The organism is Mucilaginibacter psychrotolerans (assembly GCF_004519315.1).
Taxonomy (GTDB): domain Bacteria; phylum Bacteroidota; class Bacteroidia; order Sphingobacteriales; family Sphingobacteriaceae; genus Mucilaginibacter; species Mucilaginibacter psychrotolerans.
Map to the genome: position 1 here is coordinate 1 of NZ_SOZE01000045.1, position 41,671 is coordinate 41,671.

Below are 41,671 nucleotides of genomic sequence, written 5' to 3' on the forward strand. Positions count from 1 at the left end.
TGGAGTGCCTACCGCTTCAATCTTGTTTTTTATGGTGGCTTCTAATGGTGAAAGTATTACCCATCCGCTATCTGGTTTAAAGCCCCTTTGCGTAGTAACTGACTGTCTAATAAAATCGCTCATTTTTTCTAGGCTACTTAGGCTTTTATCGAGCAAGCAAGTATCAGTAGAACCAGCATACTTCTCGTTTTGCGCTACCAGTATATTGGCATCAACCGTTGCTGAATCAAATACCTGATAGCCCCCAAAATCTACTAATAATAACGGATTAGTATGCTCTAAGAAAAATTTACGTGTGGCTTCGCCATAATTAGCACGCATCCATTTATTGGAAGTGATATATCCAAAAAAGTAACCTGGCTTTAGCAAGCGTTGGGCTTGTTCATAAAACAAACAATATATATCACCCGTACGGACGAACGTTTTGTAACCACATTTCTGCAATACATCCGCATCAGCACCCATTTTCTGCAGCTGTATATAAGGCGGGTTGCCTATAATAACCTCGAATCCTTCAAAATCACCTTGTTCATTGAGCACTTCCGGAAATTCAAACCGCCATTCAAATGCGCTTTTGTAAACCGTATTATCCTCTATTTCTTTTATTTCAACTTCAATTTTATCAATACTTATATTTAATCGCCGCACCTCCAGGTCCATATCCTTTTGGCTGCGTTTCTGGCCAAATAAATCGAAATTGGTTTGTGTCAGTGCCAAGTTACCGCGTAACTCTGATAGACGTTTGCGGCGAGGGTCGCGCCGACCTACAGTTTCGTGGAATTGATCTTTTATTTTTTTGATAAAATCTTTAAGCTCCTCTTTAGCCTTTTTATTCGGCTCTTCTTTATATGATTGCACAGCTGTTTGGTAATCCCAAACGCTGAATTTCTGTTTCCGGAAAACTTCAGATAAATCTTCGGTCAGGGAATACTTGCTCAATAATGAGTTGCCTTGTTTGATGTTAATATCGATATTGGGTAGCGTCTCTAACTCCAAATAATTGTCCGGTTTGTAGTAGGTATGTTTTAACAGTTCTATCCATAAACGTAGGCGGCAAATTTTTACCGAATTGGGATTTATATCCACGCCAAAAAGACAATGCTCAATAATATGGCGTTTCTCCTCAAATAACGTGCTTTGGATGCGCTGCTCCGCCGGAGAAACAACATTGCCGATATCAGAAGAGGCAATGATAGTATAATCGAAAAACTTCAAGGTATCGGGATATGTTACCACCAATTCGTCATTTGCGATGCTTACTTCCACTTCGGAAAGGCGGCTGCCAGCAACATCCGCCAAAATGCCCAATTCCGATTTGATGATGATCAATTCATTCAGTGCGGAAACCAGGAAGTGGCCCGAACCTACGGCAGGGTCGGCAATTTTTATACTGTTAACAAGGGCGTTAAAATTGAGAATATCCTTTGTGTTCCGTTTGTCGCGCAAATAGTTTTTCAAATCCTCAGTACTTTCACATTCCCAATTGTATTCGTCGTTAAATTTTTTAACAACAGCTCTCCTTATTGTCTCTTTGCAAAGGAAGGTAGTAATCGCTCCGGGAGTATAAATAGAACCATCCTTGTAACCGTTAATTTTTTCGAACACAAGGCCCAGCACAGCCGCGTTTATGATTGTTTTGTTTTCCTCCTGTACCTCTTCTTTACCTATCGACGCAAAATTGTACGCGTCCAAAAAGTCGAACAGGTAGTGTAGGGTGTTTTTTTTCCCGGTATTCTTAATGTTGGTGCCCTTATTAAGTACTGTATTTGCGTAAAGCTCAATATCTAAATTATCATCCAGGCTATTAACCTTTATGGTAAATTCTTCCAAGTCCGAAAATTCAAATAACGAGCTGTTAAGATATGGGATATGCTTGTACTTGCTTTGTATATTGGCATTGCGTTGTACGGGCTGTTTGGCCAATACCTGGAAGAATAATTTGTAAAGTTCATCGTAGTCGTTTACCACTTGCTGGTTAAGAAAACGGTACTTGCGGTCGCCTTTATGATATTTAATTAATTGGGCTTCAAGTAGTTTTAAAAATAATATCCGGTTCACCCAGGTAATGCATAATTCTAAAGCAGCGTTGAATAACTCATCTTCGGCGGTATCGCCTTGCAAATGTATGGAGGGCACTTTACGAATGGCGTTCTCGAGATTTAGGATTTCAATAGTATTTTCTATTAAAGATGCGGGCTGCCGTTTTCCTTCGGGCAGTCGGCGTATAATTTTACGGCTGCCATCTTTAACCTCTTCCAATCCTATAATGTGAAGCAGTTCCGAAAAAAAGCCCTTGTTTAATGAATTACTATCATTTAAAAATGGGAGCTTTAATAGATGTACAGGTGTAAAAAACTTGTACAGCGGTATTAAATCATTGTCTTTGGTATTATTTGCATCAAGTAGGGGCAGGTATTTCTTTAGGTTAAAATAAGTAAAGCTTATTTCTTTATCAAATAAATCTAAAAACGGCTTAGCGATTTCTTTATAAAAATGGTCGGTTGATGCGCTTACCTTTTGTTTATTATCCCACTCTTTATATGCTTTAAGCAACTGCTTATTTTCATTAAAAATGCGTTCGAAAACAGCCGCGTCAAAAATAAACCACTCATATATATTGGTGATAACCAGGTGTGTAAGGGAGTTGTTTTTATCCTTGGAGCGTTCGCGTAAATAATACAAGATAAGCTCATGCATTGCCTTTGTGTTCAGATTGGTTTGGGTAACCATATCTGCTTTGTTGGTGGGGCGTTTAACTTCGAATAATACGCCGGATGGGGTGGCAGCTTCTTTGCCTAAATGAATAACGAAATCTGTTTTGCCTTTGGTAGCAATAAGATAATCTGGATTATAGAAAGTATTCTTCATAAAATCCATCAAATGGATTTTAACGTTTTCTTCCGACTCCTTTTCATTAATAAGCCCCAGCATTAATTGCAGGTTCTTTTTGAAAAGGTCCAGGTCAACGCGTCGCGGGCTTATTAAGCGGTATGCCTTGTTTAAGGATGCCTTTAATTCTGCGATATCTATTGTCATTCAGGTTTAGTTAAATTAAATAAGGCGTTTAAGTTAGACAACTTTTTGTGTAAGTGCATAAAATATTATCTAATAAGATATGGTTAATTTTGATAAATCACCGCTACTTTGCAACTGGTTAGGCACGAGTGAGCCTCACAGGCGCCCTACGCTTCACACTTGCGCTTTGCATAAAAAAAATTTGCATTTTTTTTATGCAAAGCGCTTATAGCATTGCTTATGAGATTCCTCGTCGCCCCTTGCGCGCATGGCCCTTTCCGGCTCGCTCGAATGACAGGGTGGGTAAAGAAGACACTCCCTTAATCGCAAAAATCCGCTTAATCCCGGTTCAGACGCCTCATCACCTCCAAACAAGCCCTGCTATTGTGATAGGGGCATTTCCAGAGGCCGGCTTTGTCTTCGGTAGCCATAACGCGGCCATCGGCGTAGATGCCCCAAAACCATTCGCCGTTTTTGGTATCGAGGATGTGTTGCTTTACGAAATCCCAGCTGCGGGTGGATAGCTGCAACCACTTTTCGTCGCCGGTGATTTGATAGGTATTGTAGAAGCCTACCATGGCTTCGGCCTGCGGCCACCAGTGTTTTTCTTTCACCAGGTGGCTTTGCGCTGGCTCGTATTCGTACCAAAGGCCGCCATCTTTGTCCAATCCTTCCAGGGCGGCTTCGGCTATTTGCACGCAGAGGAATTTTATTTGTTCGATGAGCTCAGCATGATGTATTGCCTCGGCAGCTTCCAGCAAAAGCCATGTGGCTTCAATATCGTGCCCGTAGGATACGGTATCAGATTTGGCGTTCCATTCCTCATCAAAAAACAGGATGAGGTGTTTGGTTTCCGCTTCAATAATGTAATCGATGAAGTTGCGCAACAGCACTTCTATCTGTATGCGCAAGCCTTCATCGGGCCAAACGGTATAAAGCGTGGTATAGGCCTCCAGTACGTGGAGGTGGGTGTTCATGCTCTTTTTCTCGTTGGCATCCTTGGCGCTCAGGCGCAAATCGGCAATAGGCTGCCAGTCGCGGGTAAAGGCCTCCAGGTAGCCGGTATGCCGGGTATCGTAACTCTTTTCTACTAAAAGGTGGTACAGTTTCCTGGCCTCTGCCAGTACTTCTTCGTCCTTGGTTGCTTTATAAAACTCGCTGAATGCATAAATGGTAAACGCAGATGCATACACCTGCTTTTTGGTATCTAAAGGCTTGCCCTCATGGTCCACCGTCCAGTAAACGCCGCCGTATTCCTCATCAATAAAATACGTGCTGACGTACCGATAGGCAATTGCAGCCATTTCCAAATAGAGGGCATTTTTTGTTTTATTATAAGCTGCCGAAAAACTCCACAGGATGCGGGCATTCAATACCGAACCTTTGGGCGAACCGGGGATAACCTTATTGTCGTTATCTATCCGCCCAATAAAACCGCCGTACTCCTCATCCATTGTGTTATCTACCCAATAGGTGAGGATATTTTCCAGTTCCTGTTCCAGTTCTTTTTTATAATCGGCAAGTACTTTATTCATCCTTATTAAACTTCTCTTGTCAATTCAGCTACTGCTTGTTCAAGCGTCCACGCTTAATATTTTTGAATCGTCACGGAAGCGTGGACGCTCCAAATGTGTTTCAGTCAAGTATGGACGCTTGACCGGGCGAAGGAGCCCCCTCTAAATCTCCCCCGGTTGGGGAGACTTTAGCTTTGCGCCCGTTTTTCTTTTAAGTCCTCCCTACCGGGGAGGATTTAGGTGGGGCTTCCGCTGGGAGGGAGTTTACTCTTATTCAATTAAACCAGTTCCTTCAGCTTTTTATTGTTGTTGATGATGGTATTCAGCGTATCTACAGATGCTGCCGAACGCAGACCATCGGCAGGCGTATTGGTTACGTAATCGATAAGTTTATCTACCGTGGTAGTGGCCACGTGCATGCGTGTGTCTGATGATGCGTAGTAAATAAACACGCTGCCATCCTCATCCTTTATCCAGCCATTGCAGAAAGCCACGTTGCTTACGTCGCCAATGCGTTCTGCGCCTTCGGGGGCTAAAAAGTACCCTGCGGGTTTGTGGGTTACTTTGGTCAGGTCCGTTAGATCGGTCATGAACATATATAGCGTATAGCGCAGGCCGGCGGCGGTATTGCGCACGCCATGTGCCAGGTGCAACCAGCCTTTATCCGTTTTGATAGGGGTGGGGCCCTGGCCGTTTTTGGCTTCGTAAACGGTGTGGTATTGTTTGTTATCGATGATGGTTTCCTCGTCTACCACGGCGTTCTCCATGCTATCGCAAAGCCCGAAACCTATTCCACCGCCTTTGCCCGCGCTGATGAAGCCATCCTGCGGACGGGTGTACAGGGCGTATTCGCCATCTACAAACTCGGGGTGCAATACCACGTTGCGTTGTTGCGGCGAGTTGGTTTTTAAATCGGCCAGGCGTTCCCAGATAAGTAAATCTTTGGTGCGGGCAATGCCGCAGGCCGCAATGGCCATGCTTTGGTCGTGCGCGGGCGCTGCCGGGTCGCGCCTTTCGGTGCAGAAGAGGCCGTATATCCAGCCATCCTCGTGCGCTGTGAGGCGCATATCGTACAGGTTGGTATCGGGTTCGTCGGTTTCGGGCATGGTGACGGGGTTTTCCCAAAAGGTAAAATGGCTTATCCCGTTAGGGCTTTCGGCCACCGCAAAGAAGGATTTGCGGTCGGCCCCTTCTACGCGCACCACCATCAGGTATTTTCCATTGAATTTAATGGCCCCGGCATTGAACGCCGCGTTGATGCCGAAGCGTTCCATCAGGTAGGGGTTGGTTTCGGGGTTCAAGTCATATTTCCAGGCTACGGGGGCATGCGCAGCGGTGAGCACCGGGTTTTTATACCGGTCGAAAACGCCGTTGCCCAAGCCGTCTATCTCGTTAGGCGTATCTATCAATTGCCGGTAGGCAGCATTCAGCTGCTCCAGCTTGTTCTTAAAGGCAGGGGTCATAAATATTTGTGTGTATTAATATTCTTTTAGTTTGTTCCACCAGGTGCGTTTCAGTATCAGCATCATCACCGCCAAAATGGCTATGGTAATCAGCAGTGGCGAGTGTTGACCCAGCACCAGGTACATGGGCAAAATCGTGAGGCAGCATTGGGCAATAGTACCGATGACCACATTGAACATATTGAGCTTGAAGTTTTTATTAGGTTGAAAGGACGGGTCGTTGGCCATGGCTATCTTTTTCACCGGGTCCCAAAAACCCCATGGGCGTACGTTGGTGTAGAAGGACTGCAAAACGGCAGCATCGGTAGGAGGCGCGGCGTAGGAACCACCGATGGATCCCGCCAGCGAAATTCCAAACAACACCGGGAACCAGTAAAGCAGGTCTCCTTCGGAGATAAAACCAAACTTCACCAGCAAAGAAAAAGCCATAGCTGCCAGAATGCCGGATAGCATTCCCCAGAAAAAACCGCTGGCATTAAACCGCCACCAATGCCATTTAAGTACGTTTGCTGCTATGTAGCCGCCATACAGGGCGGATACGATCCATTGCAGCACGCTGTTAATATCCTTTACGAAAAAGCCAAGGAAAACGCCCAAAGCCACCACAACCACGCCCACCAGGTAGTTCATGCCGATGATTTTTTTGGTGGATGCTGCGGGGTTTACATATTTGATGTAAATATCGTTAACGATGTAAGCCTGTGCGGCATTCATGGTGCCGCTGAAGGTGCTCATGAAGGCGCCCAGCAAACCGGCAAGCAACAGGCCCACCAGTCCAACCGGCAAAAAATTATTGATCACCGCAGGCAGTATGCGCTCGAAATCGATGCCACCTGCACCATCGGCCAGGTTCATCTGGTGATAGTAGATAAGGCCCAGGGCAGTCAGACTGATAATGAGCGTATAGCGGATAGGTAGCAAGATAACGCTAACGAAACCGTTCATTTTGCTGGCTTCCTCTGGCGAGCGGGTGCTCAGTATCTTCTGCATATCGTAGTTTGGCGCTGGGCCGGCCAATGCTGCGAAGAAGCCCTTGAAGGTCATCATCATAAAGAAATACGCAAACAGGGAGTAGCCGTCGCTCTTGATTTTCACGTTGACTTCTTTGATAATGGTAGACCAATCCAGCCCCAGGTGTTTGCCGAAAAACGGTGTGTACCAGCCGTTGGGCACATTGAGTTTATGGTTAGCTATTTGTTCTGTAGCGATAACGCCTATCCAGATACAGGCCACCGTCATGATGCCGTATTTTACCATATCGCCGGTTACGATGCTGTGCATACCGCCGATGATAGAGTAAAACATGGCAAACAGCGTAAAGATGATGCCGTAAACATGGGGCACGTATTGCGGCGCAACCTCAAAAGGGATGTAGCCTTTAATCAGATCCCAGGGGATGAATATTTGGATGAATTTACCCAGCCCGATGAAGCCATAAGCCATAAAGCCCAGGCAGCTGAGCAATGCGAAGGCTATCACCACCAAATGGGAACTGGTTACGCCCGCGCCTGTTTTACCGAAGCGCGTTGCCAGCCATTCGGCACCGGTGGTGGCATTGGAGCGGCGCAGCCAGCGGGAGAGGTACATCATCAAAAACACCTGGTTGAATACCGGCCACAGCCAGGGGATCCAGATACTCTTCATGCCGTACACGAAGCAGAGGCTCACCATCCACATGGTGCCGCTGATATCGAACATATCAGAAGCGTCGCTCAAACCAAGCTTATACCAGGGCAGCGATTTTCCACCCAGCATGTAGCTGTCCTTATTTTCGCGTGCTTTTTTGCGGTACCACAACCCGATGAAAATGGTGCTGAGCAGGTACAGGACAATGATGGAAATATCAATCAGGGACAATCTCATTTATCAAAATTTATTTCACGGGAAAGCCAGGAATACCACAGAAAATCAAAGAAAAACACCGATTTTACTCCGGTTTTTTAAGGTTTTCGGGGGTGTTTTTGGACTATTTCCGGTATGGGTAACTGGCTGGTACCAAAAATAGGCACTTAGCCCACCCAACCCTAATACTATTTTAACCAAGTATTAGTTTATCACGACAAAATCCACGCAATACAGTAGCATCAATCTGCATATCTGCACATCTGAAATCTGCACATCTAAATAAATACCCTGTTCCCTGTGTACGTTTCACGGAACTCTTTGGGGATGCAGAATTTCTTGCGTTTAAAGATGCGGTTGAAGTTGGAGATATTGTTGAACCCGCATTTATAGGCTATTTCGGCAATGGTGGTGGTGCTTTCGATGAGCATGCGCGAGGCATGGCCCAGGCGGATCTCGTTCAGGCTGTCTATAAACGTCTTACCCGTGCGCTTTTTGATGAAACGGCTGAAGGAAGCATCGGGCATGTTGGCTATTTTGGCTACTTCGGCGAGGGTTACCTGGGTGTGGTAGTTGGCGTTCATGAAATCGAATACCTTCTCTATGCGGCGGCTGTTATAGTTGAATTGCTCATTGGTGAAGCTGGCATCGGATAAAGTCTTCATATTGCGACTGATGGAGAGATCGTGCAGGATGCTCATCAGCTCCAGTACCGAGTCGAAGCCGTTTTTCTTATCCAGCGACTGCAGCCTGCCCCGTATGGCGGCAATGGTTTCGGGCGGAAAGGTGATGCCGCGCTGCGATTTATCCAGCATGTTCTTTACGAAGCTCATCTGGTTGCGCCTCAGGAACTTATCGTCAAACAAATCCTTATGGAACTGTATGGTAACCTCGGTAATGGCTTCGCTTTTGGCCTGGTGGGTAAACCAGGCGTGGTACAGGTTGGGGCCGATGAGTACTAGCTCCAGATCGTCTATCACCTCTATGCTGCCGCCTACCACGCGCTTTGCGCCTTTTGCATTGATGATGAGGTTCAGTTCATACTCCTCATGGTAATGCAAGGGGAAATCAAACCTGGTTTTTACCCTGCTGAAAATCGTAAAACAATCGCTTGGGGTGAGGGGGGTAATCTCACGCATTACATTGTTAGGCATCTCAAAATCTAATTGGTTTTTATCTGCATCGATACTGATACGAATTTAACACAATAATATCATATTGTTACCAAAATAGACAAAAAGTGGTGTATTTTAGCCCCTTTTTCAGTCGTTTTTGGGTCAAAAACCACCCAAAAACAGCCTGAAAATGCCCATTTTACCCCCAAAAACCGGAGTAAATCGGAGAAAAATCGGTGTTTTTCTTTGGTTTTCGGCGACTTTTTCGGTGTTTTTCAGGGCTTTTTGTTGCCATTTTGGATGGAAATCCACCATATTCCCGCCTTTCTTTTTTCTCTCCCTTTCCTCTCCGGCCTGGTCTTAAATTCGCCCTTGCACATGTTAAACTTGTGTTACATTTTTATACCTGTTTAAGGCATCGCTCCCAACGCCAAAGCGCTATCGGTCTGTAATTTGTAATAATCAATCTCCTGGTAAAACATTTTGCCGCTTTACGCATTCTATATCTTCGTATTAGTTATACCTTTGCCCGCTTAAATGGATACTATAAAAAGTACAACAAAGCCAGTGCCGTCCCGCTTATCAAAAGCGAAGGGCGCTGTCAGCGATTTCTTCCTGATGCTGTACAACATCTACAGCTTTGTCATCCGCTTTTTCAAAGAGTTTTTGCTCCCCCCATACGATTTTAAGGAAATCGTTCGCCAGTGCTACGAAACCGGCGTGCGCTCGTTTACCCTCATCACTTTAACCGGATTTATCGTAGGGGTCATCTTCACCAAGCAAAGCCGGCCATCACTTACCGGTTTCGGGGCTACATCGTGGCTGCCATCGCTGGTGTCTATTGCCATCATGAAGGCGCTTGCACCGCTCGTTACCGCGTTGATTGCTGCGGGTAAGGTGGGTAGCAGCATCGGTGCCGAACTGGGCTCGATGCGGGTTACCGAGCAGATTGATGCCATGGAGGTATCGGGTACCAAACCTTTTAAATTTTTGGTGTGTACGCGGGTTATCGCAACCACCATCACCATACCTTTGCTGGCCACCTATGTGGCCTTTATTGCGCTGCTAGGCGGTTACCTTAACGTAAGCGCCAACGAGGGTACCACTTACATTACGTTTATGGAGCAGGCCTTCGAGCCGCTTACCTTCGTAGATTTTTGGGCATCGCTCAGCAAAGCAATCGTGTTCGGTTTCACTATCGGCATCGTAGGCTGCTACCAGGGCTATAACGCTGCCAAAGGCACCGAGGGCGTAGGCAAGGCCGCCAATGGCGCGGTAGTTACCGCCATGTTTTTGGTTTTTATTGAGGAAGTTTTAATTGTACAGATAGCGGGCTGGTTCCGTTAACAACCATATGCAGAAGCAAAAGGTAAATATCGACATGACCAACGAGGTGGTTAAGATACGCGGACTGGAGAAATCCTTCGGCGATTACGATGTACTGCGCGGTATCGACCTGGACCTTTTTCAGGGAGAGAACCTGGTGGTGCTGGGCCGCTCAGGTACGGGCAAATCGGTATTGATCAAACTCATATCCGGCCTGTTGATGCCGGATAAAGGCACCATTGAAGTTTTGGGTAACGATGTGCCCCACATCAGCCAGCGCGAACTGGAGGCCCTGCGCATCCGCATCGGCTTCTCGTTTCAGAACAGTGCCTTGTACGATAGTATGACGGTGCGCAAAAACCTGGAGTTCCCGCTGGTGCGCAACCGTAAGGGCATTACCAAGGCCGAGGTAAATAAGAACGTGGAAAGTGTTTTAGATGCCGTTGGCCTATCGCAAACCATCAACCAAATGCCTTCCGAGCTTTCGGGCGGGCAGCGCAAACGTATTGGCATTGCCCGTACGCTTATCCTCAACCCCGAAATTATGATGTACGATGAGCCAACCGCCGGTTTGGACCCCATCACCTGCATCGAAATAAACGACCTCATCAACGAGGTGCAGCAAAATTACAACACCTCATCTATCATCATTACGCACGATTTAACCTGCGCCAAGCAAACCGGCGACCGGGTAGCGATGTTGTTAGACGGGAAGTTTCAGCGGGTGGGTACCTTTGAGGAGGTATTTAATACCGAAGACCCAAGGGTGAAACCTTTTTACGATTACAATTTTACAGAATAACATTATCACCATATACCTATGGATGCAGCAGAAAAAAGGAAATCAATAACAGTAGGCGTATTTGTACTGCTCGGTGTGGCAGTATTTGTAATAGGCATACTCACACTGGGCGGCCAGAATAAAAGCTTTGTAAAAAGCATCAATATCAGTGCGGTATTTACCGATGTTGCTGGCTTGAAAAAAGGCAACAACGTATGGTTCTCGGGCGTAAAGATAGGCACCATCAAAAACGTTCGTTTTACCGGCACCTCGCAGGTGGATGTGGATATGAGCATTGAAGCCGCTACCCAGCAATACATACACCGCAACGCGCTGGCACACATCAGCAGCGATGGTTTAATAGGCAACAAGATCATTGTGATAGATGGTGGCAGTCCGCAAGCACCAATAGTGCAGAATGGCGACGTGCTGCAGGCAGCCAAGCTATTATCGACTGACGACATTATGGCTACCCTGCAAAAGAACAACGAGAACCTGCTGGCCATCACCACCGATTTTAAAACGCTTGGTCACCAGATACTGGCCGGCAAAGGCACCGTTGGCGCATTGCTTGCCGACAGCACCATGGCCATGCAGCTGCGCGCCGCTATGCGCAACCTGCAAACCACTACGGCAACCGCTTCGCAAATGGCTGTTGCGCTCAACGCCTTCAGCAATAAAATGAACACCAAAGGCGGCCTGGCCGATAAAATGCTGACCGATACCGTGGCTTACGCCCGCCTGCTGCAGTCAATGGATAAGCTGAAAGAAGCAGCTAACAACGCCACAATACTAACCAACAACCTCAACACTGCCAGCAACAAGCTTAACAGCACCGATAACATCCTGGGTGTGTTGCTGAACGACCCTGCCGGCGCCAAAAAGGTACAAGCCACAATTGATAAGCTGCAACAAAGTTCGGTAAAGCTAAACGACGACCTGGAAGCCGTACAAAGCAACTTCCTGCTCCGCGGTTTCTTCAAAAAACGCGAAAAAGCCAAACAGGATAGTTTGAAGGGGAAGATATAAAGGGAGGTTATCCTTTTGAAAAATAGCGATGGGTCGAAAGCTCATCGCTATTTTTTTGAACTTACCTTACTACTCCGCCGCGCCAAGTGTCCACACTTGGCGCAATAACGTCGGTAAGTGTCCACACTTACGTCAATCCAAATGCCCAGGCCGGAAGCGTGGACGCTTCCTACCTGCCTCGGCAAGTGTGGACACTTGCCGAGGCGGGGAAATCAAATTTCTCTGCCGTGCCAAGTGTCCACACTTGGCGCTTAAACAAGTGTAAGTGTCCACACTTACACTTGTTTAAGCGCTAAATATTTTGCAATTTTAATCCATGTCACGCAATGCCTCAACCGACGAACTTTATTTTGTTACCCTTACTGTAATCGACTAGATAGATGTTTTCACCAGGCGGCAATACAACGATTACCTGATAGAAAACCTTGCCTTTTGTCAGCAACATAAAAAACTGAACATCTATGCCTACGTGATTATGACGAACCATATCCATTTGGTAGCAAATGTTTCTGAAGGGTCGCTTGGCGATGTGCTTGGTCATTTTAAAACCTTCACCTCAAAAAGGTTGGTGGAGATGATTGCCAATAACCCGCAGGAAAGCAGGCGCGAATGGATGTTAAAACGCTTTGAACTTGCGGGCAGATACAATCCGCTTAACACCAATAATCAATTTTGGCAAAACGGGAATCATCCGGTATTACTTTATTCGCCCGAAGTGATCCAACAAAAGATAGATTATATACACGATAATCCCGTTAGGGCAGGTTTTGTAGGCTCGGCGCACGAGTTTTGGTACAGCAGCGCCAATCCTGAAAGCCCTTTGAAAATAATTTATTGAATGGTGTCGAGAATTTGGGGGTACTGTTTCGGTTTACAACTCCGCTCCTCTGCCGTGCCAAGTGTCCACACTTGGCGCAACAACTTTGGTAAGTGTCCACACTTACTTTACTTCAATTGCCAGGCCCGGAAGCGTGGACGCTTCCCATTTACTTTCGGCAAGTGTGGACACTTGCCGGGGCGGGGACCCTGCCGACACCTAAATCAACTAAGGTGCTAAAATGGTTTTTCGCTGAATGCCGGGTGCGCTGCTTAAGGGGGCAGTTGTAGAAATAACGTACAAATCAGCCTGGTTGTACGTTTGAAAAAATATACTTTTAAAGCTGGTTTTTTAACGGTTCCGCCGGTTATTTTTGAAAGAAAATCACTTTTTTTTGGAAAATAGTATGGAATTTAACCAAAACAATACCGTTATCCAACTTTGCCTGCAGGGGATGAACCTGGAGGATAAAGGTCAGCCTGAGGGGGCGCTCCGCCACTTTTTTCAGGCGTGGGAGGAAGCTACAAATGACTTTGAAAAGTTTATGGCCGCCTGGTATGTTGCCCGGCTTCAGCTTGATGTTTCTGACAGGTTAAAGTGGTACCATACGGCGTTGCAATTAGCCCTGGAGGTGAATAACGACGCTGTTAAAGGCGCATATGCTCCGCTGCACTTTTATATTGCTAAGTGTTACGAAGAACTGAACAACGTGGAGAACGCCAGAATTTACCATGAGCTGGCTTTACTGCCCGCCAGCCGACCTGCAGACCAGGGGCCTTTTTACCATGGCACGAGAGCAGACCTTCGGGCAGGTGATTTGCTGACTGCCGGCCGTATGTCCAACTATCAGCCCGATCTCGTGATGAACCACATATACTTTACGGCACTGGTTTACGGCGCGGGTCTCGCCGCTGCCCTGGCTAGGGGCAACGGTGGGGAGCGCGTTTATATCGTTGAGCCCACGGGCGACTTTGAGGACGACCCCAATGTAACCAACAAAAAGTTTCCGGGCAATCCCATGCGTTCTTACCGGACCCAATACCCTTTGAAGGTTGTTGGCGAAGTAACGGACTGGCTGAAGCAAACGCCTGAACAATTACAACAATGGCGTAAAAAACTGGCCGCCGGCAAAGGAGAGGTCATCAGTCAAATTGTGTGCAAACAGGAAATTGTTTCGGTCCGCCGAATTTCCGTCCCAGCATGGTCTTTCGATAGAGGACCCTGCGGTTTCAGCACCGTGATGTATTTGCATATACGAAAATCCGCAAAACCAAATCACCCTCCGCAGGGTTCTTTTGCGAAAAGTCCCTGAGGAGGCGGAGGTTTGACAACGCCGTTAGTACCTCATTAATCATGCTTACTAATCCTGCCCGATCCCGAATGCTTGTCGTTAACGATTTGTGCATTCCCCGAATAGCTTAAACCACCCGAACCGGATATACGGGCAGACACGGCTTCATCGGCTATGATGTCCACGTTGCCGGAGCCGGAAATGCTGGCTTCTACCCTTTGAACGCGCAGTTGCTTGCCATTAACTTCGCCCGAGCCAGAAACGCGAATTTCGGCCGCGGTGGCGCTACCGGCTAAAACGGCATTGCCCGAACCGCTTACGCTTATCTGCAGCGTTTCGGCATTTACAGCCGCCTTCAAATTACCAGAACCGCTTACGGCAATTTTGGCGCGCTGCCCGGTGATGCTGCCGGCAGCAAGTACCGCGTTGCCCGAACCGCTGCTGCCCAGGTAGCTGAGGCTTTTTGCCGAAACGTAAACATTGGCGCGTTTTATATCGCGGTGGTTTTTCCACCAGTTTTTAAATTCTATTTTCAATATGCCGTTTTCTACTTTGGTTATCACTTCTTTTTCTACAGCGGCATCAATGTCGAGGGTTAGGCTTTCGGTGCCATCGATTTTGATGGTGACGTTAAATGGCCCGTTGCATTCGATACCGGTATAATCGGATACGGATCGTGTGGTTGTTTGCGCTTTGGCATTGGTAAACATCAAGCACGCGAATGCGAAGGTTAAAAGGACGAAAATGTGCTTTTTCATATGGTTTGTATTTTGCGTTGAATGGTTCTTGTAGGTGTTCACGCTAACTCCTCAATAGCTGTTCCTATTTTATATAATGCTTAATTACAGCATTTTATGCATTTTGCGGATAGCCCTGGCTGTTCGTTTTTGGTACAATGGGTGGTCGGAAGCGGTCGACATGGAGCCCATGCTAAATCTCTTTTTGCCGTGCCAGGTGTCTACACTTGGCGCAATAACGGCGGTAAGTATCCACACTTTTAATAATCATATTTCTTTTTTCAATTATTATTTCTACTTTCGAAAAGGGAATCGAGCGCCCCAGTTGTGAGTGACTGAAACGCGAGGTTATATCAAAAATTGACAAGTCATAACAGCAAATTTTGTTAAACCGCTGGCATGGTTGTCTTTAAACACTCTCGATAACCACAAAGTCCAGCAATTAACAATAGTTGCTATGAAACTTGAAATCACAAAAGCTTGCGCGGACTCCTTACGCGCCTTCACCCAAAACAATTACTGCATTCCATTAAAATCGTCCCATGCCCATGAACTCGTGGCGGCTTATTTTGGCTATGCTTCGCGCGCCTCGCTGATTGCTGACAGACAATGTCCGATTGATAAGCTGATGGATGCGGAAATCATCATTCTGAATCCTTCACCACCTTTGGTTAACCAACGCCTTAAATCCCTAGGGAATCTGTCGGTAGAACTCCCGCCCAGCGATGTGCTTGCTGAAGGCGTTTACGCGCCTATTGTCGCCGATGAACAGTTTTCTGGGAAAATATGGCCAGGCCTTCATGAGGCGGCGATGGCGCTGGTAGAGGAACGTGCAAAGGAATTCAAGATGTTTGGAAAAAACATTGGAGAAATGAACTGGATATCCAATGTTAACATAAAAACGACGGAATCCCATGCCCTAATGACGGTTATCTTCGATTATCCTGCAAATACAACAAATGCGCTAAGGTATTCAAAGGTAGATATTATGCTTCCGCGAATTGCTGGTGGTATTGGTTATTCTAAGCTCGAAGCCAGGCCCACTTTTTATTACGGGCATATGACCGACCCAGACTTCCGGCTAAAACATGGAATCGATTGATATTATCTATCAAGTTAATTCTGCGCGGCCTGAGGTTTCAGGCCGCTTTTTTTGGTAATGTGGTCAAAAATAGTTGGCGCTGCTTTCACATAAATTCCTATAGATTCTTTAATAAGCAAAAAAAACACGCTTACTGAGAGATATCGGTCATATTGTTTGTGGCTATTCCTTTCAATGGCTAAGAAAACTTATCTTAAAAAAAGCCAATTGAAATCGCTTTCAATTGGCTTGATACATTTAATTGATAATCAATACAGTTACAGAGGTTTCACCAACTATTTTTGACCACATTATCCTTTTTTTTTATTGGCCTATGTATAATGATACCTCCCGTTCCGGCACGGTCTCTCGATAGAGGACTCTGCGGTTTCAGCGCCGTGATGAATTTGAATATACGAAAAGCCGAAAAACGAAACTACCCGCCGCAGGGTCTTTTTTTCAAAGAGACCCTGCGGAGACGTCAAGTGTGGACACTTGCCGAAGCGGAGGGCATCAATTCAAGTTCATCTTTCATACCTAATGCGCCCCTTCACAGTGCTAAAACTAATCAAAAGGGTCTTTCTTTTTAGCACACAAGCTGCGCAGGTAAACTAAAGCATTATATAGCCGCTCTGCATCTTTTTCTGTTTCCATATAAATAACCATACCAGAAAGGGTACTGCCATCCGTAGATAAAGTTACGCGGATATAACCCGGCTTATTCACAAGCATTATACCTTTATCCTGCTTAACCACGTAAGGATCGTTACATATTGTTTGGGATAGATCAAACAGGTTATAAGTTTTTTTTGATGACACAACAGTTCCGTCTTTTGTCGCTGTTATGCCCGATTTTGCAAATTGAGCAGCCGTAGCCATTTTATCATTAATATATTTTACCGTTTCATCAAAACTCATGTTTTGGGCTTTTACGGTAAAAGTTGTTATGGATAGTAATAGAATGAATAAAGTTTTTTTCATGAATGAGCGGGTTTAAAATTTTTCGGGCTTTTAATAAATAATAAATTGATGATATATTATTATTTTGCGCAGGTAAAATAAAATTCATTTGGCGAAACCTGTTAAACATTTCTCCAGTTTCTCTTTCAGCCACGCAATGGTTTATTCCTTGGTTTGCGGCTTCAGGCTGGCAGTTAGCAGCAGCAAACCTATCAGGGTAAGTAGTTTTTTCATATTGTGATGATCAGGTTAATTTAATTTATTTTAATATAAATATACATGGCGATGTTTTTTGGGCGGGTTTCAGTACCTACGCCAAAAACAGCATAGTCTTTTTGTGCTGCCGCAACATACCTGTTTTTTTCATTATGTTCCTTCGGGTGCGCTTTTAAACCATCGGCTGTCCAACGCCTCTCCGCATTGTCTGGGTAGCCATAACCACCAAGGTAACCCGCCTCGCCTGTCCAGCCGTGGCTATGCGGCCCTACTGTATCAGGCTGATATTGGCCCGCCTGCCTGCCATCAGGTTTAATCTTATCATCATTCCGGCCATAGTTAAGCCCGCGTAAAAACATGCCCCTTGCATCGGGCGCGTTAATAATACCGGCAAAGAGGTGCAGTTTGCTGCCTTTAATGGCGCGGCCATCGGCCAGTATCCAGCCATCGCCATTTAATTTTTGAAACTGATCGGGAGGTAAAATAGAATATTTAACATCGCCAAGGCCGCTTGCCGGGCTTTCGTTGCGTTGGGTAAAGGCATATGCTGTAAGAATCAGCCCGAGTACAGATACAGCTAAAATTATTTTTTTCATCTGATTGAATGATAAGGTTAAGAATTGAACTTTATTGACAGATATAGCTATAAGGAATCATTTTTACGTGATGACCTTGCTGCTTTTCGTTTGCGATCTTCTCGTCCATGGCGTCCTGCGCTTCCTGGTGGGTCAAAAAGCTTTTGCTATAAAGCCCCTTCGTTGATGCTACATTGTTACGGCCGCCAAATTTTTCTTCATTGTTGTAAGCCGCAAGATATTTGGCAAATCCAGCCTCGGCATTCCCCCAAAAGCGGCTTTCTTCTTTACATTCAGGATAAGGCGGCTGATAAATGATCTGACTAATCAATGCCGTGTGAGATTCCGGGTAGACACCGCTCACATACACAAAGCCGTAAGTCCCCTTATCGCCCGCTTTTTCTATTTTATTTTTAAAGCTTAAAATTGGCAATATTGCTGCCAATGCCAAGCAGGTTAACAAGTGTTTAAATTTCATGGTGATGTAATTTTAATATTTAGTTACTAAAAGAGTTTTGTGCTCTTGCTTTATTATTATCGCTACCAATAGTAATATATTTTTTAATGTGGCTAAATTTGATCAGTTGCCGTTATTTATCCAAAAACGGATCTTTTTCCTCGTTGTCAAGTTCTTTTAATCGTAGGATGGCATTTTTTTAATCTTGTAAAATTGTTAATATTATCGGTCGCTTATCTGAAAATAAATCCGGAATCTGGTTCAGTGGTTGATTTGCTTATTGACTTTCTTTCACCAAGCCCATCAGTGTAATACACTCTCCAATCTTGAGTTAATGCGACAGATGTACCAGGAAGTTCTACTACTAAGTTTATTACAGGTGACGAGGAATGAAACCAAACGCTCTTTTTAATTTCAACAACCTTCTTAAAGCTGATATTGCTATATGACAGCACGTTGTTTGCCAATTATTTACCATTAGAATCGTAAACTACATCTCCCAGGGTAACTGAGTATTTTTTAGTTGCATAGTCATAGCTTAAAGCCGCGCCATACATAGGCTTGTAATAGACAATCTTTTCCATATCTGTAAAATTATTATACCGGCCATCTGTAAATTTCAGCTCTAACCCGCAAGCTTCTTCTAATATTTGATTGATGTAATTTATGGTTTCAGCGCGCGTAGGTTTGGCAGTTTGTGCCTGGCTCGTGAACAACGCGGTTACAATAAGAACAATAGAAAGTAAAAGTTTTTTCATGATATAACTATGAATATTGTTTACCTCACTAAATAATACAAAAAACCGAGCAAAAAAAATACCCGTTTACGGGTATTTTTTAGCGTAAATTTTGAATGAACATCAAATAATATTGTTATTTTAGTAACAACCGCTCTTATCATGATTAAAAACGACTACACTAGCATCATATCCCAAAGTATTGGCGAAATTGTTTTAATAGCTGATAAATTACCCGGCGTTGTTATCATCCATGACCTACGCGACTGGTCTGTCGCCTGGATGTCGAAACGGGGGTTGGATCTGCTCGGTATAACGCTGTCTGAGGTTACTACTATAACATCAGCAGAATATTTCGCACGTTATTTTAACAGCGAAGACACAAATGAATCTGTACCTAAAATATTGGGGCTGCTTCAAAAAAATAATGACGGCGACTTTTGTACGTATTTTCAACAAGTTCGCTTTAGTATCCCTGATGATTATAATTGGTATATGAATGGTTGTAAAATACTTGCCAATGATAACGAGGGAAAACCGCTATTAACAATTACGTTGGCATTGCCCATTGATGCTATGCACCACATGACAACTAAAGCATCGAGGCTGCTTGAAGAAAATAATTTTTTGCGGCGAAATTTCCAGTTATTCTCGAGCTTAAGTAAACGCGAATGTACTGTTTTAAAATTATTGGCATTAGGAAAAAGCTCGACTGAAACGGCTAATGAGCTCTTTATTGCCATTGGTACAGTGGAGACGCACCGCAAAAACATCAGACGCAAATTAAAAACAAGTGATTATTACGAGTTGTGCCAATTTGCGAGAGCTTTTGATTTAATATAAAATAGCGACATAGCTTGCCTGAGGAGGCTATTTACTTAAATTAACACATATCAAATGAATACCTAACCCAACTTTGCATGCAGGATCAAAAACAAAATTTAACAAATAAACGCGGTAGCTCATTGTTGCCCGGAGTGATCATTATTCATCGAATGCCAGGCTTTAGCCTTGAGTAAATGTACCACTCTGGCGTGAGATGACGTGCGGGGCGGGCGGGTAAAGGCTTCTCGTGCCAAACCCACCAAGGCAAACACTCGGCAATCATGTTTTTTAGCCTGTGGTCGGTTTTATCCTCACACCACTCCGATTATCTCCCCGCACCGTCTCTCGAAAGAGCACACTTCGCTTCGGCCTGTAAATAGTTCTAAATAACGAAATCACTCGCCGGAGGCGCATTTTTCAAAGAGGCCCTGCGGGGGGGAAATATCTTAATAAACATTCAACCCCCGCTACGTATATTAGCCTAACCCTTTCATTATGAAACCCAAAAATCACCTCAGTTTTTTCACCGCCGGTATATTTTTGCTCGTTACGCTACCCATATCCGGCTTTAACACGCCTAACCCTACGGCCACTAAAGCCGACGATTGGTGCAACAGGCCGCCCCGCCCGGGACTGGAAAAGTTTAAGGAAATCAAAACCTCCAGGCCATGGTTTAAGGTTTATGCTATAGGGCATGATACCTATGCCATAGATGAGCCTTATAATTGGGAGGAAACGATAGGTTACCTGATACTGGGTAAGGATAAAGCACTGTTGTTCGACACGGGCATGGGGCTGGATACGATTTCATTATTGGTGAAGGAACTGACTAAGCTGCCGGTTATAGTACTCAATTCGCATACGCATCCCGATCATATTGGCGGTAACCACGAGTTTAGCAACGTCCTGGCTATGGATACCCGGTACACCCGCAGCAATGCCGCTAAGGGTTACGCGCACAACGACGTAAAATGGGAGGTTGCCCCGGCTTCATTTTGTTTAGCCCGCTTACCAAAACAGGATACCGCCCGTTATGCTATCAAACCTTTTAAGGTGTCGCGCTTTATTAAAAGCAAGGAGGTGATTGATTTGGGACAAAGGAAGCTACAGGTAATTGCCACTCCCGGGCATACACCAGATGCGATATGCCTTTACGACGCCCGGGCGGGCTATTTATGGTGCGGCGATAGCTTTTACGAAGGGCCAATTTTACTTTCTTCGGACGGTACCGACCTGAAAGCCTATCAGCAAAGCATCAACAAAATGGCCCGCCTGGCCGCAAAAGCAAAATGGGTATTACCCGCCCATAACCTCCCAATGGCCCAGCCCGCGCTCTTGATAGAGGCCGCAAAAGAATTTAACCTAATAGCCTCGGGCGCGAAGAAAGGCAAGCCGGGAGAGGACCATACATTGACGTTTACTTACGACAAATTTTCGTACCAGATTGGTGAAAAGTTTATGCAGCAATTAGGAAGATAAATTCAGCTGTGCATATTCTCTCATCTATACATCTAAAACTGGAGTCCGTATCAAAAATAAATCCAGTGTTAAACAACAAAAATAAATTTGGTCAAGATAGGCTTTGTGCCCTTTGTGCTAAACGGCATGCCAATCTTTGCGGCCTTTGTGGTTCAATTTTACCACAAAGCCAAATCTAAAATGTATTGATGATACCGCCTCATCCACTCAAACTATCCGCCATCCCCCTTGTTATACCATCATGAAAACACCTAATGTAATATGGCAAACTGTGGGGCTGGGTGCTGTTGCGGGTATGCGGGCTACTATGGCACCCATGCTGGCCAGCCATTATTTGAGCAATCACCCCAATCCGGCATTGTCGGGCACGGCGCTGCGGTTTATACAGATGCCGGTTACTGCTGTAATTACCAAGCTGCTTTCTGTCGCCGAAATTGCGGGCGATAAACTACCCACCGCGCCGGATAGGATAGGCATGCCGCAGCTACTGGGGCGCGTGGTGTCGGGCGCTTTTGTTGGCGCAACCATATTCAAGGCCAATCGCAAAAGTGTTATGGAAGGTATATTGTTAGGCGGGGCATCGGCATTGGCTGCTTCCTTCGCAAGTTTTTACCTGCGTAAGTTGGCCGATAAAATTCCGCACGTAAAAGACCCCGTTGTTGGCGCGGTAGAAGATGTGGTGGCCCTGGGCACGGGCTTGTCTATACTGCCGGGATAATTCAATTAGTTAAAGTAGCTGGCGTACGCTTATCGGGCGGCAGGGCTTGGTATTGCTTGTAACTATCGCTCAGGTAGGTTATCATGTTGAAGTCCTTGCGGTCGAAAACTTTCACGCTTGGCGTGTACAGGCTGATGAAGTTATCCAGTTCCTCGCCCTTAAGTGGCACGTATTTACCTATAGTTTCGGGCACAAAGAGCTCATGGATGCGGTCCATCGTATCAAAATCATGCAGTTTTTTGTCCAGTTTGGCTTTGTCCCGCTCGCCTTTTTTCCAGTAATGTATGCGAAAAACTGCGCCACCATCTAAGTTGCCCATGCGGTCGCGGTGGTAAACCATCGTTTGGCCATGGTATTCCTTATCGTAATTTTTGAATTTCTTCGCCAAATCAGTACTAGTGATGTCCACCTGCTTAAGCTGTATATTCTGAGGCAACATAAATATTTCGGTATTGCCAAGGCTGGTAACCACCGCGGTATCGTTGTAGTAGCCAAAGCTTTTGAACAAAACCAGGTCGCCAAGTTTGGCGGGAATAGAGAAATTGCCAGCTTTGTCCGACTGGGTGTTCTGCTTATTGCTCAGGTTCTCTATCCAGATATTGCTGAGGCCTAAACGCGTTTTATCCTCAAACACGCGACCTTTGAATGTTCCCTGGGCTAGCGCAACCGAACAGGATAACAGGAGTGTGAAAATCAGCAGATATTTAGGCATAGCCTAAAAGTATAAAAAAAGTAGCATGCTGATGACCTGTGCAGAGGATTTAACTAAATTTAACAATTAAAAGAGGCTCAGAATTAATGATTTTAACCTGACTTAATACAGAAAGAAATTTTTTTAACCCGGCTATTCTATTTAAGTAGTATATTTATTGGCAAAAAAAACGGAACATCCTTTTATTTTTGGTTACGCTGATACGCATTTATACCCGAACCCATTTTGGAACAGAACTTAATTAACAACGGCTCGGCTTTGCCAGGTGGCGTACAAACACGGCAAGATTTGTATAATAGCTACGGAGGCATGCTGCTTGGATACCTTTTTGAGGCTACCAAAAGCAAGCCCATTGCCGAGCAATACCTGGTTGATATTTTCAACGGGTTGCAGTTTACCGATATACAGGCTATGACCAAGCCAGGCATAAATACCTTTTGCCAATTGCAGGCAATTGCGCGTAAAAAGTTGGCCTCGCTTTCTGATGCTGTTGATGAATGCGCCGGGCCGGCTGCAGAGTCGAAAGCTCTGGCCGAGCAAAGCAACAAGTTTACAGATTTGATGGAGCCCGAGCAGCGCCGGGTATTTTGTGGTATTCATTATCATGGCAAAAGCACCGGCACCCTGGCAGCCGAGCTGAACAAAACAGAAGAGGCCATCAGGCGGATATTAAAAGAATCGTTCAACGTTATCAGGAACCAACGCAATGATACAGCAGCAGTATATAGATAGTGGCATTTTAGAAGCCTATGTTACAGGCACTGCCACCGATGCTGAGGTGCGCGAGCTGATGTACATGAAAGCCCAATACCCCGAGGTGAACTTCGCCCTCCAGCAACTGGAACTGGATATGGAACATATTGCCCAACACATGGCCATTGCCCCGCCGGCTGGTACTTGGAACAAGATATCGGACACCATAGACGAACTCATCCTGCGGCCCGAGTTTAACCCCGGGCAGTTTCAACCCAACACAGGAGATAAGGGCTTTAAAGATCACCAAACAGATAACGGCCCGCATTTTATAGAGGTGGAAGCGGAATCTAACCACATGAAGATCCATAAAAACTGGAAATGGGTTTTTGCTGCGGTATTTATTTTAGGCAAGATTTTCCTCGGTTGCGCCATTTATTTTTACCTGGAGAACCGCCAGGCGCAGCAACAAGTGCAGGAACTCAAAACCGAGCTTAAACAACTGAAGAAATAGCAAACGCAACAGCGTTTATATAAAAAAAAGCCGGTTGAAGCGCAAAAGCTTTAGTCGGCTTTGCTGTTTTTACCAGGTAGATACTAGGTAAAAACAAAAAACGCCACCCTGCGCGAGGATGACGTTTCAAAAAGGTTCTAATCACTAATTGCTTTCTTGCCAAATCTGGGGATTAATTCAGCTCCAGCGTTACGATAGATTTAGAAGGTAGGGTAACGGTAAGCTTGTCGCCGTCTTTTTTAGCGCCGGTAAAATCTTTCAGCGTTAGTTTGTTAGGCTGCTCGAACGTGTTTACATCGGTAATATTGGCCGAGGTGAGGATGGTGCCTTTCACCTTGCTCCAAACGATATCCTTAAGCGCGGTGCTTATGGTAACGCTGTTGTGCAGATCCAGGTTTACCAAGGAGATGTGTATTTTACCGTTAGCATCCTGCGAAGCAGAAACGTTTACCGCAGCTATTTTTTTGCCGTCTACCTCGTAATCGGGAGAGTTGAGTTTGATGTTGAGGTATTTGGCATCCTGGTGCACCTGGTACATATCAAATATGTGGTAGGTAGGGGTAAGGATCATCTTCTCTTTTTTGGTGAGGATAAGCGCCTGCAGTACGTTGATGGTTTGGGCCAGTTCGGCCATTTTTACCCTGTCGCAATGGTTGTTGAAAATATTCAAAGTGGTGCCGGCTATCAGTGCATCGCGCAGGCTGTTTTGCTGGTACAAAAAGCCTGGGTTGGTGCCCGGTTCAGGGTCGGTCCAAATACCCCATTCATCCACTACCAGGGCTACTTTCTTGTCGGGATCGTATTTGTCCATTATGGCGGCGTGTTTGCTCACCAGGTCGTCCATACGTATGCAGTTTACCATGGTGTTAAAGTACTCGGCCTCGCTAAAGCTGGTTGCCGAACCCTTTTTGCCCCATTGGCCTGTTGGTATGGTGTAATAATGCATCGATACGCCCCACATCATCCAGTTAGGGATGTTTTTCATGAGCGTTTCGGTCCAGTGGTAATCGTCGGAATTAGCGCCGCTGGCAATTTTCTTCAGTTTTGCACCGGGGTAATCCTTCGCAAAAGCCGCGTAGCGCCTAAACTCGTTGGCGTAGTATTCGGCAGTCATGTTGCCGCCGCAGCCCCAGTTTTCGTTGCCTACACCCCAAAACGATACCTTGTAAGGATCGGCGTGGCCGTTTGCCTTGCGTTGGCTCACCACGGTGCTGGTGCTATTGCTGTTAAGGTATTCTATCCATTTGCTCATCTCATCTACCGTGCCGCTGCCCAGGTTGCCGGCAATGTATGGCTCGGTACCCAGCAGTTTGGCAAGCTCTAAAAATTCGTGCGTGCCAAAGCTGTTATCTTCGGTAACGCCGCCCCAGTTGGTGTTTACCATGCGGGGACGTTTTGCGGTGGGGCCAATGCCATCGCGCCAGTGGTATTCATCGGCAAAGCAGCCGCCCGGCCAGCGCAGGTTGGGTATTTTTATCTTTTTGAGGGCTTCAACCAAGTCAAGCCGTATCCTGTCCTGCTTTTTCACGGGCAGGTTTTTGTCTACCCAAAAACCATCGTAAATGCCACGGCCCAGATGCTCGGCAAATTGCCCGTAAATGTGCCTGCTGATGGTTTCCTTAGAATCATTGGTGATGGTGATGCTGCCATTGCTTTGGGCAAATGCAACCGACTGCCCCGCCATGAGTAGCAGGAATAGGTACTTCTTCATAAAAGGTTATAATTAATAAGTGTTGTTTTAACAATTATAAAAGTAGGTATTTTTTTGGCTTATGCAAACGGATTAAGATAAATTTGAAAAATCATCATCTGCCATGAAAATATACCCCATCGTTATAGTCCTGATTTCCGTGCTTTTTGCCGCCTGTAAGCCCGGGCTAAGTCCCGAACGCCTGTACGGCAAATGGAATTACACCCGGGTAGAAAAGCCCGCGTCGCCCGGCGATAGCATAACCCGCTTTGTTATTGCAGACGAAAAACCGTTCATTGTTTTCAATAAAGACAATACCCTGCTGATATACTGGGGAGGCAAGGTGCTTTCGCAAGGCAAGTTTACTACTGCGGGCATGGATATCAAATACCGGGAAGATCTGGGCGATGGCAAAACCCGCGATTTCCCCTTCGCGGTTAACGAGCTGTCGGATAAGAAGATCATCTTCGAAACCCTGGGCGTAGATGGTTCAAGGGTGACGGCGGTGAGGGAGTAGGCAGCTTGCAGTGGGCAGTTTGCAGTGGCAGTAGCAATTAATGTCTGAACTCGAATTTTAAAGGAATTTTAAGAATTGCCAGAAGCACTTGCGCTGGCACAAAGCCAATTCTGAATATTCTCTAATTCCATAAAAGTCAGTTCAGACTTACGCAGCCCCAAGTGTGGACACTTGATGAGGTGGGTTATCGTAGAGACGCAATTTGCGTCTCCCGCATGCAAATCACCCATGCAAATCTGTGCACAATATTGCGAGTCGCAAAATATTGCGTCTCTACGGTGAAAAACCAAAAAAATCGGTGAAATCAGTGCTTCTAATGAGCCGCTGCGCCGCCACCCTGCTTCGCCTCAACTTTAGTCTTGATAAACCGCCTGCCAATCAACAACAAGCACAAAGCCATTGCGCTGGATACAATAATGACGGATGCCATGGGCACGGCAGATTTTGCTTTGAATAAGCTGATGCCAACCGACACTGCCGAGCCAATGGCCATTTGCGATGCCCCTAACAGGGAGGATGCCACGCCGGCATTCTTTTCGAAAGGCGCCAGCGCCAATGCCGAAGTATTGGGGCTAAGGAGGCCCACGCAGCACAGGATGCCGAATATCATGATGATAGTACCCACCAGGCCGAGCCAGCCCTGCAGCGCGCCGATTAAAAACACCACCGCTATGCACGCCATGGCAATCATTACCGCTATTACGATCTGTTCGCTTTTGTATTTTTTGACCAGCATGCTGTTTACCTGACTGGATCCGATGAACCCGATGGAAAGCATGGCGAATATCCAGCCATAGGTTTTGGTGCTTACCTTAAATACCTCCATAAAAACAATGGGCGATGCCGCGATATAGGCGAACAGGCCCGAAAACGCCAGCGCGCCGCAAAAACTATACGTGTAAAACTGCGGCGTTTTCAATACGCCTAAAAAGCTATTGATAATAGGCCCAGGCGCAAGCGAATAGGAGGGATCCGGCGGGTAGCTCTCGGGCAGAAGGAATATCACGGCAAGGCTTATCAGTACCGCTATTACTGTGAGGATAAGAAATATGACATGCCAGCCCAAAGATGCGCTCACATAGCCGCCCACCGTAGGTGCAATAAGGGGCGACGCGCCAAGTACCAGTATCAATAATGCGAAAACCTTGGCACTATCTTTCACCGGGAACAGGTCGCGTACCATTGTCATCGAAGCTACTGCCGCCGCGCAACTGCCTATGGCCTGCACAAATCGGAGGCCGATAAGCATTTCGATACTGCCGGCAAAATAGCAGCCGATGGATGCGATGATGTACAATGCAAGTCCGAAGTACAGCGGCCGTTTACGCCCAAACCTATCCAGCAATGGCCCGTACAGCAACTGACCAGCCGATATGCCGATGAAGAAACTGGATAGCGAGAGGGCTACCGTCTCGGTAGTGGTATGCAGCGATTTGGCAATGGCCGGGAAACCGGGTAAGTACATGTCTATTGAGAATGGCCCCAATGCCGTTAGCGCGCCTAGTATCAATATCAGGCGGAAGTAGCGTTGCTTCGTCATCTCGTAAATAACGCGCTTTAATTTGAGATGCAGGAAAGCGAGCGCGAATTATTGCAAAAAAGTGAACCGCTGATTTTAATTGTTATGTTGATTGTCTGAACCATGATTTATACGATTAAAGGATGAAAGGATTTGAAGAGTGCAATCAAGGCAATCCTTAAATCCTCATAATCATGGTTCAGAAAATTATAGCATTGCTTGCTGTCTGAACCATGATTTATACGATTAAAGGATGAAAGGATTTGAAGAGTGCAATCAAGGCAATCTTTAAATCCTCATAATCATGGTTCAGAAAATTATAGCATTGCTTGCTGTCTGAACCATGATTTATACAATTAAAGGATGAAAGGATTTGAAGAGTTGTCTCGTCCTGAAAAAAGTGCAATCAAGGCAATCCTTAAATCCTCATAATCATGGTTCAGACTGAACTACGCGGCTTTCTCCCCTATGGTTTTACCGGCAACAACAGGGGCCATGCTTAGGTTGCCGTTGTGTACGCCGCCCACTTCTACCTGCAGCGTAGCGGTTTTGATATCGCCTGCAATATTGCCTGTACTACGTATCTCTACAGACGATGCATTGATATCGCCGGTAACCTTGCCATAAACAACAATTTCTTTGGTAACGATGTTGCCTTTAACCACGCCCTTTTCGCCAAGGATGAGGCCTTCATCAACCGTGATGTTGCCGTTTACGGTGCCATCTATACGGGCAAAGGCAGGGGCTTTAAGGTTGCCGTCTAAAACTGCGCCTTCACTAACGAGTGTTGATATTGCCTGAAGGTCAAGCGCTACTTTTTCTTTTTTACTGAAGATGGCCATGGGGGGATTGGTGAATGGTTGGTGTTTAGTGAGTGGTTGATTGGGTGAGTGGAGAGTGGTTATATTGTGGTGAAATTTAATAATTGTTAAAGGTTGTGATGGTCGCTATCCAGGTGAGCTTTGCAACCACTCACCACTCACCACTCAACCATTCACCACTCGCTATTTATTCAGCGTTAAAAAATTAATAGGATTTACAGGTTTGCCGTTTTTGCGCACCTCGTAGTGCAGGTGCGTGCCGGTAGAGTGGCCTGTTGAGCCTATCTCGCCTACTTTTTCGCCTACGGTTATCTGCTCCCCTACTTTTACCGTAATGCGCGAGAGGTGCCCGTACAGGGTTTCGAAACTATTGCCATGATCTATCCTTACGCAGTTACCATAACCGCCGTACCACCCTGCAAAAACAACTTTGCCATTGGCGGTGCTTTTGGCCTCATCGCCACGGGCACCTTTAAAATCAACGCCGGGGTGAAACTCTGCACTGGCCGAGTTGAATGGGTCGCTGCGGTAACCGAAGAATGAGGTGAACGAGCTAATTTTGGGGTATCCCATTGGCGTAAAGGCCACGTTGCTCATCAATTGGTTAAGATAATCGTTATAAAGGCTGTACACCTCTTTATCAGATAGCTTTTTGCCTTCGGCGTTGGCATCACCGCCTGTGCCTTTGGTGGTAAAACCTTTAAGGCCGCGGCGGCGCAGGTAATCGTTTATGGTTTTAAGTTTGCTTTCTATCTGTTGGATATAGCCCTGTGCAGCATGCTGTTCGCCTGCTTTTTGCAGGTTTGCAGGTATCTCGCCCTTTAGCTTAACTATCTGCGATAGCAATGCCATCTTTTCCTGTTCCTGCCGGGTGTTTTGGGCAGTTAAGTAGCAGATGAAGGCTGCCAGTATAACAAATACCGCAGCCACCGCAGCGGCGTAATGCTTTATCCGTTTTAAGTGTTTGGTTTTTACCTGCAACGATTGGGGTTTTCCGTTGCGGCTTAAGATCATAATGGTACTTACATCAGATGTCTTCGGGGTCATCAGGTTAATTAATTGGGACCGCAAAGTATGAAACGGAATCCATTTAATCAAATTAACATTGCGTTAACTTGTACATCTACAAGTAATTATAATTAATTTCCTGCGTAGAAATTTTTTTGCATAAAAAAGGCGATGAGCTTTACAGTTGGCGGTTGCCAGTTTTCAGTTGGCAGTGTGCAACGCGAAATTGGCAAAGAGGCATGTTAGCAATTTTACCTAAAATAGGTAGCGGCTTAAGCAAAGTTCCACCTGTAACAACAACGCTTTTACAGCAATCAAGAGATACTGCCAACTGCAAACCAGTAACTGCCAACTGGCTTACATATTCAAACTCAAATATTGTTTCGGGTTAACAGGGCGGCCATTCTTGCGTATCTCGTAATGCAGGTGCGGGCCGGTTGACCGGCCGGTTGAACCAACTTTACCAATTATATCGCCCACGGTAACGCGTTGGCCTTCGCGCACGTTTATTTTTGACAGGTGGCCATACCAGGTCTCTAGCCCATTAGCGTGTTTAATGCGCACGCAATTGCCATATCCGCCGGCTTTTGCTGCATATATTACGTTGCCACTGGCAGTGCATTTTACGGCATCGCCTTTGTTGCCTCTAAAATCGAGGCCGGGGTGGAACTCACTGTTGCCGAAATCGAAGGGGTTGCCGCGGTATCCGAAAAACGAAGTGAAGGAGCTTAGGCGCGGGTAGCCCATGGGCATATAAGCAATGTTGTTAGCCAGCTTATCCAGGTAGGTGTTAAACTCGCTATACATCTTGGTATCGCTTTTAGCCTTATTGCTGCTCAGGTTCACGGTTTTAAAACCAATGCTGTGCAGCCCGCGCTTACTCAGGTACGTATTGATGTTTTTAAGTTTAGATTGTATGCTTTCTATATAGCTAACGGCCTGGCTGCGGTTGCCGTCTTTTTCGGAGTTGGCCAGCATGGCCTCTTCGGTGGTTTTGTCTACTTCGGTTTGTAGTGCCGCAATCTGCGAGTGCAGGCGGGTGTTCTCGTGGGCCTGCTCGGCCAACTGGCTGTTTAGTTTCATAATGGCGGTCATCAATACCATTACCATAATGATGCCTGCCGCCATGGCCAGTTTAAGATGATTAAAGTGCTTTGCTTTTACCTGTACTACCCGGGGTTGGGTTTCATTTTTTTGCGTAAATATGCCCATTACCTAAACGTTCAGTTTTTAAGTTTTTTCTTTAGTTAATTAATCGGGGGTCAGTGTTAACCGACACCGCAATATAATAATTAATTTAATTGCAGCGCAAGATGAACTGATTATAACCCGAACGTCAATTAATCGGGTTTATTCTTTGTACGTATATTTTTTGTTAAATGATTTGGTATTTTTGTTTATAAATTAAGAATTAAGCTAACATACATATGTACCCGGAATATTTAGTGGCCCCGATGCGGGAAGAACTGACCAGAGTTGGTTTTGAAGAATTGAAGGATGCAGATGCAGTAAACCAGGCTATCAAAAGCGAAGGCACTGTATTTGTGATGGTTAACTCGGTTTGCGGCTGTGCTGCTGCCAATGCGCGCCCTGCTGCACGTATGGCCAGTGCCAACGAGAAGCACCCCGACCGCCTGGTTACCGTTTTTGCCGGTATGGAGCGCGAAGCTGTTGACGCTGCCCGTAACCTGATGCTGCCTTACCCGCCATCATCGCCATCGATGGCTTTATTTAAAGATGGTAAACTGGTGCACATTATAGAGCGCCACCAGATTGAAGGCCGCCCTGCGCAAATGATTGCCGATAACCTGATTGGCGCGTTTGAAGAGTACTGCTAGTTAGAAGCAAGACTTTTAGATTCAAGAGCCAAGAAAAAATAAAAAAGGTTCGGTGCGAAAACGCCGGACCTTTTTCTTTTTTGTCGAATTTTTAAATCCTGATTCTTATTTGTTGTATCTTAACTCTCGTCCTGATTCTTGTATCTTAACTCTTGATTCTACTAAGTAAAACCCATGCTTTTCCAGTTCAAAGACCAGTTTCCGCAATTAAAGCTTCACCTGGATAAGTACTTGCAATACCAGGAACGGCTGGAGCTGCCTGCAAAAACCATTCTGTTAGAAGAGGGAAAGGTTTCGCACCGGTATATTTTTGTTGAAAAGGGTTGCCTCCGGCTCTACTTCAACAACAATGGCGATGATAAAACGGTACAGTTCTTTTTCGAGAACGAGGGGCTCAGCTCGCTGGAAAGTTTCGTAAATAATACGCCCAGTATGTTCACCATCGAAACCATTGAGCCTTCGGTGGTGTATGTAACGCAGCAGAAACACGTGGGGAAACTGATGGAGGAGTTGAGTAACGAGCCCGGCTTTATGAAGATGATGCTGCAAATATTTGCCCGCAGGCAAACGCATTATATCAACGAGTTTGTTTCTTTCATTCGCGATACGCCCGAACAACGTTATCAAAACCTGCTTGCCGATAGGCCGCATATCGTACAGCGCGTACCGCAACATTATATTGCCTCGTACCTGGGCGTAAGCACTGTGCATTTAAGCCGCATTAAAAGCAAACTGGCAAAGGGTAAGTCGCATTTTTAAATAGGAATCGTAGGTCAGGGAAATAGCCTTTAAGGGGGAGGCACCTACGGAGCCAGTAGCATTGCCGATTATTTTCTATAAACACGATGCTCCTAGCGGAGCGTAATCTCAGTTCGGTCTAAACACTCCGGAGGAGTATCGTGTTTATAGCATAAGTGAGAAAGGCGAGAAGGCTCCGTAGGTGCCCCCTAATCAGCGACTTGTTTAAAAACGATTTCCCCGCATCGTATATACAGCAGTGTTTTTTATAAAAAAAGAAATCGTAAATTTGTTAGAAGGAGGACGAAGGAATGAGCAAAAAAATTGTAAAAATAGACACTGATGAACCGGATTCCTTTCCCAGAATCAAATCCTACTCTGTTTCGGAGATTCTGGCCGCCGGGGGTGCAGAGGCTTTTGCCACGAAACTGGGGAAGACATCTCAGAACCTTATCGCCCGTTTAAAAGAACTGCCAAAAGAAGCCTTTTTAACCGAAGAGGAAGCTGAAATAGCGCTCGAAATGCTCAGGAAAAGTAAATGAAATTGTTATTTGATACGAACATACTGGTTCATCTGGCAAAGAACATCCGCTAAAATTACTCCTTTATTTACCACCGATAACGATTTCGATCACATCAATGGCGTTTTCTTCGATGTGGTTAAGGTCAAGTCATCCTCACTCAAAACTTGATAACATATGTTATCGTACCGCACGTTCCGGCGGTCTAATTTTGCTTCCATCAAAATAAAATAAGATGAAAGCAGCAGTGATATACCCTCAGGATGGCTTACCCCGGTACGCCGACTTCCCCGAACCCACCGTACAAAACGATGATGAGCTTTTAGTTACGGTAAAGGCCGTTGCCATTAAGCATTTCGATAAAGGCCGTGCAAGCGGAACGCATTATTCAAGCAGCGTACCGGCAACCGCTGGCAAGGCTATTGGTGGCGATGGCGTTTGCCTGCTTGCCGATGGTACCCGCGTATATGGCATGGGCGTAAGCGGGATGATGGCCGAGAAAGCCGTTATCCATAAAAACCGCATGGTACAAATCCCCGCTGGTTTAAACGATGCTACCGCCGCAGCACTGCCCAACGCCGTCATCGGCGCAGCCATGGCCCTAAAGTTTAAAGCGGATATACAGCCCGGCAACGTGGTGCTGATAAACGGCGCAACGGGTTTTACCGGCCAGGTAGCGGTACAAATTGCCAAACATTATGGTGCCGCCAAAGTAATTGCAACCGGCCGGAACAGGGCTGCGCTTGATAAATTGCTCGCGCTTGGCGCAGATGAGGTTATTGCGATTGAGCAGGATGGCGAAGGTTTTAAAGCGCAGCTAAATGCCATAAACGCCCAAACACCCATCGATGGGATTATAGATTATTTGTGGGGACATACCGCCGAAATGATTTTTGAATGCCTGAAAGGCGATGGCTCGTTTACAAACCGGATAAGGTATGTGTCCGTTGGTGCCATAACCGGCGACCTTATTCAGTTCTCCGCCGCTAATTTGCGCAGCGTAAACTTGCAGCTAACAGGCTCGGGCCTTGGGGCATGGACTAAGCAGCAGGTTGGCCAGCTATTTTCAGAGATCCTTCCGGAGATGTTCCAACTGGCAGCGGAGGGGAAGCTCAGCATCGAAACTCAATCCGTTAAACTGGAGAACATCGCCGAACTGTGGAGCCTTGATGTACCCAACGGGCAACGGTTGGTGGTTGTGGTTTAGAGGTTGGAGAATTGTTGATTAGAGATTAGTTGGATTAGCGAGAAATATATAAAGCCCGGTTTTTTGCCGGGCTTTATTGCGTAATTGAAATTTATCTAACTTCTGACCTCCGGTTTCTAACCTATTATTTCCAACCTCCAAATTCCAGGATCTTAATTTATTACGCCTATGCATCCATTAACCCTACTCGGTTTTCAAACTCTTTACCGGGTTAGTTAATGCTGCCTTTATGCTTTGGTAGCTTACAGTCGTTATAGTAATGATAATAGCCGAAAGCGTTGCGATACAAAATACACGTGGCCCTATGGTGATACGGTAGGTGTATTTTTGGAGCCATTCTTCTAAAAACAACCAGGCTATCGGCGAAGCGATGAGGCAGCTTAATATAACAAGCACTAAGAAATCTTTCGATAAAAGGAACCATAGCTGCGTTATACTGGCACCTAACACTTTTCTTACGCCAATCTCTTTGATGCGTTGTTGCGCAATAAAGGCAGCCATGCCAAACAAACCCAGGCACGATACAAAAATAGCCAGCGTAGCAAATATGGCCGAAAGCTTCCCTACCAATAGTTCTTCGTTAAACTTTTGGTTGTAATCATCATCAACAAAACGGTAATCATAAGGGAACGCCGGGTTATACTTGTTAAATATGCCGGTAAGTTTTTCTATGGCCTTGCGGGTATCCACCCCGGCAGACAGGCGGTAGATCATATTCCATCCCCCGCCGTTAACAAAGGCGGTAGGGTCGGCATTTGCATAAGGTGAATCCATCAATGCGTCTTTTACCACCCCCACAATCCGGTACTGTTTACCATTTTTACTAATGGTTTGATTTAAGGGATCTTTTAACCGCAGGCGCTTTACTGCTGCCTCGTTCAGTATGAGGCTTAACGAATCGGTTTGTGAGTTTTTGATAAACTCCCTGCCCGATAACAGCTGCATCCCTAAAGTTTGCAGGTAACCATCACTTGCCGTAATATAGCCCAGTTCTACCGTTTCGCCTGGGTATTTCCCGGCCCACGAATCTACATCGCCGTGCGAGTAAACACCCGTAGCCGGGCTGCTTGAGGTAGTTACCGCTTCCACCACGCCGCTTTCAATAAGTTCGTTTTTAAGCGCGGGGTAATTCCTGCTCAGGTCTTCGTTCATATCCGTAGTAACCAGCCTGTTTAAATGATAGCCGGTAGGCCTGTTTTTAGCATACTGAATTTGATTATAGATAACTACGGTACTTATAATTAATGCAATGGAACAACTAAACTGTAAGATAACCAATAACTTGCGCGATAGGGTGGCGCCCCGGCCTGCTTTTACACTACCCTTTAAAACCATTACCGGCTTAAATGATGACAGGTAAAACGCCGGCCTGCTGCCGGCAATGAGGGTTATGGCTGCAACACTTGCCACTGCTATGAGCCAAAACACCGGGCTTTCAAAAGGTATGCTGATGGTTGTACCCGTAAGCGAGTTAAAATAAGGCAACACCAATTGCACCAGAAACAGGCATAAGGCAAATGAAACGGCAACCACCAGCCCGGCTTCGGCCAGGAACTGCACGATAAGATCGTTACGGCCCGAGCCGATTGCTTTTCTTACGCCAACTTCGCGGGCTCGTTTTTCAAACCGTGCGGTGGATAGGTTTACAAAATTAATACAGGCTATCAGCAGCACAAAAACACCAATAATGGTAAACATGCGCACGTACTCAATAAAGCCGCCGGTAGCCTTTCCGTTTTTATAGCTATTATACAGGTGCCAGTCTTTCATGGGCTGCATAATTACGTTAGAGTTGATGGCATTCACACTGCTTGTTTCTCCCTTTTCAATATCACGTATTTTTGCGGCAACGCTGCTGTAGCTTACGCCCGGCCTTAACTTTACAAACTGCCAAAAATTATTATCGGCAAAGCTGCTTGTGCGGGCTTCTTTCACCCAGTTCTGAGAGATTTCGAAGTATTTAAACGGAACTAAATATTTGAATTGAAATGTTGAGTTTGCCGGCAGATCTTTTATCACGGCGGTAACCTTTAAGTTGTCGTGATTATCAAACCTAACTACTTTGTTAACGGCATCTGCTGTGCCAAACAGCGCTTTGGCCGTTGATGCTGTGATAACGATACTATACGGATCTTTTAACGCGCTGGTAAGGTTACCCTGACTGGCAGCGTATGGAAAGATTTTTAAAAAATCCTCCGCAGCAAATATCCCTTTTGAAAAAAGCTTGGTCTCGCCCACCCGCAGGCCATGTGCGCTTACCTGGTCGGTCTCTGCCACATATTCAATCTCGGGTATTTGCGACCGGAGAGCATCTGCCAGCTTAAGTGAAGTGCTGCTAAAGGTAAGCGTATCACCATTACTGTTAAAGTTGCGGCGCACCTGGTAGGCCTGTTCATAACCCGGCAAAAAGCGGTCGAAACTGTATTGAAAGTATCCCCATAAGCCTATCAGCATGGTTACCGCAATACCTATGGCAAGCCCGCCAATGTTTAAAGCGCTATAAACCTTGTGCTTAACTAGGTTGCGCCAGGCAACTTTGATGTAGTTTTTGATCATATAGTTAAATCTTAAATTCGAAACAATAAATCCTAACGAGAATACCCATTCTAATTCAGAAATCGAAATCCCGAAATCCGAAATCAAAACTATTCGCTCTTCAAACTCTTCACCGGGTTTACCAGGGCTGCTTTTATAGATTGAAAGCTAACGGTAACTGCGGCAATCAAAATCATCAAGCCGCCCGGTAAGGCAAACATCCACCACTGGATAGTTGTGTGGTAAACAAAGCCCTGTAACCAGCCCGACATAAAATACCAGGCTATTGGCGCGGCCACAAACAGGGCAAATACCACCGGCAGTAAAAAGTCCGACAGCATCAACGTAAATAAGGATTGGACACCGGCACCCAATATCTTGCGGATCCCAATTTCCCTGGTGCGTTGCTCGGCAGTAAATATGGCTAATCCCAACAGCCCGAGACAAGATATAAATATGGCTATCACCGCGAAATAGTTGGATAGCTTGTTTACTACCTGTTCGCTCTTATATAGCTTTGCGTATTCATCATCAGAAAATTGGTAAGAAAATGTAAAATCGGGGTTCAGTTCTTTACAGATCGATTCGAGGCTCGTTAGCACTCTTTTGGTGTCGCCTGCTTTAACACGCAACAATATGGTTCCCCACTTTTGGTTATCGGCCAGCCTGATGACAAGCGGCTCTATACTTTGGTGCATAGAGTTAAAGTGAAAATCTTTTAAAAGGCCTATTATTTTACCGGCACGGCTGCCCATAGCCAATGGCTTCCCAACGGGTTTGCTGTATCCTATCTTTTTTGCAGCCGCCTCGTTAATCAGATAGTTGGCCGAATCGGCAAACTGTTTTGAAAAATCCCGCCCGTCTAATAGCTCCAGTTTCATGGTTTTAACGAAGTCATAATCTACCATCGCATCCGAAAAAGACGAATTGCCCGGTGCTTTTCCCGGCCAGGAAATATCTCCTTTAGTGTGCCCAATCACGGTGGGCGATTCCTTCATTTTAGTGACAGCTTGTATGCCTGGTAAACTACCCGCTTCATCTTTAAAAAGTTCATACTTTTTTATCAGTTCGCCTTCCAATGGTATATATACCAGGTTCTCGCGGTCGTAACCCAGGTTTTTCGACTGCACAAAGTCCATCTGCCGCGATATAACAACCGCGCTCACAATGAGGATAAGCGACATGGCAAACTGAAAGATCACAAGCGCTTTGCGAAAGTATGCGGCTGAAGGTTTTATTTTATATCCGGCTTTTAAAGTACGCACCGGGTTAAGCGCCGAAAGAAACAATGCCGGGTAGCTACCCGCTACCGCACCAGTTATTACAACCAGGCCAAGCAATGTAAGCCAAAATAAAGGCTGGTTATAAGGAAGCGATATCTGCTTCCCGCTGATGCCATTGAAGGCCGGCAGCAATGCGACAACGATAACCAGCGATAACAGCGCTCCTATAAAGGTTACCAATAGCGCTTCGCTCAAAAATTGCTTTACCAGGCTTGCCCTTGCTGCGCCAATAGCTTTTCTTACGCCCACCTCTTTTGCCCGCTTAACAGACCGTGCTGTAGCCAGGTTCATAAAGTTAACGCAGGCTATCAGCAAAATGGCAATTGCTACAATATTAAATAGTTGTACATAGGCAATCCTGCCGCCATCCAGTTGCCCGTTTTTAAACAACGAATGAAGATATCTTTTGGTATATGGCTGTAGCAGCAACTCCGATTTTGCACCCTGTTCGTCTGCCTTGAATTGTTGTATAAATGCTTTGATCTTGGCACCCACCACCACCGGGTTGGCATCTGCGCGTAGCTGTACAAAAGTATAAGGGCTGCTGCTCTCCCAGGTTGCTGCCCAGGCGTTTTCGCTTGTAAAATCTTGCCATCCCTTTAGAAAATCAAACTGCTGCGAGGAGTTGGCTGGCAGGTTCTCAAACACAGCAGTGATGGTTAAGTTATCCTTATTTTCAAAACGGATGGTTTTACCTATGGCATCCGCCGCCGACCCGTAAAACGCTTCGGCCATTTTGCGGGAGATGGCTAAGCTGCCGGGTTTGTTCAAAGCACTTTCGGGTCTTCCCTCTAAAAGTTTATAGCTAAACATTTTAAAGAAATCGGCACCGGCGTAGCTGCCATCCATTTTTAATACTTTGTTAGCGGCCTCAAACGTAACGGGGTGGTTTTGTTCCAGCCCGCTGGCGTACAATACTTCGGGTACCTGTTTTTTTAGTTCTTCGGCTAATGGCGCTTGTGTAAGGTAGCCGGCCTCTGCAATCCCGTCGTGCGTTTTACGTTCGTAAACCTGGTATAAGTATTTACCGTTTTTATGAAAACCATCCACGCTGTATTCATCCCAAACCCACAAGCCAGTCAGCATGGCCAGGGCCATACCAACTGCCAGTCCGCTGATGTTTATAAAAGAGAACGCTTTGTTAACAGCGAGGTTACGCCAGGCAACCTTCACATAGTTCTTTATCATACTTAAATTTATTTGAGAAGATCTACCTGCTGGCTGCCAATCAAATCGGGTTACATTTTGCTGGTTGCTGTTGATCTTATTGCGTATGTTATTGAAAAGCGCTGCGCTGTTGTCGCGCTCTGCCTCCAAACTGCTCTGCCACCAGTCTTCAATGCCGTTTAAAGCATTCGCCAAAGCGGGATTATTCTTAAGCAGATCAGACAGTTCCTTAAGTTCGTCTCCCGATGCTTCCCCAGCCAGCTTTTTGGCTGCAAGGTTCAAAATATGATCTTTAAACTCCATACTTAACCGTCTCTATTCGCTCCTCAAACTCTTAACCGGGTTGCTTAGTGCCGCTTTGATGCTTTGGTAGCTCACCGTAAGCATGGTTATACCTACCGCACCTACGGCAGTGGCTGCAAATATCCACCAGGATAGGTCGGCGCGGTACTTATAATTTTGGAGCCAGCCGCCCATAAAATAATAGGCTACCGGTATGGCAAACATTAGCGAGATACAAACCAGCGCAATAAAATCTTTCGACATTAATTGCCACAAACTGAACACCGATGCGCCAAGCACCTTGCGCACGCCAATCTCCTTGGTGCGCTGCTCTGCCATAAATGAGGCCATGCCGAATAAACCCATACAGCTGATGAAGATAGCCAGCAGTGTAAAAAAGCCGGCCAGTTTGCCTACGCGTTCTTCACTGGAGAATTTACGGGCATATTCTTCGTCGGTAAATTTATAATCGAATGGACTGGAGGGGTTGTATTGTTTAAACACTTGCTCAACCTTGGCCAGCGCATCGTGCGTACTCATTTTAGGGTTCAGGCGAACATCTACCAAGTCGCCGCCGCCGCCCGATAGCGAAAATAGCGTGGTCTTTACCGGCTCGTACGGAGACGACATCACCAGATCCTGCACCACACCAATCACATGGTATTTGTAATCGCCACTTTTTACAGTAGCACCTACGGGGTGCTTCAGGTTCATGAATTTCACCGATGCCTCGTTGAGGATAAGGGCCGATGAGTCGGCTTTGTTATCCCGCGAGAAATCGCGACCGTCTATGATGTGCCATTGGGCAACTTTTCCAAATTCGGGGCTTATCCTGATGAAGGCGAAATCGTCCTGCAGGTCCGGCGCTTTTCCTTCCCAATCGAAACCGCTGCTGTTAGAGTACACATCGGTAAGCGGACTGCCCGATTCGGCAATTTCTATAATAGCTCCACTTGCCAGCAAATCGTTACGCACGGCACTGAAGTTTTTGTGGATATCCTCCGTTTTCATGCTCATTTGCACCACGCCCGTACGCTCGTAACCAACGGGGCGGTTTTTGGTAAACTGCACCTGCCTGAAAACGATGAGCGTGCCGATAATGAGCGTAGCCGACACAAAAAACTGCAGTACCACCAGCACTTTGCGTGGCAAGGCAGCATATTTGCCCGCCTTAAAGGTGCCTTTTAAAACCTTAACGGGCTGGAAAGACGACAGGTAGAATGCCGGATAACTGCCGGCAATGATACCGGTAAGCAGGGTAAAGCCGATGCCCAACAGCCAAAACACGGGGTTGCCCCAAAGCACCTTCATGTCTTTACCGGCAACCTGGTTAAACCAGGGCAAGGTTACCCATACCAGCAGGATGCACAGCACGAAGGCAAATGCCACCACCATTAACGATTCGCTGAAGAACTGGGCGATGAGTTGTGCCCTTACCGAACCAACTGCTTTGCGGATACCTACCTCTTTAGCGCGCTTTTCTGAGCGGGCGGTGCTTAAATTCATGAAATTGATACAAGCCAGCAGCAGCACAAACACACCGATGATACCAAACAGCCAAACAAACTGTACGGCGCCCCCGGTGTTTTTACCGTCTTTAAATTCGCTGTAGAGGTGCCATTTTTCCATGGGGTGCAAAAACACCCGCGGGTTAAAAGAGGCACCTACCTTATCGCCCTGCGCAGCGATGTTCTTCTTCTTTAAATCTTTGATACGGGTATCTACTTGCGTAATATCCGCACCGTCGTTTAGCTGTGCAAACAGCTGGAAGGAGTTGTTGCCCCATTGCGTCGAAGCACGTTTCAGCCAGTCCTCCGTTTGCACGTAAAGTTCCCAGGGTAATATATAGGTCAGGTCGTTAAATTCTGTGTTGCGGGGCAGGTCTTCATACACGCCGGTAACGGTTACATCTTTTTTATTATCAATCCTGATGGTTTTGCCCAGCGGGTCATCGCCACCAAACATGGCGGTTGCCACCTTTTGCGATATGACGATAGATAGCGGGTCTTGCAAGCCCTTGCGCGTGCCTTTCAGCATTTTCAGTGTCAGCATATCGGGTGCTTCCGGCTGCATGTAGCTGCCGGTCATGCTCAGCTTTTTATCGCCAACGGCAAGGATGTGCTCAAAGTTCCAGCTGGATAGTACCATGTACTTAAAATCGCGGTTGGGCCCGGTGTAGTCGCTGCGTAACATGGTGCCCAATGGTATAGGGATGGCCACCTGGCTAAAGGTATTACCATTGATGGTTTGGTGTTGCATTACCTTCACTACACGGTTGTAGTTGTCGTGGTATTTATCGTAAGATAGCTCGTCCCATATCCAAAGGCCGATGAGCATAGCAACAGCCATACCAACCGATAAGCCCGACACATTGATAAACGTATGCGTTTTGTTTTTGATGAGGTTGCGCCAGGCAACTTTTAAATAATTTCTAAACATGGACCGCTGATTTTAATGATTTTAGGATTCCGTTGATTGTTTGGAGGATTACACCGATTAATATGATTTTTCGCGCTTTAATGTTTTTAAGGTGCTCAAGAGATTCTGTGTTAATAATCAAATATTTTTTAATTTTGATTTATTAAAGGCGGCTTAAGTCAGCCTGTTTAGGGCAGTTCATCATTTAATGGCTGCCCTAACCCTTTTAA

The 41,671-nt window shown here is 46.0% G+C and carries 35 protein-coding genes; 16 read left to right on the top strand and 19 right to left on the bottom strand.

Annotated features, from left to right (window positions below; genetic code table 11):
* From E2R66_RS25770 to E2R66_RS25790, 5 genes are all read right to left on the bottom strand, one after another.
* The coding region (locus tag E2R66_RS25770) for a DUF7149 domain-containing protein (protein WP_134737965.1) at positions 1-3,036 on the bottom strand (3,036 nt) is incomplete at its 3' end.
* Positions 3,037-3,353: 317 nt separating this feature from the next.
* Positions 3,354-4,550, bottom strand: coding sequence for an AGE family epimerase/isomerase (locus tag E2R66_RS25775; RefSeq protein ID WP_133228983.1), 1,197 nt, complete (start codon positions 4,548-4,550; stop codon positions 3,354-3,356).
* 257 nt (positions 4,551-4,807) lie between these two features.
* Positions 4,808-5,992 carry a glycoside hydrolase family 130 protein gene (locus tag E2R66_RS25780; RefSeq protein ID WP_133228981.1) on the bottom strand — a complete coding sequence of 395 codons (1,185 nt, stop codon included), beginning with the start codon at positions 5,990-5,992 and terminating at the stop codon, positions 4,808-4,810.
* Positions 5,993-6,007: 15 nt separating this feature from the next.
* Complete coding sequence (locus E2R66_RS25785) at positions 6,008-7,855, bottom strand: sodium:solute symporter family protein (protein ID WP_133228979.1); 1,848 nt, start codon at positions 7,853-7,855, stop codon at positions 6,008-6,010.
* 257 nt (positions 7,856-8,112) lie between these two features.
* Positions 8,113-8,973 (bottom strand): AraC family transcriptional regulator, encoded by an 861-nt coding sequence (locus E2R66_RS25790; RefSeq protein WP_240049534.1) that lies wholly within the window; start codon positions 8,971-8,973, stop codon positions 8,113-8,115.
* Between the two features lie 594 nt (positions 8,974-9,567).
* Between E2R66_RS25790 and E2R66_RS25795 the strand changes: the two genes are divergently transcribed.
* The 5 genes from E2R66_RS25795 (at position 9,568) to arr (ending at position 14,214) form a co-directional block, all read left to right on the top strand.
* On the top strand, positions 9,568-10,296 hold the full coding sequence (locus E2R66_RS25795; RefSeq protein WP_240049535.1) for an MlaE family ABC transporter permease: 729 nt from the start codon (positions 9,568-9,570) through the stop codon (positions 10,294-10,296).
* Between the two features lie 7 nt (positions 10,297-10,303).
* Positions 10,304-11,077 (top strand): ABC transporter ATP-binding protein, encoded by a 774-nt coding sequence (locus tag E2R66_RS25800; RefSeq protein ID WP_133228973.1) that lies wholly within the window; start codon positions 10,304-10,306, stop codon positions 11,075-11,077.
* Between the two features lie 18 nt (positions 11,078-11,095).
* Positions 11,096-12,085 carry an MlaD family protein gene (locus E2R66_RS25805; protein ID WP_133228971.1) on the top strand — a complete coding sequence of 330 codons (990 nt, stop codon included), beginning with the start codon at positions 11,096-11,098 and terminating at the stop codon, positions 12,083-12,085.
* Positions 12,086-12,461: 376 nt separating this feature from the next.
* Positions 12,462-12,923 (top strand): REP-associated tyrosine transposase, encoded by a 462-nt coding sequence (locus E2R66_RS25810; RefSeq protein ID WP_204985993.1) that lies wholly within the window; start codon positions 12,462-12,464, stop codon positions 12,921-12,923.
* A gap of 703 nt (positions 12,924-13,626) precedes the next feature.
* Entirely contained in the window at positions 13,627-14,214 is a 588-nt protein-coding gene (gene arr / locus E2R66_RS29340) for an NAD(+)--rifampin ADP-ribosyltransferase (protein WP_394347209.1), read from the top strand.
* 35 nt (positions 14,215-14,249) lie between these two features.
* Here arr and E2R66_RS25820 read toward each other — a convergent pair whose 3' ends face one another.
* Positions 14,250-14,951, bottom strand: a complete 702-nt coding sequence (locus E2R66_RS25820; RefSeq protein WP_133228967.1) for a head GIN domain-containing protein — start codon at positions 14,949-14,951, stop codon at positions 14,250-14,252.
* A gap of 436 nt (positions 14,952-15,387) precedes the next feature.
* Here E2R66_RS25820 and E2R66_RS25825 point away from each other — a divergent pair, with 436 nt between their 5' ends.
* Positions 15,388-16,032 (top strand): hypothetical protein, encoded by a 645-nt coding sequence (locus tag E2R66_RS25825; RefSeq protein ID WP_133228966.1) that lies wholly within the window; start codon positions 15,388-15,390, stop codon positions 16,030-16,032.
* A 543-nt stretch (positions 16,033-16,575) separates the two neighbouring features.
* On the opposite strand, the gene E2R66_RS25830 is transcribed toward E2R66_RS25825, so the two are convergent.
* The 4 genes from E2R66_RS25830 to E2R66_RS25845 form a co-directional block, all read right to left on the bottom strand.
* Positions 16,576-16,992 (bottom strand): hypothetical protein, encoded by a 417-nt coding sequence (locus E2R66_RS25830; RefSeq protein ID WP_133228964.1) that lies wholly within the window; start codon positions 16,990-16,992, stop codon positions 16,576-16,578.
* Between the two features lie 233 nt (positions 16,993-17,225).
* Complete coding sequence (locus E2R66_RS25835) at positions 17,226-17,783, bottom strand: hypothetical protein (protein WP_133228962.1); 558 nt, start codon at positions 17,781-17,783, stop codon at positions 17,226-17,228.
* 31 nt (positions 17,784-17,814) lie between these two features.
* Positions 17,815-18,240, bottom strand: coding sequence for a hypothetical protein (locus E2R66_RS25840; protein WP_133228960.1), 426 nt, complete (start codon positions 18,238-18,240; stop codon positions 17,815-17,817).
* Between the two features lie 446 nt (positions 18,241-18,686).
* Complete coding sequence (locus E2R66_RS25845) at positions 18,687-18,977, bottom strand: hypothetical protein (protein WP_133228958.1); 291 nt, start codon at positions 18,975-18,977, stop codon at positions 18,687-18,689.
* Between the two features lie 141 nt (positions 18,978-19,118).
* On the opposite strand from E2R66_RS25845, the gene E2R66_RS25850 reads away from it, so the two are divergent.
* The 3 genes from E2R66_RS25850 to E2R66_RS25860 all read left to right on the top strand — a co-directional run bounded on the left by E2R66_RS25850 (position 19,119) and on the right by E2R66_RS25860 (position 21,978).
* Positions 19,119-19,799, top strand: a complete 681-nt coding sequence (locus E2R66_RS25850) for a helix-turn-helix transcriptional regulator (protein WP_133228956.1) — start codon at positions 19,119-19,121, stop codon at positions 19,797-19,799.
* A 477-nt stretch (positions 19,800-20,276) separates the two neighbouring features.
* Complete coding sequence (locus tag E2R66_RS25855) at positions 20,277-21,260, top strand: MBL fold metallo-hydrolase (RefSeq protein WP_133228954.1); 984 nt, start codon at positions 20,277-20,279, stop codon at positions 21,258-21,260.
* A 241-nt stretch (positions 21,261-21,501) separates the two neighbouring features.
* Positions 21,502-21,978, top strand: a complete 477-nt coding sequence (locus tag E2R66_RS25860; protein ID WP_133228952.1) for a DUF4126 family protein — start codon at positions 21,502-21,504, stop codon at positions 21,976-21,978.
* Position 21,979: 1 nt separating this feature from the next.
* Here E2R66_RS25860 and E2R66_RS25865 read toward each other — a convergent pair whose 3' ends face one another.
* On the bottom strand, positions 21,980-22,690 hold the full coding sequence (locus tag E2R66_RS25865) for a peptidase associated/transthyretin-like domain-containing protein (protein WP_133228950.1): 711 nt from the start codon (positions 22,688-22,690) through the stop codon (positions 21,980-21,982).
* Positions 22,691-22,915: 225 nt separating this feature from the next.
* Between E2R66_RS25865 and E2R66_RS25870 the strand changes: the two genes are divergently transcribed.
* Together E2R66_RS25870 and E2R66_RS25875 are read left to right on the top strand one after the other, a co-directional pair.
* Positions 22,916-23,422 (top strand): sigma factor-like helix-turn-helix DNA-binding protein, encoded by a 507-nt coding sequence (locus tag E2R66_RS25870; RefSeq protein WP_133228948.1) that lies wholly within the window; start codon positions 22,916-22,918, stop codon positions 23,420-23,422.
* Complete coding sequence (locus tag E2R66_RS25875; RefSeq protein ID WP_133228946.1) at positions 23,397-23,897, top strand: hypothetical protein; 501 nt, start codon at positions 23,397-23,399, stop codon at positions 23,895-23,897. The genes E2R66_RS25870 and E2R66_RS25875 overlap by 26 nt, the downstream gene beginning before the upstream one ends.
* A 172-nt stretch (positions 23,898-24,069) precedes the next feature.
* On the opposite strand, the gene E2R66_RS25880 is transcribed toward E2R66_RS25875, so the two are convergent.
* A complete protein-coding gene (locus tag E2R66_RS25880) occupies positions 24,070-25,608 on the bottom strand; it encodes an alpha-N-arabinofuranosidase (RefSeq protein WP_133228944.1) in 1,539 nt (512 codons plus the stop codon).
* 103 nt (positions 25,609-25,711) lie between these two features.
* On the opposite strand from E2R66_RS25880, the gene E2R66_RS25885 reads away from it, so the two are divergent.
* Complete coding sequence (locus E2R66_RS25885; protein ID WP_133228942.1) at positions 25,712-26,104, top strand: hypothetical protein; 393 nt, start codon at positions 25,712-25,714, stop codon at positions 26,102-26,104.
* Positions 26,105-26,417: 313 nt separating this feature from the next.
* On the opposite strand, the gene E2R66_RS25890 is transcribed toward E2R66_RS25885, so the two are convergent.
* The 4 genes from E2R66_RS25890 to E2R66_RS25905 all read right to left on the bottom strand — a co-directional run bounded on the left by E2R66_RS25890 (position 26,418) and on the right by E2R66_RS25905 (position 30,664).
* Positions 26,418-27,644 (bottom strand): multidrug effflux MFS transporter, encoded by a 1,227-nt coding sequence (locus tag E2R66_RS25890; protein WP_133228940.1) that lies wholly within the window; start codon positions 27,642-27,644, stop codon positions 26,418-26,420.
* Between the two features lie 428 nt (positions 27,645-28,072).
* A complete protein-coding gene (locus E2R66_RS25895) occupies positions 28,073-28,465 on the bottom strand; it encodes a bactofilin family protein (RefSeq protein WP_133228938.1) in 393 nt (130 codons plus the stop codon).
* 162 nt (positions 28,466-28,627) lie between these two features.
* The gene (locus E2R66_RS25900; protein ID WP_133228936.1) at positions 28,628-29,491 is read right to left on the bottom strand and encodes a M23 family metallopeptidase; all 864 of its coding nucleotides are present in this window, start codon (positions 29,489-29,491) and stop codon (positions 28,628-28,630) included.
* Positions 29,492-29,809: 318 nt separating this feature from the next.
* Entirely contained in the window at positions 29,810-30,664 is an 855-nt protein-coding gene (locus E2R66_RS25905; RefSeq protein ID WP_133228934.1) for a M23 family metallopeptidase, read from the bottom strand.
* A gap of 215 nt (positions 30,665-30,879) precedes the next feature.
* On the opposite strand from E2R66_RS25905, the gene E2R66_RS25910 reads away from it, so the two are divergent.
* From E2R66_RS25910 to E2R66_RS25925, 4 genes are all read left to right on the top strand, one after another.
* The gene (locus tag E2R66_RS25910; protein WP_133228932.1) at positions 30,880-31,290 is read left to right on the top strand and encodes a BrxA/BrxB family bacilliredoxin; all 411 of its coding nucleotides are present in this window, start codon (positions 30,880-30,882) and stop codon (positions 31,288-31,290) included.
* Between the two features lie 174 nt (positions 31,291-31,464).
* Positions 31,465-32,049: a Crp/Fnr family transcriptional regulator gene (locus E2R66_RS25915; RefSeq protein ID WP_133228930.1), complete on the top strand. Its 585-nt coding sequence runs from the start codon at positions 31,465-31,467 to the stop codon at positions 32,047-32,049.
* 290 nt (positions 32,050-32,339) lie between these two features.
* The gene (locus E2R66_RS25920) at positions 32,340-32,570 is read left to right on the top strand and encodes a hypothetical protein (RefSeq protein WP_133228928.1); all 231 of its coding nucleotides are present in this window, start codon (positions 32,340-32,342) and stop codon (positions 32,568-32,570) included.
* 214 nt (positions 32,571-32,784) lie between these two features.
* Entirely contained in the window at positions 32,785-33,756 is a 972-nt protein-coding gene (locus tag E2R66_RS25925; protein WP_133228926.1) for a quinone oxidoreductase family protein, read from the top strand.
* 183 nt (positions 33,757-33,939) lie between these two features.
* Here E2R66_RS25925 and E2R66_RS25930 read toward each other — a convergent pair whose 3' ends face one another.
* The 3 genes from E2R66_RS25930 to E2R66_RS25940 all read right to left on the bottom strand — a co-directional run bounded on the left by E2R66_RS25930 (position 33,940) and on the right by E2R66_RS25940 (position 41,462).
* Positions 33,940-36,312 carry an ABC transporter permease gene (locus E2R66_RS25930; RefSeq protein WP_133228924.1) on the bottom strand — a complete coding sequence of 791 codons (2,373 nt, stop codon included), beginning with the start codon at positions 36,310-36,312 and terminating at the stop codon, positions 33,940-33,942.
* 89 nt (positions 36,313-36,401) lie between these two features.
* Positions 36,402-39,044: an ABC transporter permease gene (locus tag E2R66_RS25935; RefSeq protein WP_204985992.1), complete on the bottom strand. Its 2,643-nt coding sequence runs from the start codon at positions 39,042-39,044 to the stop codon at positions 36,402-36,404.
* A 12-nt stretch (positions 39,045-39,056) separates the two neighbouring features.
* Positions 39,057-41,462 carry an ABC transporter permease gene (locus E2R66_RS25940; protein ID WP_133228922.1) on the bottom strand — a complete coding sequence of 802 codons (2,406 nt, stop codon included), beginning with the start codon at positions 41,460-41,462 and terminating at the stop codon, positions 39,057-39,059.
* Between the last annotated feature and the right edge of the window lie 209 nt (positions 41,463-41,671).

What these genes read in the sequence shown, in the direction of transcription:
- E2R66_RS25855 (WP_133228954.1), top strand. Translation starts at nt 20,277, where the DNA reads ATGAAACCCAAAAATCACCTCAGTTTTTTCACCGCCGGTATATTTTTG.
- E2R66_RS25910 (WP_133228932.1), top strand. Translation starts at nt 30,880, where the DNA reads ATGTACCCGGAATATTTAGTGGCCCCGATGCGGGAAGAACTGACCAGA.
- E2R66_RS25905 (WP_133228934.1), bottom strand. Translation starts at nt 30,664, where the DNA reads ATGGGCATATTTACGCAAAAAAATGAAACCCAACCCCGGGTAGTACAG.
- E2R66_RS25795 (WP_240049535.1), top strand. Translation starts at nt 9,568, where the DNA reads ATGCTGTACAACATCTACAGCTTTGTCATCCGCTTTTTCAAAGAGTTT.
- E2R66_RS25860 (WP_133228952.1), top strand. Translation starts at nt 21,502, where the DNA reads ATGAAAACACCTAATGTAATATGGCAAACTGTGGGGCTGGGTGCTGTT.
- E2R66_RS25885 (WP_133228942.1), top strand. Translation starts at nt 25,712, where the DNA reads ATGAAAATATACCCCATCGTTATAGTCCTGATTTCCGTGCTTTTTGCC.
- E2R66_RS25830 (WP_133228964.1), bottom strand. Translation starts at nt 16,992, where the DNA reads ATGAAAAAAACTTTATTCATTCTATTACTATCCATAACAACTTTTACC.
- E2R66_RS25775 (WP_133228983.1), bottom strand. Translation starts at nt 4,550, where the DNA reads ATGAATAAAGTACTTGCCGATTATAAAAAAGAACTGGAACAGGAACTG.
- E2R66_RS25865 (WP_133228950.1), bottom strand. Translation starts at nt 22,690, where the DNA reads ATGCCTAAATATCTGCTGATTTTCACACTCCTGTTATCCTGTTCGGTT.
- E2R66_RS25790 (WP_240049534.1), bottom strand. Translation starts at nt 8,973, where the DNA reads ATGCGTGAGATTACCCCCCTCACCCCAAGCGATTGTTTTACGATTTTC.
- E2R66_RS25930 (WP_133228924.1), bottom strand. Translation starts at nt 36,312, where the DNA reads ATGATCAAAAACTACATCAAAGTTGCCTGGCGCAACCTAGTTAAGCAC.
- E2R66_RS25805 (WP_133228971.1), top strand. Translation starts at nt 11,096, where the DNA reads ATGGATGCAGCAGAAAAAAGGAAATCAATAACAGTAGGCGTATTTGTA.
- E2R66_RS25890 (WP_133228940.1), bottom strand. Translation starts at nt 27,644, where the DNA reads ATGACGAAGCAACGCTACTTCCGCCTGATATTGATACTAGGCGCGCTA.
- E2R66_RS25840 (WP_133228960.1), bottom strand. Translation starts at nt 18,240, where the DNA reads ATGAAATTTAAACACTTGTTAACCTGCTTGGCATTGGCAGCAATATTG.
- E2R66_RS25925 (WP_133228926.1), top strand. Translation starts at nt 32,785, where the DNA reads ATGAAAGCAGCAGTGATATACCCTCAGGATGGCTTACCCCGGTACGCC.
- E2R66_RS25920 (WP_133228928.1), top strand. Translation starts at nt 32,340, where the DNA reads ATGAGCAAAAAAATTGTAAAAATAGACACTGATGAACCGGATTCCTTT.
- E2R66_RS25800 (WP_133228973.1), top strand. Translation starts at nt 10,304, where the DNA reads ATGCAGAAGCAAAAGGTAAATATCGACATGACCAACGAGGTGGTTAAG.
- E2R66_RS25845 (WP_133228958.1), bottom strand. Translation starts at nt 18,977, where the DNA reads ATGAAAAAACTTTTACTTTCTATTGTTCTTATTGTAACCGCGTTGTTC.
- E2R66_RS25875 (WP_133228946.1), top strand. Translation starts at nt 23,397, where the DNA reads ATGATACAGCAGCAGTATATAGATAGTGGCATTTTAGAAGCCTATGTT.
- E2R66_RS25880 (WP_133228944.1), bottom strand. Translation starts at nt 25,608, where the DNA reads ATGAAGAAGTACCTATTCCTGCTACTCATGGCGGGGCAGTCGGTTGCA.
- E2R66_RS25825 (WP_133228966.1), top strand. Translation starts at nt 15,388, where the DNA reads ATGAAACTTGAAATCACAAAAGCTTGCGCGGACTCCTTACGCGCCTTC.
- E2R66_RS25915 (WP_133228930.1), top strand. Translation starts at nt 31,465, where the DNA reads ATGCTTTTCCAGTTCAAAGACCAGTTTCCGCAATTAAAGCTTCACCTG.
- E2R66_RS25940 (WP_133228922.1), bottom strand. Translation starts at nt 41,462, where the DNA reads ATGTTTAGAAATTATTTAAAAGTTGCCTGGCGCAACCTCATCAAAAAC.
- E2R66_RS25835 (WP_133228962.1), bottom strand. Translation starts at nt 17,783, where the DNA reads ATGAAAAAAATAATTTTAGCTGTATCTGTACTCGGGCTGATTCTTACA.
- E2R66_RS25785 (WP_133228979.1), bottom strand. Translation starts at nt 7,855, where the DNA reads ATGAGATTGTCCCTGATTGATATTTCCATCATTGTCCTGTACCTGCTC.
- E2R66_RS25780 (WP_133228981.1), bottom strand. Translation starts at nt 5,992, where the DNA reads ATGACCCCTGCCTTTAAGAACAAGCTGGAGCAGCTGAATGCTGCCTAC.
- E2R66_RS25895 (WP_133228938.1), bottom strand. Translation starts at nt 28,465, where the DNA reads ATGGCCATCTTCAGTAAAAAAGAAAAAGTAGCGCTTGACCTTCAGGCA.
- E2R66_RS25900 (WP_133228936.1), bottom strand. Translation starts at nt 29,491, where the DNA reads ATGACCCCGAAGACATCTGATGTAAGTACCATTATGATCTTAAGCCGC.
- E2R66_RS25820 (WP_133228967.1), bottom strand. Translation starts at nt 14,951, where the DNA reads ATGAAAAAGCACATTTTCGTCCTTTTAACCTTCGCATTCGCGTGCTTG.
- E2R66_RS25935 (WP_204985992.1), bottom strand. Translation starts at nt 39,044, where the DNA reads ATGGAGTTTAAAGATCATATTTTGAACCTTGCAGCCAAAAAGCTGGCT.
- E2R66_RS25850 (WP_133228956.1), top strand. Translation starts at nt 19,119, where the DNA reads ATGATTAAAAACGACTACACTAGCATCATATCCCAAAGTATTGGCGAA.